48 protein-coding genes and 1 tRNA gene (1 of these 49 running past the window's edge) are annotated in these 57,671 nt (G+C 68.8%); 31 read left to right on the top strand and 18 right to left on the bottom strand.

Annotation, left to right across the window (positions count from 1 at the left end):
• The 6 genes from moaA to sphst_RS00620 all read left to right on the top strand — a co-directional run.
• Positions 1–653, top strand: the 3' portion of a protein-coding gene (moaA, locus tag sphst_RS00645) for a GTP 3',8-cyclase MoaA (RefSeq protein WP_107045008.1). The gene continues 376 nt to the left of window position 1, outside the view; 653 of the gene's 1,029 nt are visible here — the last part of the coding sequence; its start codon lies off the left edge, out of view; its stop codon occupies positions 651–653.
• Positions 650–1,429: an NAD kinase gene (locus sphst_RS00640; protein WP_056405940.1), complete on the top strand. Its 780-nt coding sequence runs from the start codon at positions 650–652 to the stop codon at positions 1,427–1,429. Before moaA ends, sphst_RS00640 begins: the two co-directional genes overlap by 4 nt.
• Positions 1,430–1,519: 90 nt before the next feature.
• Positions 1,520–1,594, top strand: a tRNA-Asn gene (locus sphst_RS00635).
• Positions 1,595–1,749: 155 nt separating this feature from the next.
• Positions 1,750–2,580 carry an aldo/keto reductase gene (locus sphst_RS00630; protein WP_031395920.1) on the top strand — a complete coding sequence of 277 codons (831 nt, stop codon included), beginning with the start codon at positions 1,750–1,752 and terminating at the stop codon, positions 2,578–2,580.
• Positions 2,581–2,587: 7 nt separating this feature from the next.
• Entirely contained in the window at positions 2,588–2,932 is a 345-nt protein-coding gene (locus tag sphst_RS00625; protein WP_031395921.1) for a hypothetical protein, read from the top strand.
• A 37-nt stretch (positions 2,933–2,969) separates the two neighbouring features.
• Entirely contained in the window at positions 2,970–4,619 is a 1,650-nt protein-coding gene (locus sphst_RS00620; RefSeq protein WP_234387241.1) for a L,D-transpeptidase family protein, read from the top strand.
• A 13-nt stretch (positions 4,620–4,632) separates the two neighbouring features.
• On the opposite strand, the gene sphst_RS00615 is transcribed toward sphst_RS00620, so the two are convergent.
• Complete coding sequence (locus sphst_RS00615; RefSeq protein ID WP_234387240.1) at positions 4,633–6,462, bottom strand: DUF885 domain-containing protein; 1,830 nt, start codon at positions 6,460–6,462, stop codon at positions 4,633–4,635.
• A 109-nt stretch (positions 6,463–6,571) separates the two neighbouring features.
• On the opposite strand from sphst_RS00615, the gene sphst_RS00610 reads away from it, so the two are divergent.
• Positions 6,572–7,525: a LacI family DNA-binding transcriptional regulator gene (locus tag sphst_RS00610; protein ID WP_056409419.1), complete on the top strand. Its 954-nt coding sequence runs from the start codon at positions 6,572–6,574 to the stop codon at positions 7,523–7,525.
• A 3-nt stretch (positions 7,526–7,528) separates the two neighbouring features.
• Here the strand turns inward: sphst_RS00610 and sphst_RS00605 are convergent, their stop codons facing one another.
• Together sphst_RS00605 and sphst_RS00600 are read right to left on the bottom strand one after the other, a co-directional pair.
• Positions 7,529–8,998, bottom strand: a complete 1,470-nt coding sequence (locus sphst_RS00605; protein WP_199848878.1) for a sugar porter family MFS transporter — start codon at positions 8,996–8,998, stop codon at positions 7,529–7,531.
• Between the two features lie 34 nt (positions 8,999–9,032).
• A complete protein-coding gene (locus tag sphst_RS00600) occupies positions 9,033–9,968 on the bottom strand; it encodes a DMT family transporter (protein ID WP_199848877.1) in 936 nt (311 codons plus the stop codon).
• A 283-nt stretch (positions 9,969–10,251) separates the two neighbouring features.
• Here sphst_RS00600 and sphst_RS00595 point away from each other — a divergent pair, with 283 nt between their 5' ends.
• The 5 genes from sphst_RS00595 (at position 10,252) to sphst_RS00575 (ending at position 17,914) form a co-directional block, all read left to right on the top strand.
• Positions 10,252–11,235 (top strand): LacI family DNA-binding transcriptional regulator, encoded by a 984-nt coding sequence (locus sphst_RS00595; RefSeq protein WP_031395297.1) that lies wholly within the window; start codon positions 10,252–10,254, stop codon positions 11,233–11,235.
• Between the two features lie 125 nt (positions 11,236–11,360).
• Positions 11,361–13,895: a TonB-dependent receptor gene (locus sphst_RS00590; RefSeq protein WP_031395296.1), complete on the top strand. Its 2,535-nt coding sequence runs from the start codon at positions 11,361–11,363 to the stop codon at positions 13,893–13,895.
• Between the two features lie 13 nt (positions 13,896–13,908).
• Entirely contained in the window at positions 13,909–15,711 is a 1,803-nt protein-coding gene (locus sphst_RS00585) for an alpha-amylase family glycosyl hydrolase (protein WP_107045006.1), read from the top strand.
• Complete coding sequence (locus tag sphst_RS00580) at positions 15,708–16,601, top strand: ROK family protein (protein WP_107045005.1); 894 nt, start codon at positions 15,708–15,710, stop codon at positions 16,599–16,601. The genes sphst_RS00585 and sphst_RS00580 overlap by 4 nt, the downstream gene beginning before the upstream one ends.
• Complete coding sequence (locus tag sphst_RS00575; protein ID WP_031394032.1) at positions 16,598–17,914, top strand: MFS transporter; 1,317 nt, start codon at positions 16,598–16,600, stop codon at positions 17,912–17,914. The genes sphst_RS00580 and sphst_RS00575 overlap by 4 nt, the downstream gene beginning before the upstream one ends.
• Positions 17,915–17,929: 15 nt before the next feature.
• Here sphst_RS00575 and sphst_RS00570 read toward each other — a convergent pair whose 3' ends face one another.
• Positions 17,930–19,042, bottom strand: a complete 1,113-nt coding sequence (locus sphst_RS00570; RefSeq protein ID WP_031394033.1) for an ROK family transcriptional regulator — start codon at positions 19,040–19,042, stop codon at positions 17,930–17,932.
• A 122-nt stretch (positions 19,043–19,164) separates the two neighbouring features.
• Between sphst_RS00570 and sphst_RS00565 the strand changes: the two genes are divergently transcribed.
• The 5 genes from sphst_RS00565 to sphst_RS00545 all read left to right on the top strand — a co-directional run bounded on the left by sphst_RS00565 (position 19,165) and on the right by sphst_RS00545 (position 27,339).
• The gene (locus tag sphst_RS00565; protein WP_031394034.1) at positions 19,165–21,708 is read left to right on the top strand and encodes a TonB-dependent receptor; all 2,544 of its coding nucleotides are present in this window, start codon (positions 19,165–19,167) and stop codon (positions 21,706–21,708) included.
• Positions 21,705–22,934, top strand: coding sequence for a YdcF family protein (locus tag sphst_RS00560; protein ID WP_107045004.1), 1,230 nt, complete (start codon positions 21,705–21,707; stop codon positions 22,932–22,934). The genes sphst_RS00565 and sphst_RS00560 overlap by 4 nt, the downstream gene beginning before the upstream one ends.
• A 194-nt stretch (positions 22,935–23,128) precedes the next feature.
• The gene (locus sphst_RS00555; protein ID WP_081877498.1) at positions 23,129–25,204 is read left to right on the top strand and encodes a glycoside hydrolase domain-containing protein; all 2,076 of its coding nucleotides are present in this window, start codon (positions 23,129–23,131) and stop codon (positions 25,202–25,204) included.
• On the top strand, positions 25,182–26,552 hold the full coding sequence (locus sphst_RS00550; protein WP_159043440.1) for an MFS transporter: 1,371 nt from the start codon (positions 25,182–25,184) through the stop codon (positions 26,550–26,552). Before sphst_RS00555 ends, sphst_RS00550 begins: the two co-directional genes overlap by 23 nt.
• Positions 26,553–26,778: 226 nt before the next feature.
• Complete coding sequence (locus sphst_RS00545; protein ID WP_031395638.1) at positions 26,779–27,339, top strand: c-type cytochrome; 561 nt, start codon at positions 26,779–26,781, stop codon at positions 27,337–27,339.
• Positions 27,340–27,498: 159 nt separating this feature from the next.
• Here the strand turns inward: sphst_RS00545 and sphst_RS00540 are convergent, their stop codons facing one another.
• From sphst_RS00540 to sphst_RS00510, 6 genes are all read right to left on the bottom strand, one after another.
• Positions 27,499–27,654: a hypothetical protein gene (locus sphst_RS00540; RefSeq protein ID WP_234387239.1), complete on the bottom strand. Its 156-nt coding sequence runs from the start codon at positions 27,652–27,654 to the stop codon at positions 27,499–27,501.
• 89 nt (positions 27,655–27,743) lie between these two features.
• Positions 27,744–28,226 (bottom strand): TspO/MBR family protein, encoded by a 483-nt coding sequence (locus sphst_RS00535; RefSeq protein ID WP_031395640.1) that lies wholly within the window; start codon positions 28,224–28,226, stop codon positions 27,744–27,746.
• Between the two features lie 6 nt (positions 28,227–28,232).
• Positions 28,233–30,779: a geranylgeranyl diphosphate reductase gene (locus sphst_RS21525; RefSeq protein ID WP_325049398.1), complete on the bottom strand. Its 2,547-nt coding sequence runs from the start codon at positions 30,777–30,779 to the stop codon at positions 28,233–28,235.
• Entirely contained in the window at positions 30,776–31,684 is a 909-nt protein-coding gene (gene chlG, locus sphst_RS00520; protein WP_107045002.1) for a chlorophyll synthase ChlG, read from the bottom strand. Before chlG ends, sphst_RS21525 begins: the two co-directional genes overlap by 4 nt.
• Positions 31,685–31,756: 72 nt before the next feature.
• A complete protein-coding gene (gene ppsR, locus sphst_RS00515; protein WP_107045001.1) occupies positions 31,757–33,187 on the bottom strand; it encodes a transcriptional regulator PpsR in 1,431 nt (476 codons plus the stop codon).
• Positions 33,188–33,217: 30 nt separating this feature from the next.
• Positions 33,218–33,856 (bottom strand): cobalamin B12-binding domain-containing protein, encoded by a 639-nt coding sequence (locus tag sphst_RS00510; RefSeq protein ID WP_159043439.1) that lies wholly within the window; start codon positions 33,854–33,856, stop codon positions 33,218–33,220.
• Between the two features lie 490 nt (positions 33,857–34,346).
• Here sphst_RS00510 and bchF point away from each other — a divergent pair, with 490 nt between their 5' ends.
• The 14 genes from bchF to hemA are packed head-to-tail and all read left to right on the top strand — an operon-like array spanning position 34,347 to position 49,686.
• Complete coding sequence (bchF, locus tag sphst_RS00505; RefSeq protein ID WP_107045000.1) at positions 34,347–34,886, top strand: 2-vinyl bacteriochlorophyllide hydratase; 540 nt, start codon at positions 34,347–34,349, stop codon at positions 34,884–34,886.
• Complete coding sequence (locus sphst_RS00500) at positions 34,883–36,199, top strand: ferredoxin:protochlorophyllide reductase (ATP-dependent) subunit N (protein WP_107044999.1); 1,317 nt, start codon at positions 34,883–34,885, stop codon at positions 36,197–36,199. Before bchF ends, sphst_RS00500 begins: the two co-directional genes overlap by 4 nt.
• A complete protein-coding gene (gene bchB / locus sphst_RS00495) occupies positions 36,199–37,752 on the top strand; it encodes a ferredoxin:protochlorophyllide reductase (ATP-dependent) subunit B (RefSeq protein ID WP_107044998.1) in 1,554 nt (517 codons plus the stop codon). Before sphst_RS00500 ends, bchB begins: the two co-directional genes overlap by 1 nt.
• Complete coding sequence (locus tag sphst_RS00490) at positions 37,742–41,290, top strand: magnesium chelatase subunit H (RefSeq protein WP_107044997.1); 3,549 nt, start codon at positions 37,742–37,744, stop codon at positions 41,288–41,290. Before bchB ends, sphst_RS00490 begins: the two co-directional genes overlap by 11 nt.
• Positions 41,291–41,300: 10 nt before the next feature.
• A complete protein-coding gene (gene bchL, locus sphst_RS00485) occupies positions 41,301–42,203 on the top strand; it encodes a ferredoxin:protochlorophyllide reductase (ATP-dependent) iron-sulfur ATP-binding protein (protein ID WP_107044996.1) in 903 nt (300 codons plus the stop codon).
• Positions 42,203–42,901, top strand: a complete 699-nt coding sequence (gene bchM / locus sphst_RS00480) for a magnesium protoporphyrin IX methyltransferase (protein WP_107044995.1) — start codon at positions 42,203–42,205, stop codon at positions 42,899–42,901. The genes bchL and bchM overlap by 1 nt, the downstream gene beginning before the upstream one ends.
• Positions 42,898–44,358: a BCD family MFS transporter gene (locus tag sphst_RS00475; protein ID WP_056409382.1), complete on the top strand. Its 1,461-nt coding sequence runs from the start codon at positions 42,898–42,900 to the stop codon at positions 44,356–44,358. The genes bchM and sphst_RS00475 overlap by 4 nt, the downstream gene beginning before the upstream one ends.
• 10 nt (positions 44,359–44,368) lie before the next feature.
• Positions 44,369–45,136, top strand: coding sequence for a photosynthetic reaction center subunit H (gene puhA / locus sphst_RS00470; protein WP_056409379.1), 768 nt, complete (start codon positions 44,369–44,371; stop codon positions 45,134–45,136).
• Positions 45,133–45,789, top strand: coding sequence for a photosynthetic complex putative assembly protein PuhB (gene puhB, locus sphst_RS00465; RefSeq protein ID WP_056409377.1), 657 nt, complete (start codon positions 45,133–45,135; stop codon positions 45,787–45,789). Before puhA ends, puhB begins: the two co-directional genes overlap by 4 nt.
• The gene (gene puhC, locus sphst_RS00460) at positions 45,786–46,268 is read left to right on the top strand and encodes a photosynthetic complex assembly protein PuhC (RefSeq protein WP_056409376.1); all 483 of its coding nucleotides are present in this window, start codon (positions 45,786–45,788) and stop codon (positions 46,266–46,268) included. Before puhB ends, puhC begins: the two co-directional genes overlap by 4 nt.
• Positions 46,265–46,561 carry a hypothetical protein gene (locus tag sphst_RS00455; protein ID WP_031439820.1) on the top strand — a complete coding sequence of 99 codons (297 nt, stop codon included), beginning with the start codon at positions 46,265–46,267 and terminating at the stop codon, positions 46,559–46,561. Before puhC ends, sphst_RS00455 begins: the two co-directional genes overlap by 4 nt.
• Positions 46,558–47,676 (top strand): magnesium-protoporphyrin IX monomethyl ester (oxidative) cyclase, encoded by a 1,119-nt coding sequence (acsF, locus tag sphst_RS00450; RefSeq protein WP_107044994.1) that lies wholly within the window; start codon positions 46,558–46,560, stop codon positions 47,674–47,676. Before sphst_RS00455 ends, acsF begins: the two co-directional genes overlap by 4 nt.
• 29 nt (positions 47,677–47,705) lie before the next feature.
• Entirely contained in the window at positions 47,706–48,476 is a 771-nt protein-coding gene (gene puhE, locus sphst_RS00445; protein WP_197976207.1) for a putative photosynthetic complex assembly protein PuhE, read from the top strand.
• On the top strand, positions 48,466–49,686 hold the full coding sequence (hemA, locus tag sphst_RS00440; RefSeq protein WP_031395431.1) for a 5-aminolevulinate synthase: 1,221 nt from the start codon (positions 48,466–48,468) through the stop codon (positions 49,684–49,686). Before puhE ends, hemA begins: the two co-directional genes overlap by 11 nt.
• Before the next feature lie 57 nt (positions 49,687–49,743).
• On the opposite strand, the gene sphst_RS00435 is transcribed toward hemA, so the two are convergent.
• The 8 genes from sphst_RS00435 to bchY all read right to left on the bottom strand — a co-directional run bounded on the left by sphst_RS00435 (position 49,744) and on the right by bchY (position 57,655).
• The gene (locus sphst_RS00435; protein WP_051916536.1) at positions 49,744–51,054 is read right to left on the bottom strand and encodes a DUF3422 domain-containing protein; all 1,311 of its coding nucleotides are present in this window, start codon (positions 51,052–51,054) and stop codon (positions 49,744–49,746) included.
• Positions 51,055–51,112: 58 nt separating this feature from the next.
• Entirely contained in the window at positions 51,113–52,219 is a 1,107-nt protein-coding gene (gene pufC, locus sphst_RS00430) for a photosynthetic reaction center cytochrome PufC (RefSeq protein ID WP_031395429.1), read from the bottom strand.
• On the bottom strand, positions 52,216–53,190 hold the full coding sequence (gene pufM, locus sphst_RS00425) for a photosynthetic reaction center subunit M (protein ID WP_031395428.1): 975 nt from the start codon (positions 53,188–53,190) through the stop codon (positions 52,216–52,218). The genes pufC and pufM overlap by 4 nt, the downstream gene beginning before the upstream one ends.
• Before the next feature lie 13 nt (positions 53,191–53,203).
• Complete coding sequence (gene pufL / locus sphst_RS00420; RefSeq protein ID WP_031439813.1) at positions 53,204–54,028, bottom strand: photosynthetic reaction center subunit L; 825 nt, start codon at positions 54,026–54,028, stop codon at positions 53,204–53,206.
• A gap of 154 nt (positions 54,029–54,182) precedes the next feature.
• The gene (gene pufA, locus sphst_RS00415; RefSeq protein WP_081874173.1) at positions 54,183–54,353 is read right to left on the bottom strand and encodes a light-harvesting antenna LH1, alpha subunit; all 171 of its coding nucleotides are present in this window, start codon (positions 54,351–54,353) and stop codon (positions 54,183–54,185) included.
• A 41-nt stretch (positions 54,354–54,394) separates the two neighbouring features.
• Positions 54,395–54,559, bottom strand: a complete 165-nt coding sequence (gene pufB / locus sphst_RS00410) for a light-harvesting antenna LH1, beta subunit (protein WP_081874172.1) — start codon at positions 54,557–54,559, stop codon at positions 54,395–54,397.
• A gap of 136 nt (positions 54,560–54,695) precedes the next feature.
• Positions 54,696–56,141, bottom strand: a complete 1,446-nt coding sequence (gene bchZ, locus sphst_RS00405) for a chlorophyllide a reductase subunit Z (protein ID WP_056409370.1) — start codon at positions 56,139–56,141, stop codon at positions 54,696–54,698.
• Positions 56,138–57,655 carry a chlorophyllide a reductase subunit Y gene (gene bchY / locus sphst_RS00400; RefSeq protein ID WP_056409368.1) on the bottom strand — a complete coding sequence of 506 codons (1,518 nt, stop codon included), beginning with the start codon at positions 57,653–57,655 and terminating at the stop codon, positions 56,138–56,140. The genes bchZ and bchY overlap by 4 nt, the downstream gene beginning before the upstream one ends.
• Positions 57,656–57,671: the final 16 nt, after the last annotated feature.

Below are 57,671 nucleotides of genomic sequence, written 5' to 3'. Positions count from 1 at the left end.
ATGCGGGCATCCGGCGCGTCAATGTCAGCATGGACAGCCGTGATCCCGAGCGGTTCCGTTACATCACCCGGCACGGCGACGTCGCGCAGGTGATCGGCGGCATCATGGCGGCGCGCGATGCGGGCCTCGCGATCAAGATCAACATGGTCGCGCTCAAGGGCTTCAACGAGGACGAGATCGCACCGATGCTCGCCTGGTGCCGTGACGAGGGGTTCGACCTGTCCCTGATCGAGACGATGCCGCTCGGCGCGATCGACGAGGATCGCACCGACCGCTTCCTCCCGCTCACCGGCGTGTTCCGCGACCTCGAGACCCGGTTCCGGCTCGAACGCGACGCGTACAAGACCGGCGGACCCGCACGCTACTGGAACGTCGACGGCACCGGTACGCGGCTCGGGCTCATCTCGCCGCTGACTGCCAATTTCTGCGAAGGCTGCAACCGCGTCCGCCTCACCACCGAGGGCAAGCTGTACCTGTGCCTCGGGCATGACGATCAGGTCGACCTGAAGGGTGCGCTGCGCGACGGCGGCATCGCCGGGCTCGACGAGGCGATCGATGCGGGCCTCTACGCCAAGCCCAAGCGGCACGACTTCCGCATCGGCGAGGGCGAAGGTCCCGCGGTAGCGCGTCACATGAGCGTCACCGGCGGGTGACCGACTATGTCCGCCGGGCGCTGGTAGCCTCCGCCACCCCGCCGGCACAGGCCGCCGCCGCCCAGCTCGCCGATCTGGGCGACTGGGTCGAGCCCGAGGAGGCGGATGTCGTCATCGCGCTCGGCGGTGACGGGTTTATGCTGCAGACGCTCCATGCAATGCTCGAACGGCGCAAGCCCGCGGTCCCGGTCTTCGGGATGAATCTGGGTACCGTCGGCTTCCTGATGAACGAGTGGCGGCATCACGGCCTCGAAGACCGGCTTTCGCGCGCCAAGCCGTTCAAGGTCACGCCGCTCAGCATGACCGCGACCGGGATCGACGGACGCACCCTCACCCTCCCCGCGATCAACGAGGTCTCGCTGCTGCGCGAGACGCGCCAGACCGCCAAGCTCGAGGTGACGGTCAACGACCGCGTCGTGCTCGCCGAACTGGCCTGTGACGGCATCCTGGTCGCGACGCCCGCGGGCTCGACCGCCTACAACCTCTCCGCGCAGGGCCCGATCCTGCCGCTCGGTTCGGGCATGGTCGCGCTGACGCCGATCAGCCCGTTCCGCCCGCGGCGCTGGCGCGGCGCGATCCTGCCCGACAAGGCCCGGATCGGCATCCGCGTGCTCGACCCCGGCAAGCGCCCCGTCTCGGCGGTCGCCGACCAGCGCGAGATCCGCGACGTGGCACAGGTCGACATCTGCATGGACCGTGCGCGTGAACTCACCCTGCTCTTCGATCCGGAGCATGCGCTCGACGACCGCATCACGATGGAACAGTTCGCAGCATAGCCCCGGCCCCGGCGCAATTTGTTGCAGAAATCGACAAAAACCGGGTTGCATCGTCCAACTGGCCGTTTATAGAGCCGCCTCCGGCAACGTTCCCTGATAGCTCAGCGGTAGAGCTCTCGACTGTTAATCGAGTGGCCGTAGGTTCGAATCCTACTCAGGGAGCCATTTTCAAGCCGCGAGATCTCGCCTCTGGCGAGACGCCCCGCGCCAGACCGCGGCAAGATCCCCCGATACACTATTTGTAATACAACCCTCGCGGCACGCATCCCGCGCGTCCGACCGGCGTTGACCCCTGACGACCAGAGTGATTGGGGCAGATGATGAAATCGGTGATTCTCCCGGGCGGCGAGACGGTGCCTGCCCTGGGCCAGGGAAGCTGGATGATGGGCGAGCGCGCCGATCGTCGCGAGGCCGAAACCGCAGCGTTGCGCGCAGGCGTCGAGTGCGGGATGACGCTGATCGACACGGCGGAGATGTATGGCGACGGCGCCGCCGAAACGCTGATCGGTGATGCGCTCCACGACGTCCGCGACACGCTGTTCCTCGTCAGCAAGGCCTATCCCCAGAACGCCTCGCGCGACCGCCTCACGGCCGCGTGCGAGGCGAGCCTTGCGCGGCTGAGGACCGACCGGCTGGACCTGTATCTGCTGCACTGGCGCGGGTCGGTACCACTGGCCGAGACGGTCGAGGCGATGGAACGGCTCAAGGCGGCGGGCAAGATCCGCCATTGGGGCGTCAGCAACCTCGATACGCAGGACATGGCCGAGCTCGATGCGGCGGGCGGACAGGGCTGCGCGACCGACCAGATCCTCTACAATCTGACCCGGCGTGGTCCCGAGCATGACCTCCTCCCCTGGCTCGACCGTCACGACATTCCCGTCATGGCCTATAGTCCGGTCGAACAGGGCCGGCTCCTTGCCGTTCCGGCACTGGCGCGGATCGCGCGCGACATCGGTGCGACGCCCGCGCAGGTCGCGCTCGCCTGGGTCCTGCAACGCCCCGCGACGATCGCGATCCCCAAGGCCGCGAGCGTCGCGCATGTCCGCGAAAACCGGGCGGCCGGCGATCTCGTGCTGTCGGCCGAGGATCTTGCCGCGCTCGACACGGCGTTTCCCCGCCCGCGGTCGCCGCAACCGCTCGCGATGCTCTGAGCGCGGCATGGCCGGCAGCACGCCCCCCAAGGCCTATCCGACGACCCCCGACGGCCGCTATTTCGTCGTCCGCGGCAGGTTGTGGCGGTGTGCGGATCCGTCGCTGCCCGAAGCGGATCGGGCCGAGTTGGTGCGGGCGCTGATGGCGGCGCGGCGCGCGGTCGGCGTAGCCCGGCGCCAAGACGATGCCGACGCGGTCGCCGCTGCACGTGCCGACGTCGATGCGGCCAAGCATGGGCTCGGCGAACGCGGCCCGGTCTGGTGGCATGACGGGTCGCCCGACTATAACCGCCACATGGCCGCCAACACCCCCTATGCAGCGTGGTTCGCGGGAATTTCGCCCTCGATCTGAGCCGATGCGGCGACTGGTACGTTGAACAGGGATGATAGTGACGACCCTGCGAGCCCGGCTCGCGTCCGGCGCGATGCCGCTTGCACTCCTCCTGACGAACGGCGCCGCCGGTGCCCAGCCCGCCCAGACTGCGCCAGGACGCGCCGCGCCCCCTGCCAAGCCGAGCGCTGCACCCGCTGCGATCGGCGGCGTCGTCATCAGCCGGCAGGCGGTGACGGACGCGACCGTCCGCGCGGTCTACACCAAGGCGAAGTGGCGTGCGGTCTGGTCGGATGGCGATGTCGCGGCGCTCAACACTGCGCTCGGCAACCGCAGCCGCCATGGCCTAGATCACGTCGCCTTCCTGCCCGACCTGCCCGCCGACGCGGCCCCGGCGGATATCGACGTCGCCCGTACGCGCGTCGCGCTCGCCTATGCCGGCGCGCTGGCAAGGGGCCGCGTCGATCCGGCGACGCTGCATCAGGTCTATACCCTGCCGCGACCCAGCGTCGATCTCGCCACCGGGCTGGTCGCCGCAATCGCGCGGCACAAGGTCGACGATTGGCTCGAAAGCCTCGCGCCGCAGGATGCCGACTATCGCCTGCTGTCCGATGCCTATCGCGTCTTCAGCGAGAAGGCGCTCACCGCACCAGCCGGCCCGGCACCGCTCGCGGCGCCCGCCCAGACGGGCGCGGCCGCGCTGATCCGCGTCGGCACCCGCGATCTGCGCGTTGCGACGATCGTCGAACAGCTGGTCGAGAGCGGCTATCTCCTGACGCCCGGCCCCGTCGCCGCGCCGACGCTGGCGCAATCCGCCTCGACCATCGCCGGCCTCCAGCCGGCCGCCCCGTCCAGCGCCCCGGTCTATACGCAGGCGATCGCCGATTCGATGAAGGGGCTGCAGACCGATTACGGCATCGCCGCGGACGGGATCGTCGGGCCCGAGACGCTCAAGGTCCTGAACCTCGGCCCCGGTGACCGCGCGCGCGCGCTCGCGGTGGCGCTGGAGCGGCGGCGCTGGCTCGAACGGACGCCCCCGGCGACGCGGATCGACGTCAACACCGCCGCCTCGCAGCTGCGCTATTACCGCGACGGCGTGCTCGTCGATCAGCGCAAGGTGATCGTCGGCGAACCCGGTCGCGAGACACCGGCCTTGTCGTCACCGATCTATCGCCTCGTCGCCAATCCGACCTGGACCGTGCCGAAGTCGATCCAGAACGGCGAGATGGCCAATGTCGACGACGCCTATAGGCAGGAGCACAACATGGTCCTGCGCGACGGCTGGATCGTCCAGCAGCCCGGCCCGAGCAATGCGCTCGGCCTCGTCAAGTTCGACATGGCGAACGACCAGGCGATCTATCTGCACGACACGTCCGCCCCCGGGCTGTTCGACCGCAGCCAGCGGCATCTGAGCCATGGCTGCGTCCGCGTCGAGGATGCGATCGGCTTCGCGCAGATGCTCGCCGACGACCAGGGCGTTACCGAGGCATGGCAGACCGCGCAGGCGTCGGGCGAGATGCAGTTCGTCCCGCTGCCGCGCCGCATCCCGGTGCGGCTGCTGTACGAGAATGTCTATGTCGGCGACGGTGGCAACGCCGCCTTCCGTACCGATCCCTATGGCTGGAACGATCCCGTCGCCGAACAGCTCGGGTTCGAGCGATCAGCGGCGCGGCGTGCCGAGGCCCGCGACATCGATATCGGCCCGTGAGCGTGAGGCGCGACTAGCCCCTGCGCGCGGCGATGTACCGCGTGACATTGCCGGTCAGCACGTCGAGCGGGACGTTGCCGCCAGCCAGCACCGCCTGGTTGAAGTCCCGCACGTCGAACCGGGTACCCAATTCGGCCTTGGCGCGGGTCCGCTGCGCGACGATCTCGGTCTGGCCGATCTTGTAGCCACAGGCCTGACCCGGCCAGGCGCAATAGCGCTCGACCTCGCTCACCGCGTTGCTCATCGGCAGTCCGGTCGCGGCGACGAACTCGCGCAACGCCTGTTCGCGCGTCCAGCCCATCGCATGGATCCCGGTATCGACCACCAGCCGTACCGCACGCCACGACAGCCCCATGAAATAGCCGAGCCGCCCCGCCGCATCGCCGTCATACAGGCCGAGCTCGTCGGCAAGCTGTTCGGCATAGAGCGCCCAGCCCTCGGTATAGGCATTGAACGCCAGCACCGAGCGGATCAGCGGCAGCTGCTGCGCATATTCCCCCTGCCAGACATGCCCGGGAATCCCCTCGTGGAATACCAGATCGGGGATCGTCACGCGGTTGTGGATCGTGGGATCGCCCAGATTGACCCAGATCTTGCCCGGGATCGATCCGTCGAGCGCGCCCGGCCCGCCATAGGCGGCGGGTGCCCCCGCCTCCTGTGCGAGCGGCATCCGCCGGATCTCGAGCCTGGCCGTCACCAGCGTGCGGAACGCCTTTGGCAGGCGCGGCCGGATCGCATCGATCCGGCCCTGCATATAGGCGACGATCTGCTGCCTGCCGGCATCGTCGTTCGGAAAGGCGATGTCCGGCCGACGCTGCAATTCGGCCGCGCGCTCCGCCACCGTCCCCTTGGTCAGCCCGAAGCCCTTGAGGATCCTGTCCATCTGCGCCTGCAGCTCGACGAGCTGCGCACGCCCCAGCGCGTGGATCTCCGCCGGGCTCCGCCGCGTCGTCGTCCCCGCGCGCAGCCCCCAGCCATACCAGGCCGCGCCATGCGGGCGCGATCCCAGTCCGGCGACGTCGGTTGCGACCGCGCGCTGCGCGGTGAGTTCGGCGATCTGCCGCTCGAGCGCGGGGATGACCGCATCGCGCACGATCTGTGTCGCACGCCGGGTCCAGTCGCCGGGGATCGCCTGCGTCTTGCGCGCGAGCGGCCCGATCAGCGGACCGTCGACCGCCGCCGCCTCGGCCAGCGTACGCCGCATCCCGGCCAGCGTCTTGTCGAGCAGGAAGCTAGGCGGGACCAAGCCCTGCTCGCGCGCGGTGCGCACCCTGCCCGTCTCGTCATCGAGCTGCTTCGCCATCGCCGCCACGCGCGCGAGATAGGCCTCGGCATCCGCCGCCGTGCGCAGCGGCTGATCGCCGTCGAGCAGCTGCGGCACGTCCAGCCACGCGCCGACATTCTGGATGACGGCATAGGGCGTGTTGCGCCAGTCGCCGATCGTCGCGACGCCGTAGGGCAGCGCCATCCCGTCCAGCGCGGTCTGGAACGCGCTCTGCGTCACGGCGATGCTGGTCAGCGTCGCCTGGTCGATCCCGTCGCGCGGCAACCGGCCGAGCGCCGCGAGCCCGTCGGTCAGGACGCGTCGCCGCGCGGCGATGCCCGCCGGCGACCGGTCGTCGAGCTGCCCCCGCAAGGCCGCATGCGCGCCCGTATCGAGCCCGAGCCCGGTCGCCTTGCCGGGATCGAGCGTCAGCAACTGCCACGCGAGCCGGTCGAGCAAGGTCGCCGCGTCGGCGGATGTCGACGAGCGGCCGGCAGTCTGTGCGGAGACGGGTGCTGCGGCGAGCGTGGCCGCGATGCCGGCAAGCGCGTCGCGGCGGCGGAACAGGGGTTGGTTCATCCGCGAAACATGGACGCGGCGTCCGCCGCGGTCAAACGCGCCGCCCTGCCATCACGGTGGACAAACACCCGCCGCCGCCTAGAGGTCGGCGCGGAAAGGGCTGAGCCACGTGACGATCGGACTGAAGGACATCGCTGCACGCGCCGGCGTCTCGATCGCGACGGTGTCGCGCGTCCTGTCGGGCAAGCCCGTCCGCCCCGCCTATCGCAGCCGGGTCGACGATGCGCTCGCCGCGCTCGACTATCGCCCCAATCTGGCGGCGCGGCGGCTGCGGTCGACGCGCGCGAGCGTGATCGGGCTGATCGTGCCCGATATCGGCAACCCCTTCTTCGTCGCCTTCGTCCAGGCGGTCGAGGGCTATGCCTGGCGCGAGGGGCTGCGCGTCATCCTGTGCAACAGCGGCGAGGATCCCGCGCGCGAACGCCATTACCTGCAATTGCTCGAGGACGAGCGCGTATCGGGCATCATCCTCGCCCCCACGCGCGCCGGCGGCGTGCCCGAGACCGCGACGCCGCTCGTGCTGGTCGATCGGGTGGAGGGGACGCCGCAGGTCGACAGCGTCCGGCTCGACAATGCCGGCGCGGCGGGCGCGCTGGTTGACGCGCTACACGTATCGGGCTGTCGGCGGATCACCGGTCTGTTCGGCGAACGCGGCAGCACCGCGGTCGACCGCCGTCGTGGCTATGCGGCCGCGCTCGACCGCCACGCGCTTCCAGCCCGGATCATCGACGTCCCGCACGACCCCGCAGCGCGCGCGGCCTGCGTGCGGACCGCGCTCGCCGACACCGCCTGCGACGCGGTGCTCGTCGGCGACACGTTCCTGATGCTCGAGGCGGCGGTCGTGTTACGCGGCCGAACCGAACCGCAGGCATCTCCCGTCCGGCTCGCAGGGTTCGACGACGCCGCCTGGTTGCGCCTGCTCGACGCCGCGCCGATCGTCGTCGAGCAGCCGGTCGACGAGATGGCGCATGCCGCGCTGGCGCTGCTCGTCGAACGGATGAGCGGTGCGCAGCGCGACGCTGTCCGGCTAGTCTTCAACGGGACGATCGTCAGCCCCGCCTGAGCTTCAGGCGGCGGCGGCGATCGCAGTGTGGCCACGCGTCGGGCGGAACCGGCCGCTGCGCAGCGCGGTCTCGATATCCTCCAGGCTCGCGCCCGCCGTCTCGGGCACGAAGAACAGCACGAACACGAACGACGCCAGATTGACCCCGGCATAGACCCACATCGTCGAGCCCAGCCCGATCGCATGGACCAGCGACAGCGCGGTCCCCGTGACGATCAGGTTGCTGCCCCACAGCATCGCCGCGTGCAGCGCGGTCGCGGGGCCGCGCATCGCCAGCGGGAACATCTCCGCGCCGAGCAGCCAGCCGCACACCTGGATGCCGCCCGAATTGAAGAGCATGAACGCCAGCAGGAAGCCGATCGTCAGCCAGCCCTGCCACCCGCCATGCGCGCCGCTGGCGAACATGATGCCGAGCCCGATCAGGCTGACGACCGATCCCGGGATCATCACCAGCATCAGCCGCCGCCGCCCGATCCGGTCGACGAACAGACAGCCGAGCAATGTCATCACCGCATAGACGATCGCGACGCCGAGGCTGGCGAGCAGCGCCGACTCCTTGCCGAACCCCACCCCCGACAGGAAGGTCGGCGCGTAGTAGATCATCATCTCCAGCCCGCCGCACTGGGTGAAGAACGCGACCCCCAGTGCCGCGATCAGCGCAGGCCGCGCCCAGGCCTGACGAATGCCGCGCCAGCCGCTATCGGCCGGATCCGCACCGGTCGTCGCATCGCGGATCTGGGTGACTTCGTGGCGGATCTCGCGGCGTGTGGTCCGGACGCGGCGCAGCACGTCGATCGCGGCGTGGATGCCGATATTCTCCGCGGCCCAGCGCGGGCTGCGCGGCATGAACGCCATCGCGACGAAGACGATCGCAGCGGGAATCGCCGCAACCGCGACCATCGTCCGCCAGCTCCAGACGTCGTGCAGGCCGAACCCGACGACGCTGGCGAGCAGGATGCCGACGCCGATCGCGACGTTGAACATCGTCACCAGATTGCCGCGACGATGCTGCGGCGCGAGTTCGGAGATGTACATCGGCACGACCTGCGTCGATCCGCCGACTGCCATGCCCAGGAACACCCGCGCGGTGATCAGCGCGCCGACGCTCGGCGCCATCGCACAGGCGATCGCGCCCAGCGTGAACAGCGCGCTCACCCCCATCACCGACAGCTTGCGCCCGATCCGTTCGGACAGCCAGCTCGTCGCCAGCGCACCGATCACCGCGCCCGCCAGGATCGCCGCGGTGACGATCTCCTGCATGCGGTGATCCAGCCCGAACTCGTCGGTGATCGACAGCAACGCCCCCGATATGATCCCCGTGTCATAGCCATAGAGCGCGCCGCATACCGCGGCGACAAACGCTGCGGTGCGCAGCACCCGGTCGCCATTGGCATAGGGTTCGGGAATTCTCGGCTCGTTGCGCGCCGTCAGGCTGCGCCGCGTCAGGGATGGGGCGATGCTGTGATCTGTCAAAACGTGGAGGACTCCGTGGTCGTTGAAAGGCTGTTCAGCGCGGGCGCAGCGCGAAGCGGCGACGCCAGGACGGCAGGCGGATCTGCTCGCGCGCCCAGGTCAGCAGGCCGGCGCCGATGATGACGGCGATGCCGGCAAAAGTCGGCAGGTCGACGCTCTGGTGAAACACGGTGTAGCTGAGCGCGACCGCCCAGATCATCTGGCTATATTGCGGCGGCGCGATCCGGCTGACCGCGACGCGTTGCGCCGCCAGCATCAGCAGCGCCTGGCCGAGGATCGCGAGCAGGCCATAACCGGCGAGCACGGCCAGATCGGCCCCGTCCGGCCAGCGGAACGCCTGCAGCCACAGCAGTGCCGCGCCGTTGATCACCAGCGGTCCGATCAGCCCCGCGCCGAGCATCGACACGCGCTTTTCGCCCGAACCACCGGCGCGAAACAGCACGATGACGATCGCACTCGACAATGCGCACAGCATCGCCGCGCCATGGCCGAGATCGAACGCGCGCAGCCCGGGACGCAGCACCATCAGCACGCCGACGAAGCCGATCGCCACCGCCGCCCAGCGCCACGCTCCGACCTGCTCCTTCAGGAACAGCATCGACAGCAACGTCACCAGCATCGGCATCAGGAAGATCAGCGCGAACGCCTCGGGCATCGGCAGGCGCGTGAAGGCGACGACGCTCGACAGGCCGCTGATCGACGATCCGATCGCGCGCGCCAGCCATAGCGAGCGTCGCGTCGCGCTGAATACGTCGAGCAGACGGTCGCCGGGCGTGCGCACGAAGGGCAAGGCCACCAGCCCGAGCAGCGCACCGGTGAACGTCACCTGGAACGGACTGAACGCGCCTTCGAGCAGCCGTACCGACGCGTCGCTGAACGCGAAGGCCGCATAAGCCAGGAAGGCCAGCGGCACGCCGCCGATGGCCGCCAGACGCGCACCATGGCTCTGAATGGTAAGATCGATGCTCAATTGCGTCTCTCGGGCTGGCGTGGACGGTGACGACTCCCCGGAGCCGCGGGCACGAGCGAACGCCGCCACCGCCCCGACTTCACCGGATGGCGGGGCGGCACACTGCTCTGTCGCTTTGCGTATCCCGCTCCTACCGACAGCAGGTGAAGGACGCAACAGAAAACGTTTTCTGTTTTAGCCCCCCCGTCGTAAGCACCCCGCTTCGATCGCGCGCAATTGCGGCTTGGCGCGGCTGACGGTACGACCGGGCGATCACCCGTGACGATGAGGATATCCTATCGCAATGAAGCTCGCCGATCTGGCCGTGCTCGCCGGCGTTTCGACCGCAACCGTGTCACGCGCCCTGGCCGGGCATTCGTCCGTCAATGCGCAGACCCGCGCACGTATCCAGGCGCTGGCGCAGGAACATGACGTCCGTCCCAACCAGCTCGCGCGCAACCTGCGGCTGAAGAGCACCGGTGCGATCGGACTCGTCCTGCCGCTCGGCCATGCCCGCACGCAGCATCTGACCGATCCATTCTTCCTGACCTTGCTCGGGCTGCTCGCCGATCTGCTGGTCGAACGCGGCTACGACATCCTGTTGTCGCGGGTCATTCCTGACGGCGACGACTGGCTCGACCGGCTGGTCGACAGCGGCCGCATCGACGGCCTGCTCCTCGTCGGCCAGTCCGACCAGGGGGCGGTGATCGAACGCGTGTCGCAACGCTATGCGCCGCTGGTCGTGTGGGGCGCGTACCGGGCGGACCAGAACCATCTGACGATCGGCTCCGACAATATCGCAGGCGGCCGACTCGCGGGCCGCCGCATGATCGACCAGGGCCGGTCGCGGCTAATGTTCGTCGGCGACCCCGCCCCGCCCGAATTCGCCGATCGCTTCGCCGGATTCGCCGCCGCCGCCGCGGAGGCGGGGCTCCCCTGCGAGCTGCTCGAAACGCCGATGACCCCGGAGGCCGTGCACGCGTCGATGGCGCAGCGGCTTGCCGCCGCGCCGCCGCCCGACGGCATCTTCGCCGCGTCCGATGTCGCCGCGATGAGTGTGCTGCGTGCGCTCGCCGAAGCCGGGATCGACGTCCCCGCCACCACCGCGGTGATCGGCTATGACGACGTCACGCTGGCCGCGCACACCTCGCCTGCGCTCACGACCATCCGCCAGGATCTCGCCGAGGGCGCTGCGCTGATGGTCGATCGCCTGATGCAGCGGATCGCGGGCCATGCGACCGGATCCGCGATCGTCACGCCCGTCCTGATCGAGCGCCAGTCCGCCTGAATCGCTCCGCCTGCGCTGATTTCAACACTTCGCAATCGATTGCATAACGAGCCTTGCAATCGATTGCGAAAAGCGTATGAGGCGATTCTGGGCTTCATAGAAAGCCACCGCGCAGGGAGGATATCATGAAAGCACGTTACGTTTTGCTCGCCGGAATCGCCGCCACGTCCTTCGCGACGGTGGCCGCAGCGCAGACCACGCCCATCCAGGACACGCCCGTTCAGGCCGCACCCGCGCCGGGCGAGCAGCCCGCCGACACCGCCGCAACGCCGGCGCCGATCGACGGCCAGGACGACATCGTCGTCACCGCGGTCGCGCGTGGCACCAACCGCCTTAACACCTCGATCACGACCAGCTCGATCGGCTCCGACGCGCTGATCCAGCTCGCGCCGCGCACCTCGGGCGAGCTGCTGCGCAACCTGCCCGGCATCCGCGTCGAAGCCTCGGGCGGTGACGGCAACGCCAACATCTCGGTCCGCGGCCTACCGGTCGCTTCGGGTGGCTCGAAGTTCCTCCAGCTCCAGGAAGACGGCCTGCCGATCCTCGAATTCGGCGACATCACCTTCGGCAATGCCGACATTTTCCTGCGCGCCGATTTCAACGTCCGCACGGTCGAGTCGGTCCGCGGCGGCTCCGCCTCGACCTTCGCGTCCAACTCGCCGGGCGGCGTGATCAACTTCATCTCGAAGACCGGCGAACAGGAAGGCGGCGCGTTCCAGCTGTCGAGCGGGCTCGACTACCGCGAATTCCGCGTCGATTTCGACCAGGGCGGCAAGCTCTCGGACAGCGTCACCTATCATGTCGGCGGCTTCTACCGGATCGGCGACGGCCAGCGCGAAGTCGGCTTCGACGGCGTCAAGGGTGGCCAGCTCAAGGCGAACATTACCAAGTCGTTCGGCAATGGCGGCTATGTCCGGCTCTACGGCAAGTATCTCGACGACCGCGCGATCGGCTACCTCCCCAACCCGGTGCGCGTCACGGGCAGCAACAGCGACCCCGATTACAGCAGCATCGCCAATTTCTCGATCAACAACGGCACGCTGCATAGCGCCAACATCCGTACCGCGCAGACGCTCGACGGCAACAACCGGCTGACCACGCGCTCGATCCGTGACGGCCAGCACCCGGTCGTCTATTCGGCGGGCCTCGAGACGCAGATCCCGCTCGCGGACGACTGGAACATCGTCGAGCGGTTCCGCTACGCCGACATTTCGGGCGGCTTCACCTCGCCCTTCCCTGCCAGCGTCGATTCGGCGCAGTCGATCGCCAACGGCATCGGCGGCGCGGGCGCACAGCTCTTCTACGCCAGCGGCGCGCAGACCGGTCAGCGCATCGCTGACCCCGCCTCGCTCAACGGCAACGGCCTGCTCGCCAACATCGTCCTGTTCGATGTCGACCTGAAGAGCCTCAACAACATCACCAACGACATCCGCCTGAACGGTTCGCTGCCGTTCGCCGGCGGGTCGCTCGCGGTCACCGGCGGCTTCTATGCCTCGCGTCAGGACATCAAGAGCGACTGGCTGTGGACCTCGTCCGTCCAGACCGTCGCGGACAATGGCCGCTCGGAACTCGTCGACGTCCGCACCGCGGCGGGCGTGCCCGTCACGCAGAACGGCGTCCCCGGCTATTCGGCGAGCTTCTTCGGCAATTGCTGCCGCCGCTCCTATGACCTCGACTACACGACCTACGCACCGTTCGCGCAGCTCGGGCTCGAGCTCGGCCGGTTCAACATCGACGGGTCGCTGCGCTACGATTTCGGTCGCGCACGCGGCAGCGTCGCCGGCTCCGATCTCGGCGCCGCGTTCGGCAGCGGCATCACGACGTTCGACATCAACGGCGACGGCGTGATCTCGGCCGCCGAGCGTCAGGTCGCGGTGATCCCCAACGCCCGCTCGCCGCTCGATTACAACTATGACTACCTGTCCTATTCGGGTGGCGTGAACTTCCGCCTGACCGACAGCACGGCGGTGTTCGGTCGCTACAGCCGCGGCGGGCGCGCCAATGCCGATCGCCTGTTGTTCGGCCCCTCGATCAACACCGCGACGGGCGGGCTGACCGACCAGGGCGCAGCGGTCGATTTCGTCCGCCAGCTCGAGGGCGGGTTCAAGTTCCGCCAGGGCGGCGTCTCGCTCTACGCCACCGGCTTCTGGGCGCGCACCGAGGAACAGAATTTCGAGGCGACGACGCAGCGCTTCTTCAACCGCGAATATGACGCCAAGGGCGTCGAGATCGAGGGCCGGATCGCACGCGGGCCGTTCTCGCTCTCGGCCGGCGGCACCTATACAGATGCCGAGATCACCCGCGACGTGCTCAACCCCGGGGTCGAGGGCAACCGTCCGCGTCGCCAGGCCAAGTTCATCTACCAAGCGACGCCACAGGTCGATTTCGACCGCGTGACGATCGGCGCGAACGTGATCGGCACCACCGACAGCTATGCGCAGGACAACAATGTCCTCAAGATGCCGGGCTATACGCAGGTCAACGCGTTCGTCTCGATCCGCCCGGCAGACAATGTGACCGTGTCGGTGAACGGCAACAACCTGTTCGACGTGAAGGGCATCACCGAAGCCGAGGAGGGTGCGATCCCGACCAACGGCATCGTCCGCGCCCGGTCGATCACCGGTCGCACGATCTCCGCCGCCGTCCGCTTCGGCTTCTGATCGGCCGACCCAGGTGCGCGTATCCTCCCCCACCGAGCGTCGCCTCGCGGCGCTCGGTCCCCGCCTGCGCCGCCAGCTCGAACGCCTGTATGGCAGTACCGGGCTGGCGATCTGGCCGCGGCTCGAGGCGATCCTTCGCGAGCGGGCTGCCGAACGCCCCGCCGCGATGGCTGCCCTCGACGAGGCGCGGCTTGCCGACCCCGACTGGTTCGTCGCGCCCGACATGCTCGGCTATTCGACGTATGTCGACCGCTTCGCCGGGACGGTCGAGGGTCTGATCGGGCATGTCGACCATCTTGAATCGCTCGGTGTCCGCTATCTCCACCTGCTCGCGCTGTTGAAGGCGCGCGAGGGCGACAGCGATGGCGGCTTCGCGGTCGCCGACTATCTGTCGGTCGAACCCCGGCTGGGGACGATGGCCGATGTCGAGCGGCTCGCCGCACGACTGCGCGAGGGGCGGATCAGCCTGTGCGTCGATCTCGCGCTCAACCATACCGCCGACGATCATGCCTGGGCGCAGGCGGCACGCGACGGCGATCCTCACTACCGCGCCTTCTACCACGTCCTCCGCGACGACGAGGCGCAGGCCTATGAGGCCGATCTGCTGCAGGTCTTCCCGACCACCGCACCGGGCAATTTCACGCATGTCCCGGCGATGGGCGGACAGGTCTGGACGACCTTCTACCCGTTCCAGTGGGACCTGAACTGGGCGAACCCGGAGGTGATGCTCGCGATCGTCGACACGATGCTCCGGCTCGCCAATCACGGGTTCGAGGCGTTCCGGCTCGATTCGATCGCGTTCCTCTGGAAGCAGCTCGGTACCGACTGCCGCAACCGGCCGCAGGCGCATTACATCGTCCGCGCACTGCGCGCCGCGCTCGACATCGTCGCCCCCGCGACCTTGCTCAAGGCCGAGGCGATCGTCCCGACCGCGCTGGTCCCGCCCTATTTCGGCGCGGACGAGGGATCGGACTGGGATGGCGGGTTCGAGCCCGAATGCCATCTCGTCTACAACAATTCGCTGATGGTCGCCGGCTGGGTCGGGCTCGCCGAGCAGTCGGCCGCGCTGCCTCACGCGATCGTCGCGGCGAGCGGCGGCCTGCCACGCGGCGCGAACTGGCTCAGCTATGCGCGCTGCCACGACGATATCGGCTGGGGCGCGGTGATCGGCGACCTTGCCGGGATCGATCCGGACCCCGTCGCGCGGCTGACCATCGCGGCGAAGTTTCTCGACGGCGCAGACGGCAGCTGGGCGCGGGGCGAACCGTTCCAGTCCGATGGCTCCGTGCTGCATGGCTCGAACGGGACGATGGCGTCGCTTGCCGGGCTCGAGGCCGCGCGGACCGATGAGGAGCGCGAGCATGCGTTTCGCCGGATCGCGCTGCTCAACGCGCTGTCGATCGCCAGCGGCGGGCTCGCCACGCTCTATATGGGCGACGAGGCCGGCCTGCTCAACGACCACAGCTATCTCTACGATCCCGATCGCGCGCATGAGGGACGCTGGCTGCACCGCCCGGTGATGGACTGGGACGCGCTCGACCGCGACGCCGCCCGGCGCATCTCCGGCGACATCAGGGCGCTCCGCGCCGCGCGCATCGCCAGCGGCGGGGCCGGCGCGCCGGCAACGATCGCCACGTCGACGCCCGCGCTGCTCGGCATCGCCTGTGGCGGCGACCGCGTCTTCCTCAACTTCTCGCCCCACGCGGTCCGGGTCGGCGATCTCGCCGGCTGGAACGACCGGGTGGCGGATACCCCCATCGGAGACGACGCCATGATCGGCCCCTGGAGCGTGCTTTGGGCAGGACCCTCGGCATGACCGCCGCCCCGCCTCTGTTCGGCTGCATCGAGGCGGGGGGCACCAAGTTCGTGCTCGGCGTCGCACGCGATCCCGATACCGTCCTGCGCACCGCACGCATCCCCACCACGACGCCCGACAAGACGCTCGCCGCCGCGCTCGAATTCTTCACCGCGGCGCAAGCCGAATGGGGCGCGGTCGACGCGCTCGGCATCGCCTCGTTCGGCCCCGTCGATCTCGACCGCTCCTCACCGGGCTGGGGCCGGATCGTCGACACGCCCAAGCCCGGCTGGAGCGGCACCGACCTGGTCGGTCCGTTCGCCCGCGCGCTCGACTGCCCGGTCGGGTTCGACACCGACGTCAACGGCGCGATCCTCGCCGAGAGCCTGTGGGGCGCCGCCACCGGCGCCGACATCGCGGTGTACGTCACCGTAGGTACCGGCATCGGCGGCGGTGCGCTGGTCGAGGAACGCCCGGTGCATGGCAGTCGCCACCCCGAAATGGGCCATATCCTCCCCCGCCGGCATCCCGACGACCGCGACTTCGCCGGCACCTGCCCGTTCCACGGCGACTGCCTCGAAGGACTGGCGAGCGGACCTGCGATCGCCGCGCGCTGGGGCGCGTCGCTGTCGGAGCTCGGCCCCGATCATCCCGCGCATGACATCGTCGCCTATTACCTCGCCCAGCTGGTCGTCGCGCAGCAGGCACTGCTGTCGCCGCGGCGGATCGTCCTTGGCGGCGGCGTGCTGGGTACGCCCGGGCTGCTCGACCGGGTTCGCGATCACGCCGCGCGGATGGCGAACGGCTATTTCGGCACCCCCGATTATGCCACCCTCATCGTCGCGCCGGGACTTGGCGACCGCGCCGGTCTGCTCGGCGCGCTGGCACTCGCACAAAGGGCGCGTCGATGACCAAACCCCGTCTGTCGTTGATCCGCCTCATCGAGATGAATCTCGGCTTTCTCGGGCTGCAATTCTCGTTCGGCCTGCAACAGGCCAATATGGCGCCGATCTACGGCTATCTCGGCGCGGACGAGGCGAGCCTGCCGCTGCTCTGGCTCGCGGGGCCGGTGACCGGGCTGCTGATTCAGCCGCTCATCGGCGCGATGAGCGACCGCACCTCGACCCGGATCGGGCGGCGGACCCCCTATTTCCTCGTCGGCGCGGTGCTGTGCAGCCTGTGCCTGCTCGCCATGCCGTACAGCCCGACTTTGTGGGTCGCGGCCAGCCTGTTGTGGGTGCTCGACGCCGCCAACAACGTGACGATGGAGCCGTACCGCGCCTATGTCGGCGATCGGCTGCCCGATGATCAGCGGGCCGCCGGGTTCCTGACCCAGTCGGCGTTCACCGGCCTCGCGCAGACCTTGTCCTATCTCGCGCCGTCGCTGCTCGTCTGGATCGGCTTCAACAAGGATGCGGTCGACGGCAACGGCATCCCCGACATCACGCGGATCGCCTTCCTGATTGGCGCGGTGCTGTCGCTCGCGACGATCCTCTGGTCGGTCCTGCGCGTACCCGAACTGCCCCTTCCCGAGGAGGAAAAGGCGCGGCTGGCGAAGGAACCGCTGACGCTCGGCGGCACGCTGCGCGACCTCAAGACCGCGCTGGTCGAGATGCCCCGGCCGATGCGCCAGCTCGCGCTCGCCATGCTGTGCCAATGGTATGCGATGTTCGCCTATTGGCAGTTCATCACCTTCGCGGTCGCACGCTCGCTGCACGGCACGGCCGATGCGAAGAGCGTCGCGTTCCGCGACACTGTGCTGACGGTCGGTCAGCTCGGCGCCTTCTACAATGCGGTCGCATTCGTCGCGGCGATCGCGCTGGTGCCGGTCGCCCGTCGCTTCGGTGCGAAGACGGCGCATGCCGGCTGCCTGCTCGCATCGGGCGTCGCGATGCTGGCGATCCCCGGCATCCGCGACGAGGCGGGGCTATTCGTCGCGATGCTCGGCATCGGCATCGGCTGGGCGAGCATGATGGGCAATCCGTACGTCATGCTGATCGACATGATCCCGCCCGAACGCAACGGCGTCTATATGGGCATCTTCAACATGTTCATCGTCATCCCGATGATCATCGAGAGCCTGACCGTCCCGCTTTTCTACCAGTCGCTGCTCGGCGGCGACCCGCGCAACATCCTGTATGTGTCGGGTGCGCTGATGGTGCTTGGCGCGGCCGCGACGCTGCGGGTGCGGATGCCCGCGACGGCGACGCGATCGGCGTCGTAACGGCGGGACCGGACGTCAGCCGACCGCGGTCGCGTGGATCGGCATCAGCGCCGCGCCGATCGTTGCGGCCGCACCCTGCAGCGTCGATACCGAGATGCGCGGCGGGACGCTGCAATGGTCGCCGATATGCATCGCGCCGAAATCGATGTGGCGGACCAGCGCGTCGAGGATCGGCGTCGGCAACGGGCTCGAGATCACGAACTCCCCCGGATCGATCCAGGCGATCCCCCAGTTGATGATCGGCCCGATCTGCCCCGCGGCGCGGCGCACCCACGCATCGACGACCGGCTCATAGCCCTGGATAACTTGGTCGAAATCCACCAGCGAGTCGATCGCGCAGCCCGCCTCGCGCAACGTCGACAACAGGTCGAGCGTCGAGGGGCGCGGCGCGCTGGTCGGGTAGAGGCAGCCGATCTCCCCCGCGCTCGCCATCGCCCCGCGCAGGATGCGCCCCTCGACGATGATCCCCGCGCCGATCCCGTGCCCGAGCAGGATGACGACCGCGGTCGAACAGCGCCGCATCAGTCCCCCGACATAATATTCGGCGAGCGCCGCCGCGTTCGCGTCGTTCTCGATCCACACCGGATGACCGATATGCTCCTCGAACAAGGCCTTCAGGTCGATCCCGCGCCACGCCGCCAGACTGTCGACCGTCGAGCGCCGCGTCCCCTCGATCGACAAGGCCGCCCCCGGTACGCCGATCCCGACGCCGAGCAGCCGCCGTCCGAGCAGCCGGTTCGCGATCGCCATCTCGTGCATCGCGGTGGTCACCCGCTGCGCGAACACGCGCGGATCGGGATCGTCGAACGGCGCGGACCGGTGCGCGATCACGCCGCCCGCATAATCGACCAGCGCCACCTCGAGCAGTCCGCGGTGGAGCATCGCCCCGACCCCGTATCCCGCCTCGGGCGAGATCTGCAGCGGGACCGCCGGGCGGCCGGGCGCGACCGGGGCCGCCCCCGGGCATTCCTCGATCAGCCCGTGCGCGAGCAGCGTCGCCGACAGCCGCGTGATCTTGGTCGCGCTCATTCCCAGGTCGGCGGCGAGGTCCTTGCGCGACCGGGCCCCCCAGGACCGCAGGATCTGCATCACGCGCCGCTCGTCGTCATCCAGCCTCAACCGCGCCATCGCCATCCGCCCACGTCCCTTCGCGGCACCGAATAGCCGATTAGTTTATTTCGTGAAATTAATTAATTTTGTCATATTCCCCGACCAACGGCTGACATATCAATCGGGTGGGAGAAACAATCATGACAAAACACGGCTTGCGTTCGGGATGTGCGCTGATCGCGCTGGGGATTGCGGCACAGACGCCGGCCTGGGCGCAGACGGCATCTTCAGCTCCTACGACCGCGACCGCTGCCGACCAGGCCAGCGACCCCGCGCAGGCTGAACCCGTCCAAGCTGAACCCGTCGCCGGCACCGACATCATCGTCACCGGCTCGGCACGCGAGCAGCGTCGCTTCGACGTCTCCTATGCGGTCAATTCGCTCAGCAACGCCGACATCCAGAAGCTCGCCCCGCTCAACTTCGCCGATCTGCTCGGCAAGCTGCCCGGCTTCGCGGTCGAGAATACCGGTGGCGAGGTCCAGAACATCATCCGGCTGCGCGGCCTGCCCAGCGACGGCGGCCTCGTCACCTTCCAGCAGGACGGGCTGCCGCTGTTTCACGAGAATGACGGCAACTTCTTCCGCGGCGACAGCCTCAACCGCTTCGACCTGATGACGCAGCGCGTCGAGGTCGTCCGCGGCGGCCCCGCCCCCGTCTATGCGAGCTATGCCGCCGCGATCGTCAACAACATCACCGTCTCGGGCACCGACACGGTGCGCGGCAAGGCGCAGCTCACGCTCGGTGACACCGGCCTCTACCGGATCGACGGCTATCAGGCCGGGCCGATCGACGACTCGACCTATTATGCGATCGGCGGTTTCCTCCGCCGCCACGACGGCTATCGCGACAACGGCTTCCCCAACGACCGCGGCGGCCAAGTCCGCGCCAACATCAAGCATGACTTCTCGAACGGGTCGCTGCGCGTGTCGGGCAATTACCTGAACGACCACAACGTCTTCTACCTGCCGATTCCAACCGCCGACCCGCGCGATCCGTCCAAGTCGCTCAACCAGTATATCGACTTCTTCAGCGGCACGATGAATTCGCCCGCTTTGCGCAACGCCACGATCCGCTACCGCGAGGCCGACGGCACGACGCGCAACGTCGGCGCCGATCTCGGCAATGGCCGCCACACGCAGTTCGGCAATGTCGGCGTTCAGTACGACGCCGATTATGACGGCTGGAAGGTCGCCGCCAAGGGCGGGGTCAGCATCGGCAAGCTCCACTTCAACGCGCTCTATTCGACCAGCAATCCGTCCGACGCCACCGCCTTTGCGGGCAGCTATCTGACCGCCGCACGCACCGCCTTCGGCGCGGGCGTCACCCGCCTCGGCTATGCGATCGCCGGCACCGACGGCGCCGAGGTCTATGACCCCAATGCGGCTTCCGGCCTGGTCGTCCCTGCCCAGTTCCGCGACGTCACGTCGAAATTCTACTCGACCCAGGGCGATCTCAGCGTCACCCGCTCGATCGCAACCGGCTTCGGCACGCACGACCTGCGCGTCGGCGTCTATGGCAGCCTGTACGGCGAAACCAACGAGGTCGCCTATCAGGACTATCTGCTCGAGGTCCGCGGCAAGCCGCGCACGCTCGACCTGATCGCCTATAACGCCGCCGGCCAGGCGCTCGGTTCGGTGACCGACAATGGCGTGCTGCGCTACACGACCACGCTCAACCGCGGCAACACCGACGCGTCGATGTATGCCTTCTACGCCAACGACACCTGGGAACTGACGCCGGGGCTGAAGATCGACGGCGGCATCCGTCACGAACGCTACAGCTTCGACGGCTATGCCTTTGCGACGACCTCGGCCAATCTCGGCGACCCGACGACGCTCGCCGACAATGCCGTGCGCGCCTTTACCGGCCAGATCATCCGCTCCTCGCTCGCGCCCGACATCACCAACTGGACCGCGGGCATCAACTACGACGTCACCCGCCATCTCGGCGCCTATGCGCGTGCCTCGCATCTCGAAACCCCGCCCTCGACCCAGGTCACCTATCAGATCAACCCGACGATCCTGACGCCCAAGGCCAACCAGTATGAGGTCGGGCTGAAGGCGGCGTTCGGCCGATCCTATCTCTACGTCATCGGCTTCTACACGCGCTACGACCCGCTCAACGCCTCGTTCGTCGCGCTCGACCCGGTCACCGGCCGCAACGACCAGTCGGTCCCGTTCGTCGGCAAGGCGGACATCAAGGGGATCGAGATCGACGGCAATCTCGCACTGCCCTACGGCTTTGCGATCACCGGCGCGCTCACGGTCAGCGATCCGAAGTACAAGAGCCTCGTCAACGCGAACGGCGCCAGCGCGGGCGATGTCGAGGGCAACCAGCTCGTCCGCGAACCCAAGGTCTATGGCAATATCCGCCCCTCGGTCGATTTCGACATCGCGGGCAATGCGGTCCAGCTCTATGGTCGCTACGAATATGTCGGGAAACGCTATGTCGATTTCTTCAACAACACCGCGCTGCCCGCCTATGGGACGGTCGGCGCGGGCATCACGCTGACGCGCGACACGTGGCAGATGCAGGTCGTCGGCGACAACATCTTCAACGCCAAGGGCCTGACCGAGGGCAATACGCGCACCGACCAGCTCAGCGGCCAGGGCACCGCCGACGCGATCTACGGCCGCCCGATCTTCGGCCGCAACGTCCGCCTCGTGGTCAGCAAGTCCTGGTGACCGGCCTGCGGATGATCCTCGCGGTGGCGCTGGCGGGCAGCGCATCGGTACCGCTCGGCGCGCAGGGACCGGCGCCGGCGGCAACCGGGCAGGTCGGGGCGGTCGGGCAATCCCCCGACGCCCCGATCGACGGACTCTCGCAGCGCCTGTTTCCCCGGCTCGTCGCGTTGCGCACGACGCCGGGCTGGGCACAGGCACTCGACCGCGACCCGGCGATGCGCACGCTGCAGGGTGCGCGCACGGCGCGGCGCGCGGCGTGCGGCACCACCGCCGCCTGCACGATCGAGGCGGCGATCTGGACGGCCGAGGACCGCGCCGCGCTCGTCGCGATCCTCGACCGGCTCGCGGGCAAGCGCGGGCTGCCGCCGCTCGCGGCGAACGCGGACCTCGCACCGGTCGCGGCGATCGATGCCGAGCTCGACGGGCTGAACGCGGTGCTGCGCGTCTATGGGCTCGGCCATCCGTCACGCTATCCCGCGATCGACGGCCCCGTCTTTACCCCCGCGGTCCCGTATTTCGCCGACGGCGTCGCGGTCGGGATCGAGTTCGCCCGCGCCGCCTCGGGCGCCGCACCCGACACGCTCGACGGCAGCGTCGCGCTGGCGCTCGCGCTGCTCGATGGCAACGACGCGACCGCGGCAACGCTGTTCGAACCGCTCGACGACCGCGAGAATGCCGGCGCGCGCGCCGCGGCCGCCCGCACCGACTGGGCCGCCTTCCGCTATACCGCGCTGATCGTGCCCGGCGTCGGGCCGGAGGACAGCGCCACACGGCTCAGCCCACGCAGCAAGCTCCACGCGCTGCTCGCCGCGCAACGCTTTCGCCAGGGGCTCGCCCCGTTCATCCTCGTCTCGGGCAGCGCGGTCCACCCGCGCGGCACGCGCTTCGTCGAAGCCGTCGAGATCCGCCGCGCGCTGATCGAGCGCTACGCAATTCCCGCCGATCGCATCATCCTCGAACCCTATGCGCGGCACACGACGACCAATCTGCGCAACGCCACGCGGCGGATGGTCGCGCTCGGCATCCCGCTCGACCGGCCGACGCTGATCGTCACCGACGCGCAGCAGAGCGCCTATATCGAAAGCCCGACCTTCATCACGCGCAACACCGCCGAGCTCGGCTACATGCCCGGCACGATCGGCCGGCGGCTATCCGTCTACGACCTCGAATTCCGCCCGTCGCGCCAGTCGCTCCGCCAGGATCCCCGCGATCCGCTCGACCCATGACCAATGTCCTTCAGCGGTCAGACCCCGCAAACACAAACGCCCCAACCCCACCACCAACCCCCACCCCGGCGAAGGCCGGGGCCCAGTTGGGGAACGACACTGATCGGGGACAACGCACGTGCCTCCCCGCCATCCCGACCCCGTTCAGGCCGTCACGGTCGAGACGCATCCTCACCCATCCGCTCGTCCTGACCATGCTGCTAGTTCCGGCCGCCGCATCCGCCCAGGACACCCCCGCCGATCTCGTCGACCCCTTCGTCGGAACACTCGCCGATTTCGGCCAGCTCACCCCCGCCGCGGTCGCGCCGTTCGGCATGGTCCAGCTCGGCCCCGACACCAGCCCCGCCAACCATGCCGGCTATGATCACGCGGCCACCACGTTGCTCGGCTTCTCGCACACGCGCGGCGTCGGCGTCGGCTGCGGCGGTGCAGGCGGCGACCTGATGATCGCGCTACGCTATGCCGGCGGCGATGCTGCTCCCGCACAGGTCGACAAGACCAGCGAACGCGCCCGCGCCGGTACCTACAGCGTCCGCTACGACGCCGGCATCCTTGCCGAGACGACCGCGACGCGCGGCGGCGGCGTGCTGCGCTTCACCGTACCGCGTGCAGGCACACTCGACCTGCGGATCGACCCGCGGCGCAGCTATGCCAAACGGCTCTCGGCGAATTGGGCACGCCTCGACAGCGACGATTTGCGTGCCGATCTCGTCGCGGGCACCGTCTGCGACCAGGGCGCCTATCGGCTCCACACCGCCAGCCGGATCCGGATCAACGGTCGCCTCGTGCATCGCCGGCTGAGTGTGGGCACCGGCGATCTGGCGACGCTCCGCCTCGTCGCCCGGGCGGGGGACCGGATCGAGATTCGCACCGGCCTGTCGAGCGTCGACGGCGGCGGCGCGGCGCTGACCCGCGACACCGAACTCGGCGACCGGCCGTTCGCGACCATCGCCGCGGCAACCCGGTCCGACTGGAACCGCGTGCTCGGACGGGTCGTGCCGACCGGGCCGCGCGAACGCCGCGCGCTGTTCTACACCTCGCTCTACCGCGTCATGCAGACCCCGGTCGCGATCGACGATCCGGACGGCCGTCACCGCGACAAGACCGGCCGCATCGCGGCCTCCCCCAAGGGCACGACACGCTATGCCAGCTGGTCGCTCTGGGACAATTACCGCACGCAGATGCCACTGCTGGCGCTGCTCCAGCCCGACCGCAGCGCCGACATCGCCGCCTCGCTGGTCGCGCTCTATGCCGGCGGCAAGCCGCAATGGTCGACCCGCAACGAACCCTTCCTGACGGTGCGCACCGAACATGCCGGGATCGCGCTGCTCGATATGCATCGCAAGGGGATCGCGTTCGACACGGACGCGGCGCTCGCCGGGATGGTCGCGGACAGCGCCACGCTCAAGCGCGGCACCCCCGACGAACAGATTGAGGCCGCCTATGACGACTGGGCGACCGCCGAACTCGCACGCGATCTCGGCCGCACCGATCTCGCGGCGCGCTTCACCGCCAAGGCGCTGTCCTACCGCCCAATGTGGCGCTCGGTGTTCCAGTCGCCCGGCGCGGACGGCGACGTCGTCAAGGCGCGCGGGCTCTATCAGGGCACGCTGTGGCAATATCGCTGGGCGCCGGTCTTCGATCTCGGCTGGATCACCCAGACGGTCGGGCGCGCGCGGCTGCTGGGCGAACTCCAGACCTTCTTCGGGCAGGGCCTGTTCAACATGACGAACGAGCCCGACATCCACGTCCCCTGGATGTTCGCCGCGCTGGGCGAGCCCCGGCCGACCGCGGATCTCGTCCGGACGATCCTGACCTGGCCGATCGCGCATCCCTATACCAACAGCGGCAAGCTGGCGGTGCCGTTCGTTGGGCCCAGCTTCGCGCTGGCGCCGCAGGGATTCGCCGACGGGATGGACGATGACGCGGGCGGCATGACCGCCTGGTACGTCTTCGCATCGCTCGGGCTCTATCCGCTCGTGCCGGGAGAGCCCTGGTACGTCCCGACGACGCCCGCGTTCGAACGGGTCCGTCTCGATCTCGGCAAGGGGCGCGTGCTGCTGATCCGCCGCGACGGCCCAGCGGATGGCGTGGTGCAACGGGTGACCCTGGACGGACGCGCGCTGTCCACGACGCGGATCGACCATGCCGATCTGATGCGCGGCGGTACGCTGGTCGTCACCACACAGACGCCGCCCACGCAAAATGTCCCGCAACTGCAAGACAGCCGCGCTAGGGTCGCGGTCGATGGCATGCTCCACCCCCGATAACGCTGCCGCCGCGCCGCCTGCCACGGCGCGGATGCTCGGCTATGCGAGCGGGAATTTCGGCAAGAACGTGCTCGCGTCGACGATGGACGTCTTCCTGATGTTCACGCTGACCGAATATTGGGGGATATCGCCGCTCGCCGCCGGGCTGATCGTGATGCTCGGGCTGGTCTGGGATGGGCTGTGCAACCCGCTGCTCGGCCGCCTGCTCGACCGCGCCACCGACCGCGCGGGGCTCTACCGCCGCCTGCTCGTCATCGCCGCCCCCGTCGTCACCATCCCCTTCACCATCCTCTTCCTCCTCCCGACGCCCCAGCCATCCCTCATAATTCCCTGGGCGATCAGTCTCGTACTGGTTTTCCGCACCGCCTATGCGACCTGCGATGTCGCGCATAATGCGCTGATGATGCGGATGACCGGACCGCGTGGTGCCGCGACGATGCTGTCGGCCTTGCGGTACATGTTCAGCTGCCTCGGCGCGCTGGCGGTCGCCGGGTCCGCCTCCGCCTTTGTCGACCCCGCGCTCGCAGGGGGGCATCGCCTCATCGCCACGACGGCCTGCGCCGCCCTCGCCTATGTCGCGACGCTGTGGCTGGCCGCCGCATCGGGGCCCGCCGCCACCGAGCCGCCGCCGCGAACACCGGCCAGGCCGCAAACCGCGCTCCGCGTCTGGATCCTCGGCAATCGTCCGTTCTGTGCGTTGCTGGTGTTCGGTTTCGCGCAGGCGCTGACGCTGCCGGTCTTTGCGCGATCCTTCGCCTATATCGGCAAGGGGGTGATCCACGACCCCGACTGGACCGCACGCGCGCTCACGACGCTTGCGCTGTCACAACTCGTCATGCTGCCGGTCTGGGTCGGGGCGAGCCGGCGTGCCAGCCAGCGCGGCATGCTGGCGGTCGCGCTGATCCTCGTCGCGGTCGGATCGGCGGTGTTCGCGATGGGACCGCGCGGCATGATGGCGGGGATCGCGCTGTTCGGCGCGGGCAATGCCGGCGTGCAGATGATGATCTGGGCGCTGCTCGCCGACGCGATCGATCACGGCGAGCGCCGGACCGGGGTCCGGCTCGAGGCGGTGCCGGTCGCGTTGCTGCTCCTGACGCTGAAGCTGGGTGGCGGGATCGGCGGTGCGCTGTTCGGTCAGGGCCTCACCCTGGCCGGCTGGACCGGCACCGCCCCGCTCGGCGAGACCGGCGGCGGACAACTGCTGGCCATGGCGTGGGCGATGCCGGTGGCGGGGGCGGTCATCGGCATCGCGGTGGTTGTCTTGCAGTCCCACACCGGTGCGGGACGTTCCGCCGTCCCCGCAACACGCAGCCTGCCCAACAGCGTGAGCAGATCGAGCGTCAGATAGCGGGCGGCCGCATTGTCATACATCGCCCGGCACGTCGCGATATCGAACCATGCCGCGCATTTCGCGGTCGCTATCTCCGGCGCATCCCCGCGCTCTCCGACGCCTTTCCGGGGGCCGCTCCTTACAGTTGCTGAAACAAAGTGTTGGACGGCGGATACTGTGAAGAATAATAGACAGTGTACAGCCTGGTATGCGGACCCGGCGCTTGGTCGAGAGGAGCAGGATTATGAAATCAGCATCCACGATTCGGTTTGGACATGTCGCACTTTGCGTCGCGCTCTCGGCGACGGCGCTCTCAGCCTGCTCGAAAAAGGCGGCTGAGGAGCCCACCGCGGGCGAAACCGCTGCCGCCGCGCCGGAGGCCGCGACCACAAACGCTGCGGCTCCGGCTGAGACTGCCGCGCCGGCGGCGACCGCATCCGCCGCCGCTCCGGCTCCTGATAATGTCGATACGCTCAGCGGCGTCAAATTCGCCGGCTATACGGGCGATGCCGCCAAGGGGAAGACCGCCTTCATCACCTGCCAGACCTGTCACGCGGTCGAGGCCGGCGTGAACAAGATCGGCCCGTCGCTGCACGAAGTGGTCGGCCGCGCCGCGGGAACGGTCGCCGGCTACACCTATTCCGCCGCCAACAAGAATAGCGGGATCACCTGGACCCCCGAAAAGCTGTTCCAGTATCTCGAAAAGCCGCAGCGCGTCGTCCCGGGTACCAAGATGGCGTTCCCGGGCATCCCCGATCCGCAGAAACGCGCCGACGTGATCGCCTATCTGCAAGCCGGCGGCTGAGCCGAACGGCCGCCCCTGCCCCACCGGTCCCGCTCCTGCCTGTTGCCGGACCGGGCGGGATCGGTCGCAGCTTCGCTTGACCGCATGACCATGGCCCGGTCGCCGCAGAGCAGGGTGTGAAACGCCAAGCCCGGTCCTCCACCCTGGCATGATCGACATTCAGCCTCGCGCCGTCCTTGCCAGATCGGCGAGATGGACCGGGAGCGACATGATGAGCGGCACCGCGACCCAAGGCCAGTCGAGCCCAGTCAGCGCGGCGCGCAGCGCGACCAGCATCAGCATGCCTGGCGCCAGCCGGAGCGCCGCGGTCGCCATGCTCCACCCCTGCCGTCGCAGCCAGAGAAGTTCGAGGGCGATCACCCCCAGCACGATGTCGACCGCGTGCCCGCTGGCGAACAGCCAGGTCAGGAAAAGGGTCCGTTGAGCTGGACGATCGCCAGATTGAGGTAACCCGCGAACCCCACCCACAGCAGATAGGGCAGCAACAACGCTGCCGCAGACCGCGAATGCCGGGCCAGGACGGCGATGAGCAACAGTATCGACAGCCAGAGCACGACCATCTCCGCGAACGCCCAGTCGGGCCGCTGCAGGCGGAAAAAGACCAGGCTCCACAGGATGTTAAGAAACCCGTTGCCCGCAAACAGGCCGAGCAGCCATTCGCGCTCGCGCCACCCCGCAACAGCCCGCCACCCCGTCACGCCCGCCAGGGCCGTGCAGCTGTAGATCGCGGTCCAGGCCAGCCCATAGGCGGCGTCGGGCGGTGCCCAATGCGGCTTGAGCAGACTGGCATACCAGGATCCGGTGTCGATGATCGTCGCGCCCACCAGCGCCACCAATGTCGCGAGCAATGCCGCGATGCACACCGGAAAGATCCAGACCCTATCCATCGTGCATCAGCTCGCGGTCTGCAGCAGATGCTGCATGTCCTTGACGAAGATCCGTGCATAGGCGAGCGGCCGCGCATAGATCAGCCGCTTGTTCATATAGGCGTGCCAGGTCAGATGCTGGACGTCGCGGTCGGCGCACATCGCCACGAAGCGTTCGCGTCGGCGATCGTCGCGGTACCAGAAATGCTGCATGATCGCGAGGATGCGGAACACCAGCCCATGCGCGCGCATGAACCGCCGCCGCGCCGCGCCGAGCGCCTTGGGGTCTCCGCTGGCGAGGAAGGTATCGACCGCCTCCGCGGCGAACCGCGCGGACAGCATCGCGTAATAAAGCCCCTCGCCCGAGGCCGGCGCGACCGCCCCCGCGGCATCGCCGATTACCAGCACGTCGCGGCCATTATCCCATCGCCGCAACGGGCGGAGCGGGATTGGCGCGCCCTCGCGACGCAGCGTCACGCACGTTTCGAGCCCGAGCCGCACGCGCAACCGGCTGGTCGCGTCACGCAAACCATGCCCCTTGTGCGCGCTGCCGACGCCGATGCTCGCGGTGTCGCCGTGCGGGAACAGCCAGCCGTAGAAATCGGGCGAAAATTCGGCCTGATAGAAGACGTCGCACCGGGTGCGGTCGAACGCCGCGGTGCCGGGTTGCGGCGTACGGATCACCTCGTGATAGGCGAAGACGCACGGGTTGCGCACCGCATCGTCGAACACCGCCTCGGCGACGCGCGACCGGGCGCCGTCCGCACCGATCACGCACCGCGCGCGGACGCGATGATCGCCCTCGCCATCGGTATAGCGGACCTGTGCGCCACCATCGCCGTCGCGGACGATCGCCTCGAACCGCCCGGTGCGCCGCTCAGCGCCCTGTTTGGCAGCGCGGTCGCGCAGCCACTCGTCGAACGTGTCGCGGTCGACCATGCCGACATAGCCGCCCGCGCCGCTCGGATCGACCGGCATGTCGACCGCACGCCGCGACGGCGCGATCATCCGCGCGGTTCGCGCCCGCCCGACGATCAGATGATCGGGAATCGCGAAATCACGGATCAGCCGCGGCGGGATGGCGCCGCCGCACGGCTTGATCCGGCCCGCGCGATCGAGCAGCAGCACCGATCGCCCCGCCTGCGCCAGTTCGGCAGCGGCGGTCGCCCCGGCCGGACCGCCGCCGACGACGACGCAGTCATAGGTCGTCATGCCGCCGCCGCGCGCGCGCGCGACTGGCGTCATGTCCTGCCGGCGACCAGGCCTGCGCATCGCCAGCGCTGCGGCAACGACGAAGACCAGCGCCTCGGCCAGGAAGACCAGGGTGAAGACGATGGCGGGCGAGTCGATCCGGGTCCGCCCGAGATCGACGCCCGTCGCACCGAGCAACCCGCCAAGCCCGAAGGCGATCGCCTGCGCCGCGCCCCACACGCCCATGCGGAGTCCCGCCTGCTCCCGCCCCTCTGCCTGCCCGCGTCCCGCCAGCGCGATCATCGCGCCGATCGCCGCGACCGCGAAGACGCCATTGGCCAGGCCGAGCAGCGCGACATTGGCGGTCAGCGGCCAGCCCGGCCCGACCCGCGCCGCCAGCGCGAGCCCGGCCAGCGCCGCCGCCGACCCGAGACACCCGCCACCGATCCACCAGCGCAGCCCGCGCGTCTCCGCGCCTTCACCCCGCCCGCCGCCAAACGCCCCGCCGCCGACCCCCGCGACGATCATCCCGACGAGCACACCCCCGTGCTGCACCCCGGACAGCTGCGTCGAGGCCCCCGGCGCGAGCCCGAACACCAGCCCGGCGAACGGCTCGAGGATCAGATCCTGCATCGCATAGGCCAGCATCGAGACGAAGACGAAGAGCGTGAAGCGGCGCGCCTCGCCATCGTCCCAGATCGTCCGCAACGCCGCCGTCAGCGTAGCCGATCGCTCCCCCCGCCGGGACGCGTCGACCGGCGTGGCGAGCGCCCTGAACCGTGCAGCCCCCTCGACACCGAGAAGCGCCACCACGGCCAGCGCGAATGCACACGCCGCGACGCCGGCCGCGACCTGGGTCAGCCGCGCTGCGGAAAAGGGTTCGAGCAGCGCACCGGCTATCCCCGCCGTCACCGCGATCCCCGCGACCATCATGATCCAGGTGATCGCCGCCGCCGCCGCGCGCCGCTCGGGCGCGACTCGGGTCGCGAGCAATGCCAGCAGCGAGGTGCCCGCCGCGCCCACGCCCATGCCGATCATCGCAAACGCGGCAATCGCCAGCGCCAGCCCCCCGGGCGCGCGTGCGGCGAGCAGCGGCAGCGCACCGACCGCGAGCAAGGCGCCAAGCGCGAGCACCGCCATGCCCCCTATGATCCAGGGTGTCCGCCGCGCGCCGCGATCCGAACCATGCCCCCAGACCGGTCGCGACAGCTGGACCGCATAATGCCAGGCGACCAGACCGGCGGGGAGCGCCGCGGGCAGCGCATATTCGACCACCATCACGCGGTTCAGCAGCGAGGTCGCCAGCATCACGATCGCGCCGATCGCGCTCTGCACCAGCCCGAGCCGCACGATACCGAGCCAGCCGAGCGGGACCACGCTCACAACCCCGCCACCCCGCCGAGCCCGAACGCCGACGCCAGCATCCCGAGGACATAGAGCGTCGTGCCGGTCGCGTTATACCACGGCGTATTCTTGAGCGGATCGCGCAGCAGCCGCACCATCAGCGCCAATTGACCCGCCAGCAGAGACCCGACCAGCAGCGCGATCAGCCCGTGCCCCCACAACGCCAGCAGGCCGATTACCGCGACCTGCGGGACCGCCATGACGATACAGGCCAGCCGGGCGGCACGATTCACGCCCAGCACGACCGGCAGCGAGCGCAACCCCATCATCCTATCGCCCTCGACTGCCTTGAAATCGTTGAGCGTCATGATGCCATGTGCGCCGGCGGTGTAGAGGCCGAGAATGACCAGCACCGCAGCATCGGGCCAGCCGCCGGTCATCGCCGCCGCGCCGGTAAACCAGGTCAGCCCCTCATAGGTCAGCGCGACCACCGCGGGCCCCCAGATCCCGCTCGCCTTGAACCGGAATGGCGGCGCGCTATAGGCCCATGCGCAGGCCAGCGCGACGCCGGTCGCCGCGAACACCAGCGGCCCCATCGCCGCCCCGACCGCCGCCGAGATCAGGCTGCCCGCGATCGCGATCCACAAGCCCCAACTGCCGGCGATCCGCCCTGACGGGATCGGCCGCAGCGGCTCGTTGATCGCATCGACATGGCGGTCGAACCAGTCATTGGCCGCCTGGCTCGTCCCACAGACCAGCGGCCCCGTCAGCAGGACACCCCCGACAAGAAACGGCCAGCGATCGCCCAGCGGAACGCCCGACGACACGACCCCGCACAGGAACGCCCAGATCGGTGGAAACCAGGTGACCGGCTTGAGCAGTTCCAGCACGTCGCGAGCCGCGGGCGGCGGCATCGCGACACGGGAAGCGGACAGGCGATCCATGCCAAGAAGCTAGGATCAGACACCCTCATCTGTCAACATATGTTGACACCAGTGCCGCTGACACTCGCGCGTTCAGCCGTCACCCGACACGAGATTGCCGAGGCCATGGCGGTGCAGCTTCGAATAGAGGCTTTGCCGGCTCACGCCGAGCACTTCCGCCGCGGATGCGCGGTTGTCCGACGTATAGGCCAGCGCCGCCTCGATGCAGAGCCGCTCGATCAGATCGGTACTCTCGCGCACGATCTCTTTCAGCGACATCCGGCCGACCAGCTCGGTCAGCTGCTCGACCGATCGCGGCGTGTCGTGTGCGACCAGCGGCACTTGGCGAAGGCGACGTCCGACATGGCGGATCGTGAAGCCGAAACACTCGCTGCCACCCATTGGCGCGACCACGCCGGACACCTCGATCTCGGCCTGCGCACCTGCCGCGCCGCGCAGGATCGTCGCGACGTTGCGGACCGAGCCATGTTCACGTAGCTGCGCGACGATCAGCTCGAGATCGATGCCCGGCCGACCCAGCCACGCGCCCAGCCGCGCGCCGATCAGCCGCTCGATCGACGGCATTTCGGTCAGCTCGACAAAGGCGGCGTTCGCGGTCAGCACCACCAAGTCGCGATCGACCAGCACGAACGAATCGGGCATGCGCTCGACCACGTCGCCAAGCGTCGCCTCGTGCCGCCGCGCACCGACGACCGGCTCGACCGCCTCGATCCGAACGATCAGCGACGGGCTGCGCGCCTGACGGAACAGCTTCGCATCGATCCGCACGTCGACCGCGCGATCGTTCAGCCGCAGCGCAACCGGTGCGACATCGTCCGCCGCCTCCGCCGCGCCGAGATGCGCGACCAGGTCGTCGCGATCATGCGGGTCGACGATCGTGCTGACCGGTGCCCCGACCAGCGTATCGGCGGCGGCATCGAGCAGCCGCAGCGCCGCCGGATTCGCCTCGCGGATACGGCGCGACCCGGCATCGACGACCAGGATCGCATCGGACGCCATGTCGAACAGCATCCGGTACCGCGTCTCGGCCTGGCGCAGGCGGATATAGTCGCGCTCCAGCGCCTGTTGCGTCTGCAGCAGCCGCTGCTGCGTCGCCGCCGCGCCGCGCAGGTCGCGACCGATCGCGACGAGCCGATCGGGAGTGCCGAGCGACATCACCAGATAGCGGACCGGTACGTCGCCACCCGCCGCGGGATGCGTCACCTGTCGCCAGCGCGCGGGTTCGGGGCGGCCCGCCGCCGCGAGCATCTCCGCCGCCTTGGGACGGCTTTCGACCGTCATCGTGTCCATCCAGCGTTCGCCGACCCAGCCGGCAAAGCCGTGATTGGCAAGATCACCCTGCGACACCGCGACGTCGAGGATCTGCCCATCGGCGGCAAGGATGAAGGCGACGTCGCCGACGGCCGCGAGCAGCGAGGCGGCCACGCGCGCGCTCAGGGCCCCGGGCGCGGCGTCGGGGCGGGCGAAGGCCAGATGCGGGGAAGAGGCGATAGTCTTGTCCATCGACGAGCGTCGCGCTCCAATCTGCAGCAATCAATTACACGCCGTGGTCCCCCATGCGCTTTCGCGGAGAAGATCGCCGGCCATTTTCAGCGCGAGTTTCGCATCGGACGCGGTACCATCGGCGCCGACTTTGGTGGCGAGATCCGGGTCTGCATTGAAAATCGCACCGCCGACCATGATGCAGACACGAGGATTTCGCGAAACCCTTCGCAACGCAGCAATGATCGAAGCAAGTCCGGCGATATGGCAGTCGCAACTGATCGTCAATCCGATGATATCGAACCAATCCGCCGTCGCGGCATCCAGCAACACGGGCGTTTCCGCGTCGTTGATCCGGTCCGTCAGCCAGCCGCCATGCCGAAAGACCTCGTCGAGGACGATCGTCCCGAAGCTGTGATGATCGCCCTGCAGCGACGCGAATAATGCTCGATGCCGGTCGCCCGGATCTGTCCGGATGTTCGGCATGCGACCGGCAATCTCGTGCACGACTTCCTGCAGCCGCCACAACCCCATCGTCACATCGACGAAATCGCAGCGATCATCATCCCAATATTCACCGAGCAGGCGCGCGGCGGGTGCGAGCAGATCGACCATGACCGTCTCGACCGAGACACCGCGGTCGAGGATCATCTCGATATGCGCAAGCAGGCGGTCGGCATCGACCTGCATCACCAGCGGCGCGAAGATGCCCACCTCGACGCTGTCGATCGGGCCATCCGTCCCGATCTCGGCGGAGGGCATCGCCGTACTGGCATGCGCCGCCATCAGCCGCGGAATGATCTCGCATTCGATCAGCGCCGACAAAGGGCGATCATAGTCCCCGTCATCGCGACGCGGCCCCGGACCAAGATCTCGGCGGCCATCGCTCCAGTCCCGACGTGCAAACGACCCGGTGCTCCACCGGAAACCGCGCGAATAGTGAGTAACCGCTGCCATTACCGGCTCTCCCCAGCCTGGTCGACACGCCAACAACTACAGACCGGGACCTGCATTTGGCAGATTAGCGGCGACTCGCAGCATATCCCACTTGCAATTGACTGACAACCGGACGATTTTGCTGCACCGCACAACCTGTTCTAGATTATGGACGTCCAAATAACTTGACACTTTTTGAGGGGCGGGCGTAAGGTCCGATCCGAACTAGGGCAGGCGGGGCGCGATGCGAGCGAACGACCTTTCTCCGGCAGATCGGCAGGGCGGCACGGCCGTCCCGGGCGCCCGCCGGGCAGCCGCCCCGCTCTACACGCCGGACCAGCGCGAGCGCCGCGACTCGTCGGCCTGGACGCTGGTCCAGGGGGTGCTCGCCCCGATCCAGTTCCTGATCTTCCTCGTCAGCCTGACGCTGGTCCTGCGCTATCTCGCGACGGGCGACGGTGTGGTCGCCGCGACGATATCAATCATGGTCAAGACGGGCGCGCTCTACGCGATCATGATCACCGGCGCGATCTGGGAGAAGCAGGTGTTCGGCCAATGGCTGTTCGCCCCCGCCTTCTTCTGGGAGGACGTGGTGAGCATGCTCGTGCTCGCGCTGCACACCGCCTATCTCGTCGCGCTCGCCCGCGACTTCGGCAGCGAGGCGGGACGCATGTGGCTCGCGCTCGCGGCCTATGCGAGCTACGTGATCAATGCCGCGCAGTTCCTGATCAAGCTGCGGGCCGCGCGGTTGCAGCGCGCACCGGCGAGCCTGGTCGCGTCATGACCGCCCCGCTTTCCACCCCCCTGCCAACCGCCCCCCTGGCAACCGCGCAGCATTTCAGCCGGACCGGATGCGATGCCACGCCCGTGCTGCGCGAGCGCGGCCAGCGCGAGGTGTTCTGCGGTCTCACCGGGATCATCTGGCTGCATCGCAAGATCCAGGACGCGTTCTTCCTCGTCGTCGGCTCGCGGACCTGCGCGCATCTGCTGCAATCGGCGGCGGGCGTGATGGTGTTTGCCGAGCCGCGCTTCGCCACCGCGATCATCGAGGAGCGCGACCTCGCGGGGATGGCGGACTGCAATGACGAGCTCGACCGCATCGTCGACCAGATGCTGCTGCGCCGGCCCGACATAAAGCTGCTGTTCCTCGTCGGCTCCTGCCCGTCGGAGGTGATCAAGCTCGACCTGTCGCGCGCCGCGGCCCGGCTGTCGGTCAAGCATGGCGGGACGACCCGGATCCTCAATTATTCGGGCAGCGGGATCGAAACGACCTTCACCGAGGGGGAGGATGCCTGCCTCGCGGCGCTGGTCCCCGGCCTCGCCGCTGACGCATCCCCCGCGCCGAGCCTGATGATCGTCGGCGCGCTGCCCGATGTCGTCGAGGACCAGTTCCTCCGGCTGTTCGACGCGCTCGGCATCGGCCCGGTCCACAGCCTGCCCGCACGGCGCGCAGGAGGGATGCCGCCGGTCGGGCCCAATACGCGCTTCCTGCTCGCCCAGCCATTTCTCGGGGAGACGGCGCGCGCGCTCGAGGATCGCGGCGCGACCCGACTCGACGCGCTGTTCCCGTTCGGGGCCGAGGGCACGACCGACTGGCTGCACGCCGCCGCCCAGGCGTTCGGCATCGACGCGATGCAGTTCCGGCGCACGATCGCGCCCGGCCGCGAACGCGCCAAGCGCGCGCTCGCGCATGCACGTCCGCTACTCGAGGGACGGCGGATCAGCTTCCTCCCCGATTCCCAGCTCGAAATCCCGCTCGCGCGCTTTCTCGCGACCGAGCTCGGCATGGTCCCGGTCGAGGTCGGCACGCCCTATCTTCACCGCCGCCACCTTGCCCGCGAACTCGCGCTGCTCCCCGCCGCGACGCGGCTGAGCGAGGGGCAGGATGTCGATCGTCAGCTCGACCGCGTCCGCGCGGACCGCCCCCACCTCACTGTCTGCGGCCTCGGTCTCGCCAACCCGCTCGAGGCGGAGGGTCTGACGACGAAATGGGCGATCGAGCTCGTCTTCTCGCCCGTCCACGGCTTCGACCAGGCGGGCGACCTCGCCGACCTCTTCGCGCGACCGCTGCGGCGGCGCGACCTGCTGAGGGTGTGATGCAGCTGACCGTCTGGACCTATGAGGGACCACCCCATGTCGGCGCGATGCGGATCGCGACCGCGATGGAGGACGTGCATTATGTCCTCCATGCGCCGCAGGGCGACACCTATGCCGACCTGCTGTTCACGATGATCGAGCGGCGCGGCAAGCGCCCGCCGGTCACCTACACGACCTTCCAGGCGCGCGATCTCGGCAAGGATACCGCTGCGCTGTTCCAGACCGCGGCGCGCGATGCCTATGCGCGCTTCACGCCGGGCGCGATGCTGGTCGGCGCCTCGTGCACCGCCGAACTGATCCAGGACGACCCCGCCGGGCTGGTCGCGGCGATGGACCTGCCCTGCCCGGTCGTGGCGCTCGAGCTGCCCAGCTATCAACGCAGGGAGAATTGGGGCGCGGCGGAGACCTTCTACCAGCTCGTCCGGACCCTCGCGGCCAGCCCCGCGCCGAACCGGGCAAACGCGCGCCCGACGGCCAACATCCTCGGGCCGACCGCGCTCGGCTTCCGGCACCGCGACGACGTGATCGAAGTCCGCCGCATCCTCGACGCGCTGGGGATCGCGGTGAACGTCGTGGCGCCGCTAGGCGCGACCACCGCGGACATTGCCCGGCTGCCCGACGCTGATTTCAACATCTGCCTCTATCCCGAGATCGCCGACACCGCCTGCCGCTGGCTCGCGCGCGAACATGGCCAGCCCGTCGTCACCACCGTGCCGATCGGCCACGGCGCGACACGCGACTTCATCGCAGAGCTGGCGGCGCTGACCGGGATCGATCCGACGGGCGCGTGCGACCTTGGCCACCTGCCCTGGTGGAGCCGCTCCGTCGACTCGACCTATCTGACAGGCAAGCGCGTCTTCATCTTCGGCGATGCGACGCATGCGATCGCCGCCGCCCGCGTCGCGCGCGATGAACTGGGGTTCGAGGTCGTCGGGCTCGGCTGCTACAACCGCGAATTCGCGCGCGACCTCCGCGAGGCTGCGGCGCTCTACGGCGTCACGCCGCTGATCACCGACGATTATCTCGTCGTCGAGGAGGCGATCCAGGCGCTGCAGCCCGAACTCGTGCTCGGCACGCAGATGGAACGGCATATCGCCAAGCGGCTCCGGATCCCGTGCGCAGTGATCTCTGCCCCCGTCCATGTCCAGGATTTTCCCGCGCGCTATTCGCCGCAGATGGGGTTCGAGGGCGCGAACGTGCTGTTCGACACCTGGGTCCATCCGCTCGTCATGGGGCTGGAGGAACATCTGCTGACGATGTTCCGCGACGATTTCGAGTTCAGCGACATGGCCGGCGCGAGCCATCTTGCGCCCCTCCCGGTGGCGCCCGAGCCCGCGCTGCAGGCGGTATCGCCCGAGGTCGCGCCCCGCCCCGCCCCCGACGCCGGAGCCGCGCGCGTCTGGTCCGCCGATGCCGAGCGCGAGCTGCTCAAGATCCCGTTCTTCGTCCGCGGCAAGGCGCGTCGCAACACCGAACGGTTCGCCGCCGAGCGCGACGTCGCAACGATCACGATCGACACGCTCTATGATGCGAAGGCCCATTATGCCCGATAGCGCCATCCGCCGCCCGGTCCCGCTGCATGTCGTGATCGTCACGCTCGACAACCATCTGTCGGGCGCCGCCGAACGCGCGGCCGCACGGTTCGCCGCGGACGATAGCGGGATCACCATCGGCTTCCACGCCGCGGCCGACTGGGATCGCGGCACCGGGTCGCTTGATCGCTGCATCGCCGATATCGGCCGCGCCGACATCGTCATCGCGACGATGCTGTTCCTCGACGACCATATCCGCGCGGTCCTCCCCGCGCTAACCGCGCGCCGCGAGGCCTGCGCCGCGATGGTTGGGCTGATGTCGGGCAGCGAGATCGTCCGTCTCACCAGGCTCGGCGATTATCGCATGGACAAGCCGGCCAGCGGTCCGCTCGCGCTGCTCAAGCGGCTGCGCGGATCGGCCAAGCCCGGCGCGTCGTCGGGCGCGGGACAGATGCGGATGCTGCGCCGGCTGCCCAAGATCCTGCGGTTCATCCCCGGCACCGCGCAGGACGTCCGCGCCTATTTCCTGACGCTGCAATATTGGCTGGCGGGCAGCGACGACAATGTCGTCGGCATGATCCAGGCGCTCGCCGGCCGCTATGCAGGCCACGCGGTCCGCGCCGCGGCGCCGCACGATTATCCCGAGGTCGGCGTCTATCACCCCGCGATCCCGGGCCGGATCGCCGACCGGGCGGACGCGCTGCCCGGGGTGGGGGGCTCGCGCGGCACGGTCGGGGTGCTGATGCTGCGCTCCTATCTGCTCGGCCGCGACACTGGTCATTATGACGGCGCGATCGCCGCATTCGAGGCGCGCGGGCTGCGCGTGATCCCCGCCTTTGCCAGCGGGCTCGACTCGCGCCCCGCGATCGAGCGCTTCTTCATGAGCGACGGCGTGCCGATCGTCGATGCGGTCGTCTCGCTCACCGGGTTCAGCCTGGTCGGCGGCCCCGCCTATAACGACGCCGAGGCGGCGGAGGCGATCCTCGCCACGCTCGACGTGCCCTATGTCGCGGCGCATCCGCTCGAATTCCAGTCGCTCCAGCAATGGGGCGCGGGGCGTCAGGGCCTGTTGCCGCTCGAGGCGACGATGATGGTCGCGATCCCCGAACTCGACGGTGCAGTCGTCCCCAGCGTGTTCGGCGGTCGCGCGGACGGATCGGGCGCCTGCAGCGGGTGCGCACGCCGCTGCACCTTCACCGAATCCGGGCTGACGCGCGAGATGCGCTCCTGCCCCGACCGCGCCGAGGCGCTGGCGGGCAAGGTCGCGCGCCTTGTCGACCTGCGCCGGTCCGAACGGCGCGCGCGCAGGCTCGCAGTCGTGCTCTTCAACTTCCCGCCCAATGCCGGCGCGACGGGTACCGCGGCGCATCTCGCCGTCTGGGAGTCGCTCCACGCCACGCTCACGGCGCTCGCGGCCGCGGGCTATGCGGTGGACGTGCCCGCCGATGTCGACGCGCTGCGCGAGGCGGTGCTCCACGGCAATGCCGCGCGCTACGGTGCCGATGCCAATGTCCATGCCCGCATCCCCGCCGACGACCATGTCCGGCGCGAGCCGCATCTAGCCGCGATCGAGGCGCAATGGGGCCCCGCCCCCGGCCGCCAGCAGAGCGACGGCGCGTCGATCCACGTCCTCGGCGCGCAGTTCGGGCAGGTGTTCGTCGGGATCCAGCCCGCCTTCGGCTATGAGGGCGATCCGATGCGGCTGCTGTTCGAGGGTCGCTTCACCCCGACCCACGCGTTCAGCGCCTTCTACCGCTGGCTGCGCGAGGATTTCGCCGCGGATGCGGTCCTGCATTTCGGCACGCACGGCGCACTCGAATTCATGCCGGGCAAGCAGGCGGGGTTAAGCGGCGATTGCTGGCCCGAACGGCTGATCGGCGACCTGCCCAACCTCTATCTCTATGCCGCGAACAATCCGTCCGAAGGGCTGATCGCCAAGCGCCGCTCGGGCGCGACGCTGATCAGCTATCTGACGCCGCCGCTCGCAGAAGCGGGGCTCTACAAGGGCATGACCGAGCTGAAGGCGCTGCTCGAACGGTGGCGCTCGTCGCCATCGGACGCGGAGCGCGACCTGCTCGATCCGATGATCGTCGCTTCGGCGGCCGCGCTCGATCTCGACGCGCGCGACCTCGATGCCTTGTCGGCCAATCTCTACGAAGTCGAACGTGAGCTGATCCCCTACGGCCTGCATGTGCTCGGCCAGCCGCTGCCCGAGGCGATGCGCGCGCAGATGATCGCCGCGGGCGCCGATCCGTCGCTGTCGTCCGACAATCCCGAACTCGGCGCGCTGATCCATGCGCTCGATGCGGGATTCGTCCGCCCGGCGCCCGGCGGCGACGTGTTGCGCAACCCCAAGGCTCTGCCGACCGGGCGCAATATCCACGGCTTCGATCCGTTCCGAATCCCCGGCAGCTTCGCGATGGCGCAGGGCGTCGCACAGGCCGACGAGGTGATCGCGCGCCACACCGCCAGCGGCGCGGCCTTCCCCGAGACGCTGGCCATGGTGCTCTGGGGCACGGACAATCTCAAATCGGAGGGGACTCAGATCGCGCAGGTGCTCGCGCTGATCGGCGCACGCCCGCGGTTCGATGGCTATGGCCGGCTCGCGGGTGCCGAACTGATCGCGCTCGACGATCTTGGTCGCCCCAGGATCGACGTGATCGTCACGCTATCGGGCATCTTCCGCGACCTGCTGCCGCTCCAGACGCGGATGATCGCGGAGGCCGCATGGCTCGCCGCGACCGCGGACGAACCGCTCGACCGCAACGCGGTGCGCCGCCATGCGCTCGCTTATGCCGAGCGGACCGGCTGCGACCTCGAAACCGCGGCGCTGCGCGTCTTTTCCAATGCCGAGGGCGCTTATGGCGCGAACGTCAACCTGCTGATCGACGATGGCGCGTGGAGCGATCCCGACGAGATCGCCGAGGTGTTCGAACGGCAAAAGGGCTATGCCTATGGCCGCACCGGCACCCCCGCGCGCCAGGCCGATCTGTTCAAGGCCGCGCTAGCCGGGGTCGACCTCGCTTATCAGAATCTCGACTCGGTCGAACTCGGCGTCACCGATATCGACCATTATGTCGATGCACTCGGCGGGATCAGCCGCTCGATCACGCGCGCACGTGGCAGCGCGGCCCCGGTCTATATCGTCGATGCCACGCAAGGCGCGACCAAGGTCCGGACGCTGTCCGAACAGGTCGAGCTCGAGACGCGCACCCGGATGCTCAATCCGCTCTGGTACGAAGCGATGCTCAAGCACGGCTTCGAGGGCGTCCGCAATATCGAGGCGCACGTCACCAACACGCTTGGCTGGTCGGCGACGACCGGGGACGTCAGCCCCTGGGTCTATCAGCGGATCAGCGAGACCTATGTGCTCGACGACGCGATGCGCGAACGGCTGGCGACGCTGAACCCCAAGGCGTCGGCGCGTGTCGCCAACCGCCTGATCGAAGCGAGCGACCGGCATTTCTGGTCACCCGACGCAGCAACACTGGCCGCACTCCATGCGGCGAGCGACGACCTCGAGGATCGCCTCGAGGGTATCACCGCGGTCGCGGCATAAGGACGATATCATGGCCCTGCTCGATCCCCCTACCCGCCCCGTTGCAACCCGGCCCGATGGCGCGGGCAGCGTCCAGGTCCGGCTCGATCCCGCCGACCGGATCGGCACCGCCAAGGTGTTCGCGATCTACGGCAAGGGCGGGATCGGCAAGTCGACGACCTCGTCCAACCTGTCCGCGGCATTTTCGCTGCTCGGCAAACGCGTGCTGCAGATCGGCTGCGATCCCAAGCACGACAGCACCTTCACGCTGACCAAGAAGCTCATGCCGACGGTGATCGACGTGCTCGAGACGGTCGAGTTCCACGCCGAGGAACTCCGCCCCGAGGATTACATGTTCGAAGGCTATAACGGCGTGATGTGCGTCGAGGCCGGGGGCCCGCCCGCGGGCACCGGATGCGGCGGCTATGTCGTCGGCCAGACCGTCAAGCTGCTGAAACAGCATCATCTGCTCGAGGAAACCGACGTCGTGCTGTTCGACGTGCTCGGCGATGTCGTGTGCGGCGGGTTCGCTGCCCCGCTGCAGCATGCCGAGCGCGCCGTGGTGGTCGCGTCGAACGACTTCGACAGCATCTTCGCGATGAACCGCATCGCCGCCGCGATCCAGGCCAAGGCGAAGAATTACGAGGTGCGGATGGCCGGCGTCATCGCCAACCGGTCCGCCGCGACCGACGAAATCGACCGCTACAATGCCGCCACCGGGCTGAAGCGCCTCGCGCATTTCCCCGATCTCGACGCGATCCGGCGCAGCCGCCTCAAGAAATGCACATTGTTCGAAATGGAGCAGACACCCGAGGTCGCCGCCGCGTGCGACGAATATAAGCGCCTCGCCGCGTTGCTCTGGTCGGGTTGTGATGCGCTCGATGCCCGGCCGATGAAGGATCGCGACATCTTCGAATTTCTGGGGTTCGAATGATGGCCAGCCTGGTTCCTTCCACCGGCTATGCCGCGCGCCGCAACCGGCTCGAAACCTATTTCGACCGTACCGCTTCGGCGACCTGGGCGCGGCTGACGTCCGACGCGCCGGTCAGCGGTATTCGCGCCACGGTCCGCGCTGGCCGCAACCGGATGCGCGAGACATTGCTGTCCTGGCTGCCCGCGAACATGACCGGGCTGCGGCTGCTCGATGCGGGCTGCGGCACGGGCGCGCTGGCGGTCGAGGCGGCGCGGCGCGGCGCTTCGGTGGTCGCGATCGATCTCGCCGCCAGCCTTGTCGAGGTCGCGCGCGAGCGGTCGCCGGCCGGGCTCGCGATCGACTGGCGCGTCGGCGACATGCGCGACGCTGCGCTCGGCATGTTCGATCATGTCGTCGCGATGGATTCTCTGATCCATTACCGCAGCACCGACCTCGTAGAGCTGGTGGAGACGCTGACCCGTCGCACGCGCGGTTCGATGCTGTTCACCTTCGCGCCGTCGACCCGGCCGCTGGTCGTGATGCACGCGATCGGCACGCTCTTTCCCCGCGCAGACCGTGCGCCGGCGATCGAGCCCGTCCGCGAACGCGTCCTGCGCGCGCAGTTGCACGCGAGCGTCGGCCATGCGCGGATCGGCCGCGACGCGCGCGTCGCCAGCGGTTTCTACACCAGCCACGCGCTGGAGATGGTCGCCGCATGAACCGGCTGGTCGCCTTGAAGACCGGCGCGTTCTGGGCGCGGCTCGGCACCCGGTTCCTGCCGTTCGCCGACGCCGCGACCGACGATCTGCCGCTCGGCCGCCTGCTGCGGCTGTCGCTGTTCCAGCTGTCGGTCGGGATGACCGCGGTGCTGCTGACGGGCACGCTCAACCGGGTCATGATCGTCGAGCTCGGCATGTCGACCAGCCTTGTCGCGGCGATGGTCTCGCTCCCGCTGCTGTTCGCGCCGCTGCGCGCGCTGATCGGGTTCCGCTCGGATCACCATGCCTCGCTGCTGGGATGGAAGCGCGTGCCCTATCTGTGGTTCGGCACGCTGCTCCAGTTCGGCGGCCTGGCGATCCTGCCCTTCGCGCTGCTGGTCATGACCGGCGGCGGCACGGGCCCCGCGATCTTCGGGCAGATCGGCGCGGCGCTCGGCTTCCTGATGGTCGGCGCGGGGATGCACACCACGCAGACCGCGGGGCTGGCGCTCGCAACCGATCTCGCCCCCGACGATGCACGGCCGCGTGTCGTCGCGCTGCTCTACGTCATGCTGGTCCTCGGCATGATGGTCAGCGCGATCGTGATCGGCCGGCTGCTGGCCGATTTCACCCCGACCAAGCTGGTCCAGCTGATCCAGGGCGCAGCGATGCTGACCGTCGTCCTCAATCTGGTCGCGATGTGGAAACAGGAAGCGCGGGGCCCTCGCCCGGTCGTGCCCCGGCCCTATCGCCCGAACTTCGGCGCGATCTGGGCAGTCTTCATCGCCCGCCCGCGCACGCTGCGGCTGCTCGTCGCGGTCGGTCTGGGTGCGGCGGCGTTCAGCATGCAGGACGTGCTGCTCGAACCCTATGGCGGGCAGGTGCTCGGCATGACGGTCGGTGCGACCACCGCGTTGACCGCGCTCTGGGCGCTCGGCATGCTGGGCGGGTTCGCGCTCGCCGCCAGACGGCTCGGCGAGGGCGACGATCCGCATCAGCTGGCGGGCTTTGGCGGCGTTCTCGGCGTCACCGCGTTCCTGTGCGTGATCTTCGCCGGCGCGCTGTCGTCGGTCGCGTTGCTCGGCACCGGCGCGGCGCTGATCGGCTTTGGCGGCGGACTGTTCTCGGTGGGCACACTGACCGCCGCGATGGCGATCGCCGACGCGGGGCCACTCGACGGACGCACCGGGCTCGCGCTGGGGGCCTGGGGCGCGGTGCAGGCGAGCAGCGCCGGCGTCGCGATCGCACTCGGTGCAGTCCTGCGCGACCTCGTCTCGGCGGCGGCGCTGGCGGGGGCGTACGGCCCGACGCTGGCGACCCGTGTCACCGGTTATGCCGCGGTCTACGGCGTCGAGATTCTCCTGTTGCTCGGCACGCTCGTCGCGCTCGGCCCGCTCGTGCGCGGTCGGGGCGCGATCGTCGATGCGGTCGGCGAGCGGCCGGTGCCGCGTTTCGGTCTCAGCGAATTTCCGGTCTGAAGGGACGATCATGAACCCGCATCTGACATCCGGCATCGACGTCGCGCTCCTGGTCCTCTGGGCGTTCGCCTTGTTCTTCCTCGTGCTCGTCTTCTATTTGCGCCGCGAGGATCGGCGCGAGGGCTATCCGCTCGAGGACGAACTGACCGGCCGGCTCGATACGGTCGGTGGCCCGCTGCATACCGCCTCGACCAAGTCGTTCCTGCTGCCCTTCGGTCGTGGCCGCGTCACGGCGCCGACCCAGGGGCGCGAGCCCGTCGACATCGCCGCGAGGCGCACCGACCGGTTCGCGGGCGCCCCCTATGCGCCGACCGGCAACCCGCTCGTCGACGGCATCGGTCCCGCCGCCTGGGCCGAGCGCGCGCGGCATCCCGATCTCGACATGGAGGGGCATCCGCGGATCGTCCCGCTCAGCGTGGCGTCGGACTATGTGGTCGCGGTCGGCGATCCCGACCTGCTCGGATGGCCGATGCTGGGCGCGGATGGCGTGGTCGCCGGGACGATCGACGATCTGTGGATCGACCGCGCCGACCGGCTGATCCGCTACATGCAGGTGTCGGTCGGTGGCCGCGCGGTGCTCGCGCCGATGATGATGGCCAAGGTCGATCGTCGCCGCCGCCGCGTCGTCATCGACGCGCTGCTCGCCAGCCAGTTCGCCGACGTGCCGCCGATCGAGGCCGCCGACCGGATCACGCTGTACGAGGAGGAGCGCGTCCAGGCCTATTTCGGCGGCGGCTATCTCTATGCCACGCCCGCACGTCAGGAGCCGCTGCTGTGACCGAGCATGACGTCGAACCGATCCCCGGCCTTCCCGGGGTGCCCCCGCCCGGTGAGCGGATCCTGTGGCAGGGCTCACCCGACTGGCGGGTGCTCGCGCGCACCGCCTTCCACACCCGACTGGTCGCGGCCTATTTCGCGGCGCTGACGCTGTGGGCGCTGGCGGAGGCCGGACGGCAGGGGATCGACGGTCCGCGGGACCTCGTCGGAGCGGCGATGACCGCGATCGTCGGGCTGCTGGGGGTCGCACTGCTCCACCTGCTCGCCTGGGGCGCGGCGCGGACGACGCTCTATACGCTGACCACCCGCCGCGTGGTGCTGCGGATCGGCATGGCGCTGCCCAAATGTATCAACCTGCCGCTGACGCTGATCGGCGCGGTCGATCTCGCGGAGCGCGCCGACGGGACGGGTGACATGCCGCTGACGGTCACCGGCCGCTACAAGCTCGGCTATCTCGCCTTGTGGCCGCACGCCCGGCCCTGGCGGATCGTCACGCCCCGGCCGATGCTCCGCGCCGTGCCCGAGGCAGCGACCGTCGCCGCGCTGATCGCCCGGACCTGCCTGACGGTGCACCCGACAGGGCAGTTGGCGGCTTCCGACCCAGCGCAGCATGCGCCGGCCGGCGGCGTCTTCGCCAAGGCGCAGGCGGCATGAGCGGCACGCATCGCCATCCGGACCTCGTCCCGCGCACCACGCTCATCGGCGCCGGCGCGTTGCTGGCCTTCACGCTCGCGGCGACGAGCATCGTCCGGATCGCGAACATCGCCCCGGCGGCCTCGCCCGTGCTGATGCGCGAACAGGCCAGGATCGCCCCCGTCGCGTCGCGCGACCTGCGCTTCGTCGACCGCGCCGATGGCTCGGTGGTGATCGGCAATGCGCGCGGCGGGACCGTGGCGGTGATCGCGGCGGGGCAGAAGACCGGGTTCGTCCGCGGCGTTATGCGCGGCCTCGCGCGCGACCGGCGCGCGCGCGGGATCGACAACCGCCCCCCCTTCACGCTGACGCTCTGGCGCGACGGCGAATTGTCGCTGACCGACACCGCGACGGGACGGACGATCGAGCTCAGCGCCTTCGGCCCGACCAACCGCGCGACCTTTGCCGCGCTGCTCCCCGCACAGGCGCCCAGGACATGACGCTGCTGCGGTCCACCCGTTTCGACACGCCCTGCCGCGTCGAGATCGAGCATAGCGACGCGTTCCTCTGCGCGCATGTCGTGCTGGCGGGCGATGTCGCGATCGGGCCCGGCGACCGGGTCCGCGTGCACGGCGCACCGATCCGGGTCGGTTTCGGCGAGCGCTGCGTGGTCGACCGGATCGCCACGGTCGAACGCGCGGGTCTGGCCGGGCGGCTGTGGACGCAGTTCGCCGGCCATTTCGCGATGACGGAATTATACGAGGTCAGCTTTTCGGATCGGACGATAGCATGAACAGGATCACCACCCTCGCCCCCGCGCCGCTCGCCGCCCCTCTCGCCGCGTCGCCCGCGCCCCTGCCCGATACGCCCCTGCCCGATACATTCGCGATCGCCCGCGCCGACACCGTCCTGTCGCCCCGCTTCTATACCACCGATTTCGCGGCGATGGACCGGATCGACGTCTCGGCGGTTCGCGGCGAATGGGATGCGCTGATCGGCGAGATGGCGAGCGACCCCAACCGCCTCCATTTCAAGCGCACCGCCGCATTCGACGGCGTGATCGAAAGCCTCCCCGACGGCCTCCGCGAAGAATTCACCGATTTCCTCGTCAGTTCGCTGACCGCCGAGTTCTCCGGCTGCATCCTCTATGCCGAGATCGCCAAGCGCGTGACCAATCCCGACGTCAAACAGCTGTTCAAGTTGATGAGCCGCGACGAGAGCCGCCATGCCGGCTTCATCAACGACACGCTCAAGGATGCTGGCATCGGCGTCGATCTCGGCTTCCTCACGCGGACGAAGAAATACACCTATTTCCGGCCGAAATTCATCTTCTACGCGACCTATCTCAGCGAGAAGATCGGCTATTCGCGCTACATCACCATCTACCGGCACCTCGCCCAGCATCCTGAGCTGCGTTTCCATCCGATCTTCGACTGGTTCGAACTTTGGTGCAACGACGAGTTCCGCCACGGCGATGCCTTTGCGATCCTGATGCGAACCGATCCGAAGCTGCTGCGCGGCGTCAACCATTGGTGGATCCGCTTCTTCCTCGTCGCGGTCTATGCGACGATGTACGTGCGCGATCACAACCGGCCCGCCTTCCACACGGCGCTGGGGATCGACCCGACCGACTATGACATGCGCGTCTTTTCAATCTGTTCGGCGATCACGCGGCAGGTGTTTCCGGTCGTGCTCGATACCGACAGCCCGCGCTTCCGCATCGGGGTCGAGCGGATGCGGCGGATCGCGGGCGCGATCGACGCGGCCAAGGCGCGCGGCGGCGTGGTCGGGCAGATCCAGCGCCTCGGGCTGACCGCCGCCGCCGCCGTCAGCTTTGCCTGGCTGTATCTCACGCCGGTCAAGCGCAACACCGCGCCCGCGACGGTGCGGCTGGTCCCGGCGTGGTGAGCGTCCCCCCGCTGCTTTTCGCGCTGCTGATGTGGTTTATCGGAACCGCCGCGGTGGTCTGGCTCGACAGCCGCCCCGCGGCGACGTTCCGCACCAGCCTGACGCTGGCCGGGCTGGTCGCGATCGCCGCGGTCGCGCTGGTCGGGTCGATCGCCGACGATGCGAGCGCCGGCGCCGCCTATACCGGGTTCGCCGCGGCGATCCTGATCTGGGGCTGGCACGAAATGAGCTTTCTCATGGGGGCGGTCGCGGGTCCGCGTCGCACCGAATGTCCGCCCGACGCGACCGGCTGGCCCCGCTTCCGCGCCGCGACCGCCACCGTGATCCATCACGAGCTCGCGATCGCCGCGACCGCGATCCTGCTCTTCGCGGTCAGCTGGGGCGGACCGAACCAGGCCGCGCCGCTCACCTTCCTGCTGCTGTTCGTGTTGCGGCTGTCGGCCAAGTTCAACCTCTACTTGGGCGTGCCCAATCTCAGCGACGAGGTGTTTCCCGCGCATCTGGCTTATCTCAAAAGCTATTTTCGCAAGCGCCGGCTGAACGCGCTGTTCCCGGTCTCGATCCTGGCCAGTGGCGCAACCGCCGCCTGGGCATGGACGGTGGCGGAGGCCGCCCCCACCGGCAGCGGCGCTGCGGCCGCGGGTACGCTGCTCGCGGGGCTGGCGGTTCTCGGGCTCGTCGAGCATCTGTTTCTGGTCCTGCCGATGCGCGATGCGCGCCTCTGGCGCTGGGCCGCTTCCTCCACACGAGCGGCACAGGCCGCCATCACCGACGGACGGGGACGATCGCATGGACTATGAGGCATTTTTCGAAGGTGAACTCGCGGCGCTCCGCGACGATGGGCGCTACCGGGTGTTTGCCGAGCTCGAGCGCACCGCGGGCGCCTTTCCCGCCGCCGAACAGGTCATCCGCCGGACCCGGCGACCGGTGACGGTGTGGTGCTCGAACGATTATCTCGGCATGGGCCAGCATCCCGCGGTGCTCGAGGCGATGCATGCGACGATCGACCGGTGCGGCGCGGGCGCGGGCGGGACGCGCAACATCTCGGGGACGACGCACAGCCATGTGCTGCTCGAGGCCGAACTGGCGGATCTCCACGCCAAGGAGGCGGCGTTGCTCTTCACCTCGGGCTATGTCTCGAACTGGGCTGCGCTCGGCACGCTCGGCGCGCGGCTGCCCGGCTGTGTCATCCTGTCCGACGCGCTCAACCATGCGTCGATGATCGAGGGCATCCGCCACAGCCGCGCCGAGGTGCAGGTCTTCACGCACAACAGCCCCGATGATCTCGATCGCCGGCTGTCGCAACTCGATCCGTCGCGGCCCGAGATCGTCGCCTTTGAAAGCGTCTATTCGATGGACGGCGACATCGCGCCGATCGCCGAGCTGCTCGACGTGTGCGAGGCGCATGGCGCATTGTCCTATCTCGACGAGGTGCACGGGGTCGGTCTCTATGGTCCGCGCGGCGGCGGCGTCGCCGAGCGCGAGGGGCTGATGGACCGCGTCACGGTGATCGAGGGTACGCTCGGGAAGGCCTTTGGCGTGATGGGCGGCTATATCGCAGCGTCGGCGGCGCTGTGCGATTTCGTCCGCAGCTTCGCCAGTGGCTTCATCTTCACCACCGCCCTCCCCCCCGCGCTCGCCGCGGGCGCGACCGCGAGCATCCGCCACCTCAAGGTGAGCCAGGTCGAGCGTGCGCGGCACCGCGATCGCGTCGCCACCGTGCGCCGCCGGCTCGACGCCGCCGGCATCCCGACGGTCGACAATCCGAGCCATATCATCCCGGTGATGGTCGGCGATGCGCACAAGTGCAAACGGATCAGCGACTGGCTGCTCGAACATCACGGCATCTACGTCCAGCCGATCAATTACCCGACCGTCCCCGTCGGCACGGAACGGCTCAGGCTGACGCCGTCGCCGGTGCATAGCGATGCCGATATCGACACGCTGGTGACCGCGCTCAGCGAGATCTGGTCGCAATGCGCGCTGGCGCGGCGGGCGATGGCGGCCTGACCGGGTGCCGTCGGCGTCTAAGTGGCGCCGACGGCTCTGGACCGGCGCCGCCGGGCGTCACGCCGCGAGGTGTTTGTGCATCCGCCAGCGCCCCAGCGCGACAAGCGCGATCACCACGGGCACCGCCGCCGCGGTGGCGACGTCATGATGGACGCCCGGAATGGCGGTCAGCAGATAGCCGATGAGCGACACCAGATAATAGCTGATCGCGACGACGGAGAGGCCCTCGACCGTCTGTTGCAGCCGCAGCTGCACCGTCGCGCGACGGTCCATCGACACGAGGAGGTCGCGATTCTGCTTGCTGAGCGCGATGTCGATCCGTGTCCGCAGCAGCTCGCTCGTCCAGGCTGCGCGTTGCGACAGATCCTCGAGCCGGGCCGAGAAGGAATCGCAGGTCCGGACCGCAGGCACCAGCCGCCGTTCGGTAAAATCGCCCAGTGTCTGATAGCCGCGCACCCCGCCGATCCGCAGGCTGGCAAGACGGTCGGTGCTCAACTGCGCATAGGCGCGCGTCGCGCTCATCCGATAGCGTGTCTCGGCGACGAGGCGGGCGAGACGGGCGGACAGGTAGGTCAGCTCGTCGAGCAGCCGGTCGTCTTCGGATGTCCGTTCGGAGACCGCCTGGGTCAGATGCGCCAGACGCGATTCCAGATCCGTGACGCTCGGCGTCAGGCGCTGCGCCAGCGGCAGGCCGAGCAGCGCCATGTTCCGGTAGTTGCCCAGTTCCTGAAGGCGCATGACGAGCTGCGCCGGTTCGTCCCGCTCGAGTCCGCGGTCGAGCACCAGCAGCCGCCCATAGCCGTCGGGGTTAAGCCGGAAATCCGACACGATCCGGCCTGCCCCGTCCGCGACATCGCACAGGATCGTCGCTTCCGATGCAAACCAGCGTTCGAGATCGTCAGGTGTCGGATCGCCCGCCGCGCGCGGCACCAGCGCGATCTGCGTTGCCCGGATGATCGCACCGGGCAGGTCCTTGAATATCGCCGACAGCGCGGGCTCGAACGGGCCAGGATCGAACAGCGACGGCGCGTATCGCGACGGCGTGCCGGCGGCGGCCCCGGCTCCGGCTTCTGCCTCAGCCTCGGCCTCGCCCGCACCGCCGCGCAACAGCGTATAGGTCGCGAATTCCGTATGGCGCTCCCACACCAGCGTTACCGGCCCCAGGCCCAGCACGCCGTATTTCCCCGCCACGGGGACGATCTCGCGGCCCTGCTCGGCCAGCGTCGCGATATGCGCGCGGGCCGCGTCCGCCGCCGCCTCCTCGAGCACGGTCACGATCTGCACCAGCCGGCACGGCGCGGCGAAGCGCGGCAGTCGCCGAAGATGCATCTCCTCGGCCAGCGCGGCGCGCAGCGGGTGATTGTGCATCGTCAGGCCCGCCTGGCCGATAGCGGTGAGATCCGCGCCCCCGGCGGCGCGGACCGCATCACTTTGTGTCCGTCATCGCCGCCGGCCGGGAAAAGGCGGCCGGCACCGCGACGCCGGCGCCCGGTCCACCCTCGGGCACCGCGCGGGCGATCGACGCGCCCCTCAGGATCGGCGCCTGGTCGATCATGCTCACCCCGCCCAGCGGCTTGTTGATGCCCTGGTGACAGGTGGTGCAGTTGACCTTGTAGGGATCGCCATGCGGCCCCTTGCGATTGTCAGGGAAGATCGGTTGCAGCGGTGTGATGTAGGTCTGGTTGATGTCGCGGACCATGCGGATACCGTAATAGGCCGTGCCCCGCTGCGCGCTGCTGAGGTTCCAGGAGCGGAACGACTGGCTGTTATGGCAATAGGTGCAATTGACCCCCAGCGCGCCGCTGACATGCATCATCAGCCCATAGGATTTCTCCGCCGCCTTGATCGAGACGATATGGTTGGCGTTCGGGAACGCGCTGCTGCTGGCGACCCGGATCTGCGCCCGTCCGCCAAGATATTCGGCAAAAGGATCATAGGGCAGCGAAGCATAGCCGACATTCGGGTTCGGCGCGTTCTGGCCATGCCGGTTGCCCAGAACCTTGCCGGGCTCGGGCGTCCCCTCGGCGATCGCCCATTTATACGCGGGCACCGCATTGCCGCGATGGCAGGTGTAACAGGTCACCCCGGTCTGCTTGACATGGGTCGCCCAGCGTCCGTTGATCGCCTGCGTCATCTGCAGCATCCGGCGAGCGACGATCTTGGTGTACTTCTCGTCCGACGCCATGTTTTCCGGGTTGTGACAGTAATTGCATCCCTGTTCGGGCGGCGCGACCCACTGGGTCATCTCGGCCATCAGATGGTCGAACCGTTCGCGGCCCAGCCCGGCGAGCACCTTCACATTCTCGTAGCTCTCGCCCGCCGTCGGACCGCCCTCGGGCGGCAACGGATAGGGCGGCTCTGGGATCGTGCTGGCCGCCGCGATCAGCTTGGGGTTGATGATCTGGTTCAGTCCGGCGCCGCGATAGCCCGTCTGCGTCGCTGTCTTGGGGCCGATCTCGCACCCCCCGAGCAGGACGAGCGCCACGCCGAGCACCATAGTCCTGGTGGGCGTCTTGGTGGGTAATGCGGTCATCGTACACCTCCCGGAAGCAAGGCGGGATCGACGACGCCGGTGTCCGGATAGCCCGGCGCATAGCCGTGCAGCACCGCCCAGAGATACCAGTTGTCGACCACGGTCCCGGTCAGCAGGATCCCGATCGCGCCCGTCAGCGGGGTGAGCACCGCGAACCACCAGGCCCAGCGATGGATCGACTCGGCGGTCGCGTTGAACCCCATTGTCCACCGCCAGAACAGCGCGCCGCGCTCGAATGCGGTGCCGCGGTCGGTGATCTGCTCGATCTCGCGCTCACCGCCATAGCGGCCGATCGCCAGCACCGTCGCGCCGTGCATCGCGAACAGCATCGTCGAGCCATAGAGGAACGCGATCGAGAGACAGTGGAACGGGTTGTAGAACAGATTGCCGTAGCGGATCGAGAAAGCGGCGGTCCAGTCGAGATGCGGGAAGATGCCGAACGGCACCGCCTCCGCCCAGCTGCCCATCAGCATCGGCCGGATGAAGCCGAGTGTCAGGATCAGCAGGATCCCCGCCGCGAACGCCCAGGCGACATGCGTCCCCATGCCGAGCGCACGCGCGCGTATGTACGTCCGCACGAACCACAGGATCAGCGACGCGCTCATGAAGAAGCCCGCCATCTGCCACCAGCCGCCTTCGGCGAGCGGCATCAGCAGCTTGAACCCCCATTGCGGGCCGGGCGGCTCGAGCGCGAGCCAGGGAAGCTGGCGCGCGAACTGGACCGGGTCCCAGTTGACGCTGGCGGCCATGTTCAGCCCGATGATCTCGAACGACAGGAACGCACAGATCAGCGAGGCGAGGCCCAGCCTGCCGAGATAGATCGGACCGATCTGGGCCGCGCCGAGCTTGCCCATCCAGTAGTTATAGGTCCCCGTGCCGACCCGCGGAAAGCTGCCCGGGGGAAGCCGCGGTCCCGCCTCGAGCGGACCGCGCAGCTGCACCTGGGTGAACATGTTCTGATAGCGCGCCATCGCCATACCCCCTTCAGGACCAGATCGGCAGGTTGAGCCACCACGTCCACCATTCGGGCCAGCCGCGCGTCCAGAGCGGCCCCGAGATGATGATGCAGATCGCGCTCCAGAACCCCGCTGACAGCGCAAGGAACAGGCCCAGCCGGTGGATGCCGAGCGTCCCGATTGAATAACCGATCGTGTCGCGGAAGAACGCGTCCTCATATTCCGGCGACTTGACCGGCTCGCCCTCCGCCGGGTTGACCGCGGACAGCACGAGCGCGCCGTGGAACGCCAGCGCGCCCCCGGTCGTGAAGAAGAAGCTTACCGCGAGCATGTGCGCGGGATTGTAGTGGAAATGGAGATATTGGTAGCCGGTGTTCGACACCCAATCGAGATGGCTGAAGATCCCGTACGGAAAGCCGAAGCCCCATGCGCCGAGCAGCCACGGTCGGACGACGACCAGCGAGACGTAGGCGAAGATCGCAAAGCCATAGGCAAAGGGCACGTGATAGCCCATGCCGAGCTTGTTGCAGATCTCGACCTCGCGCAGCGCCCAGGACACGAAGGCCACGATCGCGCAGATCGTGATGACCTGCCAGAACCCGCCCTCGCGCAGCGGCGCCAGCCCCAGGCCATAGGCGATGTCGGGCGGCGCGATGCTGATCAGCCAGGGATTCCAGCTCGGCCCGAGCGAGGCGGCGTAGAAGATCAGCAACGTGCCGAGCAGCGCGGAGATCGCGGTCGTGACGCCGAAGAAGCCCACGTAAAAGGGCCCGACCCAGAAGTCGAACAGGTCGCCGCCAAGCAGCGTCCCGCCGCGCACCCGGTATTTTCGCTCGAAGCTCAACAGCGCCATGGCACGTCTCCGTTTCCCCGTTTCGTCACGGCATCCCGTCACGCCGTCCCATCACCCCGTGCCGATCGGCCGGGGTCGGGACTGCGGTGGAGCCAGGGGGTATGGGAGGACGGGTTCGGTCTGCCCCCGTCCTCCGCAACCGCCGATCGTCGCATCAACTGCCCGCGGGCGCGGTGACGGCGGGCGCTTTGTGCGGGCCATCGAGCCAGTTGAAGCGATCGGTGCTGAGCAGGATGAAGTGGATCAGCAATGCCAGCACCAGCAGGAACGTGAACAGAGCGACGAGCGAACGCCGCGGATCGAAGATCAGCCAGATTCTCCACATGACGTGGTTCCTCTCATTGGTTTGCGATTAGGGCGTGCGGCTCAAAACCAGGGGCGCCAGTTCCAGACCAGGAAATGCGCGATGACCGCGACGACGGTGAAGATCAGGAAGCTGGTGATGAACAGCTTGTGAAACTCCTTGGCCTCTTCGGGCGTGAGGTAGGTGCCAAGCCCCATCCTCTCGTCCTTGTCTCTCAGGTCGCTCATGATGACGTCTCCGTTGTTCCCGAGGAGAAGGGGAGCGTGAATCGCGCTCCCTGGATCCAGGCGGACCGGATGCCCGCGAGGAACGAGTCACCCGCATCGGCACCGCTGGGGCCGGACGGGAAAGGCAGTGCCGGGGTCATCGCCCGCGGCTTTCGGTGATTGCGTGCGCGAGGCGGTCCGTGCTGATCGACGCTTCGCCCGCGCGCCGCGCGCCGCGTTCGGCCGCGTCGCGGATGCGCTTGGCGGCAGAGATCCGCACCAGCACCGGCTCGCGCTCGATCACCGCGTCGAGCGCGGCCTTGGCATCGTCGTCCCAGGCCACGTCGCGCTCGATCCGCGCCGGCGTCGCCTCGACCTGGTCGAGCTGTCCGGCAAGCGGAAGGATGTGGAAAAGCGCGTCGAACAGCGCGTTGCACACTTCCTGGATCAGATAGGTCGCGCCGGCATAGCCCATGAACGGCGTACCGGTGTGCCGGCGGATCACCGCGCCCGGGAAGCTCGCCGGGATATAGACGCCCCGCGCGCCGGCCTCGGCCATGTACATCCGCTCGTTGAAGCTGCCGAAGACGATCAGCGGCGGATTCGTGCGGATCGCCTCGATCACCGCCTGGTTGTCGGGCTTCACCCCCGCCGAGCGCGCGATCGCGAAGTGGCAGGGCAACCCCATGTCGGTTTCGAGGAAATTGCGGATCCCCCGTGTGTAGGTTTCGGTCGCGACGATGCCGAAGCTCGCGGTGCCGAAGAAATCCTGCGTGACCGAGCGCCAGAGATCCCAGAGCGGCTTGATCGTCGTGTGCTTCTCGCGCGCGATGAACGGTTCGGGATCGAGCCCGAGCAGCTCGCCGAGTTTGCGGAGGAACAGCGTCGTGCTCTCCAGCCCGATCGGCGCCTGCAGATACGGGCGCTCGAGTATCTCGCACAGCCCGCGCCCGAATTCGCGGTACAGGCAGACATTGACCTGCGCGTCCGCCAGCTTGCGGACATCGGCGAGATGGCTGCCGAGCGGGAAGACCATGCCCACATCCGCGCCGATCCCCTCGATCAGGCGGCGGATCTCGGCGAGATCGGAGGGCATGTTGAAGCTGCCGTACATCGGCCCGATGATGTTGACCCTGGGGCGCTCGTCGGGCTTGGGCGGACGCGGCGCGGGCACCTTTTTCGGTCCGAACTGCGTCCACAGCCAGGTCAGCGCGCGGTCGCCCGACTGCCATTGATCCTCGTCGATCGTGCGCGGCAGGAAGCGCTGGATGTTGGTGCCCTCGGGCGTGACGCCGCCGCCGATCATCTCGGCGATCGACCCCGTCACGACGACCGCGGGCAGATCCGGATCGAGCGTCGCCCAGGCGCGCTTCATGGCGCCTTCGGTGCCGTCGCGCCCGAGCTCCTGCTCGCCGAGGCCCGTGACGACGATCGGCAGTTCGTGCGGCGGCAGCGCGTCGGTATAATGGAGCACCGAGGTGACCGGGAGATTCTCGCACCCCACCGGCCCGTCGATGATCACCTGCAATCCCTTGATCGCGGTGAAGGCATAGACCGCCCCCCAGTAACCGCCCGCGCGGTCATGATCGAGGATGAGGGTCATAGCCCGACGCTTTCTTCGGCCTTCGCCGCAGCGATGCGTTTGGCGGCGTATTTCGCCTTGAACTCGGGCCGGTCGACCGGCGTGTCTTCCCACACACCCGCGGTCGCGCCCGTGCCGACACCGTCGAAGAACGCGGTCATCCGGTCGAACCGCGCCTGGTTGGCAAGCGCCGCGTTGACGACCAGCGCAAGGCTCCCCGCCCCCGCCGGCCCCATCAGCGGCCGCGCCGAGATGAGGTTGGTGAAATAGAGCGCCGGGATCGCCTTCTGCTTGGCGTGCTGCACCACCGGCGTGGTGCCGATCGCGAGATCGGGGCCGAACGCGTCGACCGCGGCGAGATCCTGTTCGAGGCTCGCGCGATACTGGACCTGCACGCCGCGGCTCACCAGCCAGTCGCGATCGGGTTCGGACCACGGCGTGCGCGGGCAGGCGGTGCCGACATAGGGCACGTCCGCGCCACTCTCGATCAGCAGCCGCGCAACGAGCAGTTCGGAGCCTTCATAGCCCGACACGGTGATCCGCCCCTTGATCGGCCGTGCCGCCAGCGCGCCGCGTATCGCCGGGAGGACGCGGTTCTTCGCCGCATCGACCCTGTCCTGCGCGATCCCGCACGCCGCGCCGATCGCGTCGAGCCACGCCGCGGTCCCGTCCGCACCGACCGGCGCCGAGCCGACCACCGTCCGCCCCGCCGCTTCGAATTCGCGCACGCTGGCGGTGTAGAAGGGGTGGATCGCCGCCACCACGGCGCAGTCGAGCGCTGCATAGAGCTCGCGCCATTCGCGGGTCGGGACGACCGGGCCGGCCGCAAGGCCCAGCGGTTCGAGCAACAGCCCGATTCCTGGCGGGTCAGCCGGGAACATCTCGCCAAGGAGAGTCACGCTCGGCCGGTCCGGTCGTTGCTTTGGCGCGGCGACGGGGCCGCTCTCGGCCTCCTTGCGTGCATAGGCGAGCATCGCGCCCGCCAGCACGTCCTTCGCCTCGGCATGCGTCGGCACGCCGAAACCGGGGACGTCGATCCCGATGATGCGCACGCCATTGATCTGGTCGGGGAGCAATTGCAGCGGCACGCCCGATGCGGTCGGCACGCACAGATTGGTCACGATGATCGTGTCGTACAGAGCCGGATCGGCGAGCTGGTGGACCGCGTCGCGGATGTCCTCGAACAATTTGCCCGTCACCAGCGTCTCGGACGAGAAGGGCACATAGCCGACGCTGCGTTTCGCGCCGTAGAAATGCGACGTGAAGGTCAGGCCGTAGACGCAGCAGGCCGAGCCCGAGAGGACGGTGGCGGTGCGGCGCATGCGAAGCCCCACGCGGAGCGATCCGAACGCGGGGCACATCGATTGCGGCTGGTCGTGCGGGCCTTTTGGGTAGTCTGCGTCGTAGCGGGCTAGGATATCGGACTTTCCCGCGAGCTCTGCAGCGTCGCGGAGGGTGGTGCCGCTGGCGCAACTGCTCCCCTCCCCTTCAGGGGAGGGGCTGGGGGTGGGGACGTTCCTAATTACGTCCCGCACTCGGTCGGGCACGGGG

The sequence above is a fragment of the Sphingomonas sp. STIS6.2 genome (genome assembly GCF_000732685.2).
Taxonomy (GTDB): Bacteria; Pseudomonadota; Alphaproteobacteria; order Sphingomonadales; family Sphingomonadaceae; genus Sphingomonas; species Sphingomonas aerolata.
The sequence above is the reverse complement of the archived record's forward strand: the minus strand, read 5'-3'. Positions and strand labels throughout refer to the sequence as shown.

Bases quoted from the DNA above. Each gene is read 5' to 3' on its own strand.
- sphst_RS00630 (WP_031395920.1), top strand. From the start codon at position 1,750: ATGAAATCGGTGATTCTCCCGGGCGGCGAGACGGTGCCTGCCCTGGGC.
- sphst_RS00625 (WP_031395921.1), top strand. From the start codon at position 2,588: ATGGCCGGCAGCACGCCCCCCAAGGCCTATCCGACGACCCCCGACGGC.
- sphst_RS00615 (WP_234387240.1), bottom strand. From the start codon at position 6,462: ATGAACCAACCCCTGTTCCGCCGCCGCGACGCGCTTGCCGGCATCGCG.
- sphst_RS00595 (WP_031395297.1), top strand. From the start codon at position 10,252: ATGAAGCTCGCCGATCTGGCCGTGCTCGCCGGCGTTTCGACCGCAACC.
- sphst_RS00590 (WP_031395296.1), top strand. From the start codon at position 11,361: ATGAAAGCACGTTACGTTTTGCTCGCCGGAATCGCCGCCACGTCCTTC.
- sphst_RS00580 (WP_107045005.1), top strand. From the start codon at position 15,708: ATGACCGCCGCCCCGCCTCTGTTCGGCTGCATCGAGGCGGGGGGCACC.
- sphst_RS00575 (WP_031394032.1), top strand. From the start codon at position 16,598: ATGACCAAACCCCGTCTGTCGTTGATCCGCCTCATCGAGATGAATCTC.
- sphst_RS00570 (WP_031394033.1), bottom strand. From the start codon at position 19,042: ATGGCGCGGTTGAGGCTGGATGACGACGAGCGGCGCGTGATGCAGATC.
- sphst_RS00565 (WP_031394034.1), top strand. From the start codon at position 19,165: ATGACAAAACACGGCTTGCGTTCGGGATGTGCGCTGATCGCGCTGGGG.
- sphst_RS00555 (WP_081877498.1), top strand. From the start codon at position 23,129: ATGCTGCTAGTTCCGGCCGCCGCATCCGCCCAGGACACCCCCGCCGAT.
- sphst_RS00550 (WP_159043440.1), top strand. From the start codon at position 25,182: ATGGCATGCTCCACCCCCGATAACGCTGCCGCCGCGCCGCCTGCCACG.
- sphst_RS00545 (WP_031395638.1), top strand. From the start codon at position 26,779: ATGAAATCAGCATCCACGATTCGGTTTGGACATGTCGCACTTTGCGTC.
- sphst_RS00540 (WP_234387239.1), bottom strand. From the start codon at position 27,654: ATGGCGACCGCGGCGCTCCGGCTGGCGCCAGGCATGCTGATGCTGGTC.
- sphst_RS00535 (WP_031395640.1), bottom strand. From the start codon at position 28,226: ATGGATAGGGTCTGGATCTTTCCGGTGTGCATCGCGGCATTGCTCGCG.
- chlG (WP_107045002.1), bottom strand. From the start codon at position 31,684: ATGGATCGCCTGTCCGCTTCCCGTGTCGCGATGCCGCCGCCCGCGGCT.
- ppsR (WP_107045001.1), bottom strand. From the start codon at position 33,187: ATGGACAAGACTATCGCCTCTTCCCCGCATCTGGCCTTCGCCCGCCCC.
- sphst_RS00510 (WP_159043439.1), bottom strand. From the start codon at position 33,856: ATGCAGGTCGATGCCGACCGCCTGCTTGCGCATATCGAGATGATCCTC.
- bchF (WP_107045000.1), top strand. From the start codon at position 34,347: ATGCGAGCGAACGACCTTTCTCCGGCAGATCGGCAGGGCGGCACGGCC.
- sphst_RS00500 (WP_107044999.1), top strand. From the start codon at position 34,883: ATGACCGCCCCGCTTTCCACCCCCCTGCCAACCGCCCCCCTGGCAACC.
- bchB (WP_107044998.1), top strand. From the start codon at position 36,199: ATGCAGCTGACCGTCTGGACCTATGAGGGACCACCCCATGTCGGCGCG.
- sphst_RS00490 (WP_107044997.1), top strand. From the start codon at position 37,742: ATGCCCGATAGCGCCATCCGCCGCCCGGTCCCGCTGCATGTCGTGATC.
- bchL (WP_107044996.1), top strand. From the start codon at position 41,301: ATGGCCCTGCTCGATCCCCCTACCCGCCCCGTTGCAACCCGGCCCGAT.
- bchM (WP_107044995.1), top strand. From the start codon at position 42,203: ATGGCCAGCCTGGTTCCTTCCACCGGCTATGCCGCGCGCCGCAACCGG.
- sphst_RS00475 (WP_056409382.1), top strand. From the start codon at position 42,898: ATGAACCGGCTGGTCGCCTTGAAGACCGGCGCGTTCTGGGCGCGGCTC.
- puhA (WP_056409379.1), top strand. From the start codon at position 44,369: ATGAACCCGCATCTGACATCCGGCATCGACGTCGCGCTCCTGGTCCTC.
- puhC (WP_056409376.1), top strand. From the start codon at position 45,786: ATGAGCGGCACGCATCGCCATCCGGACCTCGTCCCGCGCACCACGCTC.
- sphst_RS00455 (WP_031439820.1), top strand. From the start codon at position 46,265: ATGACGCTGCTGCGGTCCACCCGTTTCGACACGCCCTGCCGCGTCGAG.
- acsF (WP_107044994.1), top strand. From the start codon at position 46,558: ATGAACAGGATCACCACCCTCGCCCCCGCGCCGCTCGCCGCCCCTCTC.
- puhE (WP_197976207.1), top strand. From the start codon at position 47,706: ATGTGGTTTATCGGAACCGCCGCGGTGGTCTGGCTCGACAGCCGCCCC.
- hemA (WP_031395431.1), top strand. From the start codon at position 48,466: ATGGACTATGAGGCATTTTTCGAAGGTGAACTCGCGGCGCTCCGCGAC.
- sphst_RS00435 (WP_051916536.1), bottom strand. From the start codon at position 51,054: ATGCACAATCACCCGCTGCGCGCCGCGCTGGCCGAGGAGATGCATCTT.
- pufC (WP_031395429.1), bottom strand. From the start codon at position 52,219: ATGACCGCATTACCCACCAAGACGCCCACCAGGACTATGGTGCTCGGC.
- pufM (WP_031395428.1), bottom strand. From the start codon at position 53,190: ATGGCGCGCTATCAGAACATGTTCACCCAGGTGCAGCTGCGCGGTCCG.
- pufL (WP_031439813.1), bottom strand. From the start codon at position 54,028: ATGGCGCTGTTGAGCTTCGAGCGAAAATACCGGGTGCGCGGCGGGACG.
- pufA (WP_081874173.1), bottom strand. From the start codon at position 54,353: ATGTGGAGAATCTGGCTGATCTTCGATCCGCGGCGTTCGCTCGTCGCT.
- pufB (WP_081874172.1), bottom strand. From the start codon at position 54,559: ATGAGCGACCTGAGAGACAAGGACGAGAGGATGGGGCTTGGCACCTAC.
- bchZ (WP_056409370.1), bottom strand. From the start codon at position 56,141: ATGACCCTCATCCTCGATCATGACCGCGCGGGCGGTTACTGGGGGGCG.